The sequence below is a fragment of the Polynucleobacter paneuropaeus genome, from assembly GCF_003261235.1.
Classification (GTDB): domain Bacteria; phylum Pseudomonadota; class Gammaproteobacteria; order Burkholderiales; family Burkholderiaceae; genus Polynucleobacter; species Polynucleobacter paneuropaeus.
This window is the reverse complement of record NZ_CP030085.1, coordinates 1,452,912-1,510,060: the sequence shown is the minus strand read 5'-3', so window position 1 is coordinate 1,510,060 and position 57,149 is coordinate 1,452,912. Positions and strand designations below refer to the sequence as shown.

At 47.2% G+C, this 57,149-nt stretch carries 55 protein-coding genes (2 of these 55 cut by a window edge); 25 read left to right on the top strand and 30 right to left on the bottom strand.

The features are described from left to right. The 4 genes in view from pcnB to Pas1_RS07840 are tightly spaced (at most 9 nt apart) and all read right to left on the bottom strand, a layout consistent with a single transcriptional unit that may run on beyond the window. A protein-coding gene (pcnB, locus tag Pas1_RS07855) for a polynucleotide adenylyltransferase PcnB (protein ID WP_112294960.1) crosses the window boundary here: on the bottom strand, positions 1-1,414 show its 5' portion. 8 nt of this gene lie to the left of the window's left edge; only the first 1,414 of its 1,422 coding nucleotides appear in the window; the start codon lies at positions 1,412-1,414; the stop codon falls past the left edge of the window. Positions 1,415-1,418: 4 nt separating this feature from the next. Then, entirely contained in the window at positions 1,419-2,105 is a 687-nt protein-coding gene (locus Pas1_RS07850) for a histidinol-phosphatase (RefSeq protein ID WP_112294959.1), read from the bottom strand. Then, positions 2,102-2,869 carry a DnaA regulatory inactivator Hda gene (gene hda, locus Pas1_RS07845; protein WP_225971606.1) on the bottom strand — a complete coding sequence of 256 codons (768 nt, stop codon included), beginning with the start codon at positions 2,867-2,869 and terminating at the stop codon, positions 2,102-2,104. Before hda ends, Pas1_RS07850 begins: the two co-directional genes overlap by 4 nt. 9 nt (positions 2,870-2,878) lie before the next feature. Beyond that, positions 2,879-3,868 carry an AI-2E family transporter gene (locus Pas1_RS07840; protein ID WP_112294958.1) on the bottom strand — a complete coding sequence of 330 codons (990 nt, stop codon included), beginning with the start codon at positions 3,866-3,868 and terminating at the stop codon, positions 2,879-2,881. 72 nt (positions 3,869-3,940) lie between these two features. Between Pas1_RS07840 and purM the strand changes: the two genes are divergently transcribed. Further along, entirely contained in the window at positions 3,941-4,993 is a 1,053-nt protein-coding gene (gene purM / locus Pas1_RS07835; protein WP_112294957.1) for a phosphoribosylformylglycinamidine cyclo-ligase, read from the top strand. On the opposite strand, the gene miaA is transcribed toward purM, so the two are convergent. Next, a complete protein-coding gene (gene miaA / locus Pas1_RS07830; protein ID WP_112294956.1) occupies positions 4,990-5,982 on the bottom strand; it encodes a tRNA (adenosine(37)-N6)-dimethylallyltransferase MiaA in 993 nt (330 codons plus the stop codon). The genes purM and miaA overlap by 4 nt on opposite strands. A 77-nt stretch (positions 5,983-6,059) precedes the next feature. Here miaA and Pas1_RS07825 point away from each other — a divergent pair, with 77 nt between their 5' ends. Further along, positions 6,060-6,701, top strand: coding sequence for a DedA family protein (locus Pas1_RS07825; protein WP_112205872.1), 642 nt, complete (start codon positions 6,060-6,062; stop codon positions 6,699-6,701). A gap of 6 nt (positions 6,702-6,707) precedes the next feature. Here the strand turns inward: Pas1_RS07825 and Pas1_RS07820 are convergent, their stop codons facing one another. Both Pas1_RS07820 and murJ read right to left on the bottom strand, forming a co-directional pair. After that, a complete protein-coding gene (locus Pas1_RS07820) occupies positions 6,708-7,550 on the bottom strand; it encodes a SirB1 family protein (RefSeq protein ID WP_112208494.1) in 843 nt (280 codons plus the stop codon). 5 nt (positions 7,551-7,555) lie between these two features. Further along, a complete protein-coding gene (gene murJ / locus Pas1_RS07815; protein ID WP_112238696.1) occupies positions 7,556-9,109 on the bottom strand; it encodes a murein biosynthesis integral membrane protein MurJ in 1,554 nt (517 codons plus the stop codon). 165 nt (positions 9,110-9,274) lie between these two features. On the opposite strand from murJ, the gene rpsT reads away from it, so the two are divergent. After that, entirely contained in the window at positions 9,275-9,541 is a 267-nt protein-coding gene (gene rpsT / locus Pas1_RS07810) for a 30S ribosomal protein S20 (protein ID WP_112205133.1), read from the top strand. 80 nt (positions 9,542-9,621) lie between these two features. Here the strand turns inward: rpsT and Pas1_RS07805 are convergent, their stop codons facing one another. Then, positions 9,622-9,930: a DUF3579 domain-containing protein gene (locus tag Pas1_RS07805; RefSeq protein WP_112205871.1), complete on the bottom strand. Its 309-nt coding sequence runs from the start codon at positions 9,928-9,930 to the stop codon at positions 9,622-9,624. A 118-nt stretch (positions 9,931-10,048) separates the two neighbouring features. Here Pas1_RS07805 and argF point away from each other — a divergent pair, with 118 nt between their 5' ends. Genes argF through ppnP form a run of 3 tightly spaced genes read left to right on the top strand, consistent with a single transcriptional unit; the run spans position 10,049 to position 12,619 of the window. Continuing rightward, positions 10,049-11,029, top strand: coding sequence for an ornithine carbamoyltransferase (gene argF / locus Pas1_RS07800; RefSeq protein ID WP_112205131.1), 981 nt, complete (start codon positions 10,049-10,051; stop codon positions 11,027-11,029). Between the two features lie 24 nt (positions 11,030-11,053). Next, positions 11,054-12,286 carry an argininosuccinate synthase gene (locus tag Pas1_RS07795; RefSeq protein ID WP_112294955.1) on the top strand — a complete coding sequence of 411 codons (1,233 nt, stop codon included), beginning with the start codon at positions 11,054-11,056 and terminating at the stop codon, positions 12,284-12,286. A 27-nt stretch (positions 12,287-12,313) separates the two neighbouring features. Then, complete coding sequence (ppnP, locus tag Pas1_RS07790; protein WP_112205127.1) at positions 12,314-12,619, top strand: pyrimidine/purine nucleoside phosphorylase; 306 nt, start codon at positions 12,314-12,316, stop codon at positions 12,617-12,619. Between the two features lie 64 nt (positions 12,620-12,683). Here the strand turns inward: ppnP and Pas1_RS07785 are convergent, their stop codons facing one another. Both Pas1_RS07785 and Pas1_RS07780 read right to left on the bottom strand, forming a co-directional pair. Beyond that, on the bottom strand, positions 12,684-13,127 hold the full coding sequence (locus Pas1_RS07785; protein ID WP_112205125.1) for a DUF192 domain-containing protein: 444 nt from the start codon (positions 13,125-13,127) through the stop codon (positions 12,684-12,686). A gap of 105 nt (positions 13,128-13,232) precedes the next feature. After that, entirely contained in the window at positions 13,233-13,436 is a 204-nt protein-coding gene (locus Pas1_RS07780; RefSeq protein ID WP_112205123.1) for a cold-shock protein, read from the bottom strand. 277 nt (positions 13,437-13,713) lie between these two features. On the opposite strand from Pas1_RS07780, the gene clpS reads away from it, so the two are divergent. Genes clpS through Pas1_RS07765 form a run of 3 tightly spaced genes read left to right on the top strand, consistent with a single transcriptional unit; the run spans position 13,714 to position 16,635 of the window. After that, entirely contained in the window at positions 13,714-14,070 is a 357-nt protein-coding gene (gene clpS / locus Pas1_RS07775) for an ATP-dependent Clp protease adapter ClpS (RefSeq protein WP_112205121.1), read from the top strand. Beyond that, complete coding sequence (clpA, locus tag Pas1_RS07770; protein WP_112205119.1) at positions 14,067-16,373, top strand: ATP-dependent Clp protease ATP-binding subunit ClpA; 2,307 nt, start codon at positions 14,067-14,069, stop codon at positions 16,371-16,373. The genes clpS and clpA overlap by 4 nt, the downstream gene beginning before the upstream one ends. Before the next feature lie 28 nt (positions 16,374-16,401). Continuing rightward, a complete protein-coding gene (locus tag Pas1_RS07765; protein WP_112205117.1) occupies positions 16,402-16,635 on the top strand; it encodes a hypothetical protein in 234 nt (77 codons plus the stop codon). Positions 16,636-16,693: 58 nt separating this feature from the next. On the opposite strand, the gene dut is transcribed toward Pas1_RS07765, so the two are convergent. Genes dut through Pas1_RS07740 form a run of 5 tightly spaced genes read right to left on the bottom strand, consistent with a single transcriptional unit; the run spans position 16,694 to position 22,695 of the window. Beyond that, positions 16,694-17,143 carry a dUTP diphosphatase gene (gene dut / locus Pas1_RS07760; RefSeq protein ID WP_112208491.1) on the bottom strand — a complete coding sequence of 150 codons (450 nt, stop codon included), beginning with the start codon at positions 17,141-17,143 and terminating at the stop codon, positions 16,694-16,696. Positions 17,144-17,171: 28 nt separating this feature from the next. Then, entirely contained in the window at positions 17,172-18,383 is a 1,212-nt protein-coding gene (gene coaBC, locus Pas1_RS07755; RefSeq protein WP_112294954.1) for a bifunctional phosphopantothenoylcysteine decarboxylase/phosphopantothenate--cysteine ligase CoaBC, read from the bottom strand. Positions 18,384-18,392: 9 nt separating this feature from the next. After that, positions 18,393-18,875 (bottom strand): signal peptidase II, encoded by a 483-nt coding sequence (gene lspA / locus Pas1_RS07750; protein WP_112294953.1) that lies wholly within the window; start codon positions 18,873-18,875, stop codon positions 18,393-18,395. Between the two features lie 15 nt (positions 18,876-18,890). Continuing rightward, positions 18,891-21,770, bottom strand: coding sequence for an isoleucine--tRNA ligase (ileS, locus tag Pas1_RS07745; RefSeq protein WP_404824881.1), 2,880 nt, complete (start codon positions 21,768-21,770; stop codon positions 18,891-18,893). Then, entirely contained in the window at positions 21,745-22,695 is a 951-nt protein-coding gene (locus Pas1_RS07740; RefSeq protein WP_112238688.1) for a bifunctional riboflavin kinase/FAD synthetase, read from the bottom strand. The genes ileS and Pas1_RS07740 overlap by 26 nt, the downstream gene beginning before the upstream one ends. A 38-nt stretch (positions 22,696-22,733) precedes the next feature. Here Pas1_RS07740 and purN point away from each other — a divergent pair, with 38 nt between their 5' ends. The 3 genes from purN to Pas1_RS07725 are packed head-to-tail and all read left to right on the top strand — an operon-like array spanning position 22,734 to position 26,144. Beyond that, positions 22,734-23,366, top strand: a complete 633-nt coding sequence (purN, locus tag Pas1_RS07735; protein ID WP_112205105.1) for a phosphoribosylglycinamide formyltransferase — start codon at positions 22,734-22,736, stop codon at positions 23,364-23,366. Continuing rightward, a complete protein-coding gene (locus Pas1_RS07730) occupies positions 23,359-24,891 on the top strand; it encodes an RsmB/NOP family class I SAM-dependent RNA methyltransferase (RefSeq protein WP_112294951.1) in 1,533 nt (510 codons plus the stop codon). The genes purN and Pas1_RS07730 overlap by 8 nt, the downstream gene beginning before the upstream one ends. A 59-nt stretch (positions 24,892-24,950) precedes the next feature. Next, on the top strand, positions 24,951-26,144 hold the full coding sequence (locus Pas1_RS07725; protein WP_112294950.1) for a DesA family fatty acid desaturase: 1,194 nt from the start codon (positions 24,951-24,953) through the stop codon (positions 26,142-26,144). 69 nt (positions 26,145-26,213) lie between these two features. On the opposite strand, the gene rpmG is transcribed toward Pas1_RS07725, so the two are convergent. From rpmG to radC, 3 genes are all read right to left on the bottom strand, one after another. Continuing rightward, positions 26,214-26,381, bottom strand: coding sequence for a 50S ribosomal protein L33 (gene rpmG, locus Pas1_RS07720; RefSeq protein WP_112205099.1), 168 nt, complete (start codon positions 26,379-26,381; stop codon positions 26,214-26,216). A gap of 11 nt (positions 26,382-26,392) precedes the next feature. Then, on the bottom strand, positions 26,393-26,626 hold the full coding sequence (gene rpmB / locus Pas1_RS07715) for a 50S ribosomal protein L28 (RefSeq protein WP_076023792.1): 234 nt from the start codon (positions 26,624-26,626) through the stop codon (positions 26,393-26,395). 142 nt (positions 26,627-26,768) lie between these two features. Continuing rightward, positions 26,769-27,452 (bottom strand): RadC family protein, encoded by a 684-nt coding sequence (gene radC, locus Pas1_RS07710; RefSeq protein ID WP_225971669.1) that lies wholly within the window; start codon positions 27,450-27,452, stop codon positions 26,769-26,771. 42 nt (positions 27,453-27,494) lie between these two features. Between radC and Pas1_RS07705 the strand changes: the two genes are divergently transcribed. After that, positions 27,495-27,941 (top strand): FKBP-type peptidyl-prolyl cis-trans isomerase, encoded by a 447-nt coding sequence (locus tag Pas1_RS07705; RefSeq protein ID WP_206603320.1) that lies wholly within the window; start codon positions 27,495-27,497, stop codon positions 27,939-27,941. Positions 27,942-27,950: 9 nt separating this feature from the next. Continuing rightward, complete coding sequence (gene ispH / locus Pas1_RS07700; protein ID WP_112208485.1) at positions 27,951-28,892, top strand: 4-hydroxy-3-methylbut-2-enyl diphosphate reductase; 942 nt, start codon at positions 27,951-27,953, stop codon at positions 28,890-28,892. Here ispH and Pas1_RS07695 read toward each other — a convergent pair. Both Pas1_RS07695 and Pas1_RS07690 read right to left on the bottom strand, forming a co-directional pair. Then, on the bottom strand, positions 28,889-30,079 hold the full coding sequence (locus Pas1_RS07695) for an acetylornithine transaminase (RefSeq protein ID WP_112238683.1): 1,191 nt from the start codon (positions 30,077-30,079) through the stop codon (positions 28,889-28,891). The genes ispH and Pas1_RS07695 overlap by 4 nt on opposite strands. Positions 30,080-30,118: 39 nt before the next feature. Continuing rightward, on the bottom strand, positions 30,119-31,159 hold the full coding sequence (locus Pas1_RS07690; RefSeq protein WP_112205093.1) for a CDP-6-deoxy-delta-3,4-glucoseen reductase: 1,041 nt from the start codon (positions 31,157-31,159) through the stop codon (positions 30,119-30,121). A gap of 26 nt (positions 31,160-31,185) precedes the next feature. On the opposite strand from Pas1_RS07690, the gene Pas1_RS07685 reads away from it, so the two are divergent. Beyond that, positions 31,186-32,082, top strand: a complete 897-nt coding sequence (locus Pas1_RS07685) for an SDR family oxidoreductase (RefSeq protein ID WP_225971605.1) — start codon at positions 31,186-31,188, stop codon at positions 32,080-32,082. On the opposite strand, the gene Pas1_RS07680 is transcribed toward Pas1_RS07685, so the two are convergent. From Pas1_RS07680 to Pas1_RS07670, 3 genes are all read right to left on the bottom strand, one after another. Further along, a complete protein-coding gene (locus Pas1_RS07680) occupies positions 32,063-33,835 on the bottom strand; it encodes a glutamine--tRNA ligase/YqeY domain fusion protein (RefSeq protein ID WP_112294949.1) in 1,773 nt (590 codons plus the stop codon). The two genes, Pas1_RS07685 and Pas1_RS07680, sit on opposite strands and share 20 nt — an antisense overlap. A gap of 80 nt (positions 33,836-33,915) precedes the next feature. After that, on the bottom strand, positions 33,916-35,418 hold the full coding sequence (locus Pas1_RS07675) for a tripartite tricarboxylate transporter permease (protein WP_112208482.1): 1,503 nt from the start codon (positions 35,416-35,418) through the stop codon (positions 33,916-33,918). A gap of 18 nt (positions 35,419-35,436) precedes the next feature. Then, positions 35,437-35,895 (bottom strand): tripartite tricarboxylate transporter TctB family protein, encoded by a 459-nt coding sequence (locus Pas1_RS07670; protein WP_112238681.1) that lies wholly within the window; start codon positions 35,893-35,895, stop codon positions 35,437-35,439. Positions 35,896-36,021: 126 nt separating this feature from the next. Between Pas1_RS07670 and alaS the strand changes: the two genes are divergently transcribed. After that, positions 36,022-38,646: an alanine--tRNA ligase gene (alaS, locus tag Pas1_RS07665; RefSeq protein ID WP_112294948.1), complete on the top strand. Its 2,625-nt coding sequence runs from the start codon at positions 36,022-36,024 to the stop codon at positions 38,644-38,646. 14 nt (positions 38,647-38,660) lie between these two features. Further along, on the top strand, positions 38,661-38,888 hold the full coding sequence (locus Pas1_RS07660) for a sulfurtransferase TusA family protein (protein ID WP_112205867.1): 228 nt from the start codon (positions 38,661-38,663) through the stop codon (positions 38,886-38,888). 13 nt (positions 38,889-38,901) lie between these two features. Here the strand turns inward: Pas1_RS07660 and galU are convergent, their stop codons facing one another. After that, positions 38,902-39,786, bottom strand: a complete 885-nt coding sequence (galU, locus tag Pas1_RS07655) for a UTP--glucose-1-phosphate uridylyltransferase GalU (RefSeq protein ID WP_112294947.1) — start codon at positions 39,784-39,786, stop codon at positions 38,902-38,904. 25 nt (positions 39,787-39,811) lie between these two features. Then, positions 39,812-42,694 carry a valine--tRNA ligase gene (locus tag Pas1_RS07650; protein ID WP_112294946.1) on the bottom strand — a complete coding sequence of 961 codons (2,883 nt, stop codon included), beginning with the start codon at positions 42,692-42,694 and terminating at the stop codon, positions 39,812-39,814. 24 nt (positions 42,695-42,718) lie between these two features. On the opposite strand from Pas1_RS07650, the gene Pas1_RS07645 reads away from it, so the two are divergent. Beyond that, positions 42,719-45,067: a UvrD-helicase domain-containing protein gene (locus tag Pas1_RS07645; RefSeq protein ID WP_112208478.1), complete on the top strand. Its 2,349-nt coding sequence runs from the start codon at positions 42,719-42,721 to the stop codon at positions 45,065-45,067. Here Pas1_RS07645 and Pas1_RS07640 read toward each other — a convergent pair. Genes Pas1_RS07640 through Pas1_RS07630 form a run of 3 tightly spaced genes read right to left on the bottom strand, consistent with a single transcriptional unit; the run spans position 45,064 to position 47,234 of the window. Then, on the bottom strand, positions 45,064-45,846 hold the full coding sequence (locus Pas1_RS07640; protein ID WP_112294945.1) for a BPSS1780 family membrane protein: 783 nt from the start codon (positions 45,844-45,846) through the stop codon (positions 45,064-45,066). The two genes, Pas1_RS07645 and Pas1_RS07640, sit on opposite strands and share 4 nt — an antisense overlap. Continuing rightward, positions 45,843-46,820 (bottom strand): homoserine kinase, encoded by a 978-nt coding sequence (locus Pas1_RS07635; protein ID WP_112238675.1) that lies wholly within the window; start codon positions 46,818-46,820, stop codon positions 45,843-45,845. Before Pas1_RS07635 ends, Pas1_RS07640 begins: the two co-directional genes overlap by 4 nt. Positions 46,821-46,823: 3 nt before the next feature. Next, positions 46,824-47,234 carry a hypothetical protein gene (locus Pas1_RS07630; protein ID WP_112209358.1) on the bottom strand — a complete coding sequence of 137 codons (411 nt, stop codon included), beginning with the start codon at positions 47,232-47,234 and terminating at the stop codon, positions 46,824-46,826. Between the two features lie 84 nt (positions 47,235-47,318). Between Pas1_RS07630 and polA the strand changes: the two genes are divergently transcribed. From polA to Pas1_RS07615, 3 genes are read left to right on the top strand one after another with little or no spacing between them, the layout of a single operon-like run. Beyond that, positions 47,319-50,069 (top strand): DNA polymerase I, encoded by a 2,751-nt coding sequence (gene polA, locus Pas1_RS07625; protein ID WP_112294944.1) that lies wholly within the window; start codon positions 47,319-47,321, stop codon positions 50,067-50,069. Next, entirely contained in the window at positions 50,069-50,944 is an 876-nt protein-coding gene (locus Pas1_RS07620) for a dienelactone hydrolase family protein (RefSeq protein ID WP_112294943.1), read from the top strand. Before polA ends, Pas1_RS07620 begins: the two co-directional genes overlap by 1 nt. A 3-nt stretch (positions 50,945-50,947) precedes the next feature. After that, positions 50,948-51,721 carry a ZIP family metal transporter gene (locus Pas1_RS07615; protein ID WP_112205067.1) on the top strand — a complete coding sequence of 258 codons (774 nt, stop codon included), beginning with the start codon at positions 50,948-50,950 and terminating at the stop codon, positions 51,719-51,721. A gap of 6 nt (positions 51,722-51,727) precedes the next feature. Here Pas1_RS07615 and Pas1_RS07610 read toward each other — a convergent pair whose 3' ends face one another. Next, positions 51,728-52,558 (bottom strand): sulfurtransferase, encoded by an 831-nt coding sequence (locus Pas1_RS07610; protein ID WP_112205065.1) that lies wholly within the window; start codon positions 52,556-52,558, stop codon positions 51,728-51,730. A gap of 42 nt (positions 52,559-52,600) precedes the next feature. Then, a complete protein-coding gene (locus Pas1_RS07605) occupies positions 52,601-53,707 on the bottom strand; it encodes an aromatic ring-hydroxylating oxygenase subunit alpha (protein ID WP_112208471.1) in 1,107 nt (368 codons plus the stop codon). A gap of 161 nt (positions 53,708-53,868) precedes the next feature. Between Pas1_RS07605 and xseB the strand changes: the two genes are divergently transcribed. The 4 genes in view from xseB to folE2 are tightly spaced (at most 25 nt apart) and all read left to right on the top strand, a layout consistent with a single transcriptional unit that may run on beyond the window. After that, entirely contained in the window at positions 53,869-54,102 is a 234-nt protein-coding gene (gene xseB, locus Pas1_RS07600; protein ID WP_112205062.1) for an exodeoxyribonuclease VII small subunit, read from the top strand. A 22-nt stretch (positions 54,103-54,124) separates the two neighbouring features. Continuing rightward, a complete protein-coding gene (locus tag Pas1_RS07595) occupies positions 54,125-55,015 on the top strand; it encodes a polyprenyl synthetase family protein (protein ID WP_112205061.1) in 891 nt (296 codons plus the stop codon). A gap of 25 nt (positions 55,016-55,040) precedes the next feature. Continuing rightward, a complete protein-coding gene (dxs, locus tag Pas1_RS07590; RefSeq protein ID WP_112294942.1) occupies positions 55,041-56,945 on the top strand; it encodes a 1-deoxy-D-xylulose-5-phosphate synthase in 1,905 nt (634 codons plus the stop codon). Positions 56,946-56,970: 25 nt separating this feature from the next. Next, positions 56,971-57,149, top strand: partial view of a GTP cyclohydrolase FolE2 gene (folE2, locus tag Pas1_RS07585; RefSeq protein ID WP_112294941.1) — the 5' portion only. Its footprint extends 649 nt past the window's final position; only the first 179 of its 828 coding nucleotides appear in the window; the start codon lies at positions 56,971-56,973; the stop codon falls past the right edge of the window.

The following is a 57,149-nucleotide window of genomic DNA, read 5'->3' as shown; positions in this document are numbered from 1 at the left end:
CTGCTGAGCCTGCTCCACTATCTGTCGGTAGAGTGCTTTTGGGTTTTCTGCGACGGCGTCTTTTGGCTCCGGAAGTCCCTCCAGCCGGGTTGCCAACCTCGTTTTTTGCGGAGGCCATTAACCCGTCTTGTCCGGCGGGATCGGCACTGATAAAGCTGGTCCACCACTCTCCCAAGGAGGCTTTTTGCTCGCCGGTAGCGCAACGGAGCAACATAAAGTCATATCCTGCCCTAAAGCGGGGGGATTCGATTAAGCGATAGGGATAACGACCCACGCGCTTTTCAAAGCGGGGTTGCATGGACCAAATCTCGCGCATATCACTCTCAAAGCGACGCTGAATTGTCATGCCGCTGCTTTGCGTGGCAATTGTGTCATCCATAGCGGCATGTAGCGCGGGAATATTCGACATCCCACTAGCAATATTATTTTGCCAATTCTTCAAAAGCTCGGGCCATAGCAATGTGGCAAAGAGAAATCCTGCCGAAATACTTTTGCCCGACTGAATTCGTTGATCGGTATTAGCTAAAGCCAGCTTGACGAAATCATTGGCGGTCTTAGAGCTCTCTTTACTATCGAGAATATGATCAAGTAGCGGTAGCAAGCCATGATGTAGTCCTGCTTCGCGCAGACCTTGAATCGCAGCCCAGGAATAGCCTGACATTAAGAGTTTGAGAATTTCATCAAACAGACGTGCCGCAGGTACATCATGAATTAATGCGCTCAATTCAGAAATGGGCGCTGCGGTTGCAGAATCTAAAGTAAAACCCGTTTTTGCTGCAAACCGAATCGCTCGCAACATCCGAATAGGGTCTTCGCGATAGCGTTTGGCCGGATCCCCGATTATACGCAAAGTTTTCTTCTGCATATCGGACATGCCGCCGTGATAATCGAGTACGGTTTCGGTAGAAGGGTCGTAATACATGGCATTGATTGTGAAATCGCGGCGTGCTGCGTCTTCACCTTGAGAGCCCCAAACGTTGTCTCGCAAAATACGGCCGCTCTCAGCAACATGATCGCCAGCGTTATCTAGCAAGGCACGAAAGGTCGAGACCTCAATAATTTCTGGATGAGCCTTACCAAAGAAGGTCACGTGAACAATCTGAAAACGCCTACCAATTAAACGTGCCTTACGAAACAATCGCTGCACTTGATCCGGGGTGGCATTGGTTGCTACATCAAAATCTTTGGGGCCAATGCCTAAAACTAGATCACGGACTGCACCGCCAACAATAAATGCCTCATAGCCTGCTTGTTGCAAAGTATGAGTGACCTTGACAGCATTCTTTGAGAGCAAATGGGGATCGATGCGATGGGTTTTTTTCGGAATCCTTTTTGGTGCGTGAGCAGGACCTATGTGCGTACCGCGCTCCATTGGATCACGACGCATGATCCGTTTAATAAATTTAGTGATCATGAATTCATTGTTCAGCAAATAAATCGAGGATGGGCCAATTCCGTTTATTGGCTTCTTGACGCAAACGTTCATCGGGATTGGTTGCTACTGGATGGGTCACTTTTTCTAAGAGTGGCAAATCGTTTATTGAATCTGAATAAAAATAACTTTTCTTGATCTGATCTAAAGAAAGTTGCTGGCTCTCAAGCCACTCATTGACTTTCAGTATTTTGCCTTCCCGAAAACTAGGGATGCCAAAGACCTCGCCTGTAAATCCCGCATCGACTTGATTGCCAGCGGTTGCTGGCTCGGTAGCCACGAGATGTTTGATGCCAAAACGCTCGACGATTGGTCGCGTTACAAAGCTATTGGTAGCGGTCACAACACAACAGATATCACCTGCATCTTGATGGCGTTTAACTAGATCTACCGCTGCCCGGCGCAGCTTGCCAGTGATGACTTCATCCATGAAGGCATCATGCCACTCTTTAAGTTGAGCTCTAGAATGTTCTGCCAAAGGTTTGAGGGCAAAGCGCAAGAAGCGATCGATATCTAACTTACCCTCTTTGTAGTCCTGATAAAACTGTTCATTTTGTTCGGCATAGTATTGGCCATCAACCACTCCAATACGAGCTAAAAATTGTCCCCACTCATAATCGCTATCGCAGGGTAATAGTGTGTGATCAAGATCAAAAAGCGCTAATTGGGTCATGCAGTACTTTGTCCTGACTGTAAAAGCTCTCGCACTAGCGGCAGCGTTACAGCCCGTTTTGTTTCAAGAGAATAGGCATCTAAAGCATCCAAGAGGGCCATTAAGTTTGGCATATCTCGATAAAACCGATTTAATAACCAAGGCAAGACTTCAGCGGAAAGAACTAAGCCTCGATCACGCGCTGCAGTCTCAAGTGCTTGTATTTTCTCATCATCATTGAGTAATTGGGTTTGAAAGATCAAACCCCAGCCCAGCCGGGTTCGCAGGTCTTCACGTAAATGCAAGTGATTTGGAGCAGCATTACCAGCCATAAATATGTATATCCCTTGGCTTGCTTGGACCTTATTCAAAATTCTGAACAGGGCGGCAACTTGTCGATCATTGAGTTGATCTACATCATCTACGGTGATGACAGAGGATTGAATGCTTTGGCTCAGAGTCGGTATTCTTTCTTCCAGATTAACCCATGTGATCGGCTCATCGGGGGTGAGCGAAAAATGCTCAAGTCCCAAATCTGCTGCGGCTGTACCCATCGCTTTTAATAAATGCGTGCGCCCTGAGCCTTGTGGTCCCCACCAGTAGATCCACCGTTGATCAAGGGCATTAGTGTCTACGCTGTGCTCACGCTCCTGCCAGCGATAGATCGACTGGCGCAGCGCATCGACCAAGGCTAAGTCTTTGCCAGGTAAGAAGTTATCAAGGCTGACTGGAGGAGTGTGACTGAGATCGAGAGCAAATTGTCTCGGCAGAGAAGTGTTCATCATTACTGCAATCTATTGTTGGTACCAGGTGCTCTGTTGATAGCGTTGCCATGCAAACTTGACGAGGACCAAAGTAACGGCGCTAATTGGCAGTGCCAGCAATACACCAAAGAAACCAAATAATTGGCCAAAAAACAATAAGGCAAACAATACCGCTACTGGATGAAGTCCAATACGCTCGCCGACCAAACGGGGTGTAAGAAAAAATCCCTCGATCATTTGACCGCCACCATAAACTGCTAGTACGCCGATCATGTGGATGTCTATTCCGAATTGCAACAATGTGGTGAGCACTGCCAAGCTAAAACCCAAGGCAATACCAATGTACGGAATCACAATCATTAGCGCAGTAAATACGCCTAAAGGAATTGCGCCATTCAAGCCCACAAGAGAGAGCCCGCAGCCATAGTAGGTAGCCATGATCGCAATGACAATAAACATGCCTCTTAGGTATTGTGATAACAGAGCATCCGCCTGCATTGCTAATTGTTGAACGGTTGCCTGGGCTCTCACGGGAATCATCTTTTTGAGTAGCTGAAAGAAATGATGCCAGTCAAGTAATAAGTAAAACATCACAAAGAGAATGAGTACTGAATTGACAAAAGCAGTCACGATAGAACTGCCAGACATCAAAACCGTATCAAAAGTCGAGCTCACCAAGGCATCAGCATTGTCGTTGAGGTGTTGCGCCACTTTTTCAGTGGCTGAAGTTTTTAAGCCGACCCAATCGAGCTGGATATGAAACTGGACGAGCTTGGGCTCGAGCCATGCTTGGATATCCTGGATCCAATGCGGTGCTTGGGCACGGATCATGGGAATTTCTTGTTTTAAGAGGGTGCCAAAGAGGACCAAAATCAAAAACAGAATTGTTAAGCCCGTAACCATGGAGATTAAGGCCGCAATCGGATGGGGCACGCGGTGACGCCCAAGCCATGTACAAACCGGTCTTAGAATGTAAGCCAGAATAAATGCTGCTAAAAAAGGGGTCAAAATTTCAGCCATTACGCGCGATCCTCTAGAATGCAATGATTCTACCGACCAAGTGCTGCTTTTTACTAATCTTCCAGATCTGACATGACTTCATCTAGTTCCCAATCCTCTAAAGGCCTTTCTTATCGTGATGCAGGCGTTGATATTGACGCTGGAGATGATCTGGTTGATCGGATTAAGCCTCTAGCCAAGAAAACCATGCGAGAAGGTGTTTTGGCGGGAATTGGGGGTTTTGGAGCCCTATTTGAGCTACCAAAGCGCTATAAAGAGCCGGTACTTGTCTCTGGTACCGATGGGGTAGGGACTAAGCTTCGCTTGGCTTTTGAGTGGAATCGCCATGACACTATTGGACAAGACTTAGTGGCAATGAGTGTTAATGACATTTTGGTGCAGGGGGCAGAACCCCTCTTTTTCTTGGATTACTTTGCCTGTGGCAAATTGACTGTGGACACTGCCGCAACGGTAGTGGGCGGGATTGCTAAGGGATGTGAATTAGCTGGTTGCGCGTTAATCGGCGGTGAAACTGCTGAAATGCCTGGCATGTATCCCCCCGGTGAATATGACCTCGCAGGATTTGCGGTGGGCGCAGTTGAAAAATCCAAAATTATTAATGGCTCAACGATTGTCCCTGGCGATGTCGTTCTTGCGATCGCTTCCAGTGGCGCGCACTCTAATGGTTACTCATTGGTTCGCAAAATTATTGAGCGTGCTGGTGCTAAGCCAACTGATGATCTTGAGGGCTTACCACTGGGTGATGTGGTGATGGCCCCAACAGAAATTTACGTTAAACCCTTGCTGAAATTAATTGATGAGTTGAACGTTAAAGGTATGGCCCATATTACTGGTGGCGGTTTAGTGGATAACGTGCCCCGTGTACTTCCAGAAAATATACAGGCAGTTTTACATCGCGACAGCTGGCAAATGCCTGCGCTCTTCCGTTGGTTGCAAATGAAGGGCGGTGTAGCCGATGCCGAAATGGTTCGCGTCTTTAACTGCGGTATCGGTATGGTTGTAATCATCTCGCCTGAGCAAGCGGATGCTGCAATTCAGTCATTAGCAAAACAAGGCTTGAAAGCGTGGGTCGTCGGTGAAGTGCGCGAACTTCCTAAAGGCGATCCACAAACGATTGTGATCTAAATTTTTAGAGTTTCTTGGCAGTACGCTAAAGCAGCTTCGAGTTCTTTTGGATTAAACGAATCAAACACTTTGCGTCCTGCAATGGCTCTGAGCCAAGTCAGCTGACGTTTACCGAGTTGTCTAGTAGCTGCTAAAGATTTATAGCGCATCTCGTCCCAAGTAATTTTCCCGTCCAAATGCTCCCATGCCTGTCGGTAGCCTACCGAGCGAATCGCTGGTAAGTCGGCATGTAGTGCAGAATTCTTTCGCAAACCTTCAACCTCCTGCATAAATCCTTGCTCAAGCATGTGATCAAAACGCTTTTCAAGCAAGGCGTGAAGTTTTGCACGATCACCAGGCTCTAAAGAAACTAATGTGATCCACGACGGAATGCTAGAGCCCTCTCGACCATCTTCGCTTGGGGCATCAGCCAACCATGCCGACATGCTTTTGCCAGTCGCTTCGTAAACTTCCAATGCGCGTTGCACCCGTTGTGAATCGTTTGGCTCAAGACGTTGTGCCGTGATTGGATCAATCAAGGCAAGTTTTTGATGCATTGTGGGCCAACCGAATTGTTTTCCTTCTTCATCCAGTCGGGCTCGAATTTCTGGATTAGCAGGAGGGAGGCTTGAAAGGCCAAAGGCCCATGCTCGCCAATAGAGCATAGTGCCGCCGACAATAATCGGAATATTGCCTCGCTCTCGAATAGCAAAACTGAGTTTTTTTGCATCGTTTGCAAAGCGTGCAGCCGAATACGATTCAGTTGGATCCAAAATATCAATCAGATGATGAGTTACTGCAGTACGCTCTGTGAGTGTGGGCTTAGCGCTACCGATATCAAGACCTCGATAGACCAAGGCAGAATCCATGCTGATGATTTCAATACCTTTTCCCTGGGATTTGGCTTGCTCGGCAAGTCTCATCGCTAGATGGGTTTTGCCAGAGCCAGTCGGGCCAACAATACATAGGACCGGTGCATGCTCTGGCTGAATGTGTAGTTCAGTTTGCATACCAAATTATAGGGTCAATGCAGCGATGACAGAGCCTGTTAATATCACTTTCAAGTAAATAAGTGGAGCAAACATTGATTGATACCCTGATGCAATTGGGCGACCTGTTTTTACATATTGATCGCCATCTAGATGTAGTCATTGCGCAATACGGTTATTGGGCGTATGGATTTTTGTTTGCAATTGTCTTTGCCGAGACAGGCTTAGTGGTTGCCCCCTTTCTGCCGGGTGACTCTTTGCTTTTCATTGCAGGAGCCTATTGTGCGACTGGACACTTCAATATCGTTACGCTGTCGATTGGATTGGTGCTAGCTGCAGTATTAGGCAATACCGTGAACTATGTGATTGGTCGCTGGATAGGTCATCGGGTCTTTAGCAGTCAATCGCGTTGGATCGATCAAAAGGCTTTGCGTAAGACGCATGGCTTCTATGAAAAGCACGGTGGTAAGACAATTGTCCTGGCTCGATTTTTGCCGATTATTCGGACTTTTGCGCCATTTGTTGCCGGTGTTTCACAGATGAACTTTGCACGTTTTCAATTATTTAATATTACGGGCGCCTTATTGTGGGTCGTCATCTTAGTGGTGGCGGGATATTTTTTCGGAAATATCCCCGTCATTCGTCAGAATCTGAACATCATCGTTTTAATTGGCGTTGGTGCTGCTGCGCTGCCAATTATTCTGGCTGGCCTCTATAAAATGTTCAAGCCCAAATCCTAAGTCGCTTTAATGCAGCTTGGTTTGGCCTTCGAGGGTCGCAATATGATCCCGAATTTCAGTTGCATCTTCTGCCTCAGGCGACTCGCGTAAATAACGCTGCATATCCGCCAAAGCGGGACGCAAATATTCCAGTTGCGCAAAGATCAAACCGCGATCCCGAATTTCTTCTAGAGAATCGGGTAGCAAAATCACTAGACGCTCTTGAACGCCTAGCAGTCGCTCCCAACGCTCATGCTCAGAGTAAATCATTTTGAGATTTCTTAAAAAGCGCGACAGAATTTCTCTGGGACTCGATGCACGCAAGAAGATATTCAAAGGCAAACTCAGTTCACCGCGGTAACCCTTAGCATCCAAATAGGGGTCGAGCATCTCTTGTAATTCATTTTTTGAGAGGGATGCACCCGTGAGTGGGTCCATGATGATCTCGCCTTGCTGCAAAGAGATGCGCATCATGAAGTGATTTGGAAAAGATACCCCTCGAATCTTCAAGCCAATTTGATTGCCTAACTCCATCATCAGAATTGCAAGAGAAATGGGAATGCCACGACGGTTATCAATAATCTGATGCAGATACGAATTTTCAGGCGCGTAGAAATCGTTTGGATTCGGACCAAAGCCGAGTTCGGTATAAAAATAATGCTTCAGAATTTGTAGCCGTTGAATGGCAGAAGTCTCTGGCGTAATGCGCGTCTTTAGTTTCTCAGCCATTTGATCAATGTGATCTAGAACGCCTTGCACATCAAGATCGGGGTAGGCGTGCTGCGCAACTGCGATTGCCGCTTCAGTTAAGGGAAGGTGTTCGTCCTCAGCAACTAAGGAGGCAAAGTAGTCGAGTTGTTGAGTTGGCATAGCTCCTATTTTGCATGACGCAGAAATTTTTGCCAGCGAATTCCGACTAAAGCTAGGGCCGCAAAATAAACCACGCTTGCAGCCATTAACCAGGCAGCCAATAGGCCAATTCGGGTCCAGGGTGCTGAGCGTAGCTCAATCCAGTCATGGGCTCCAGCGGCGTAATACAGCAGCAAAGAAAAGGGAATGAGTGCAAAAAACAACTGGCTTAAGTATTTTCCCCAAGGATGCGATGGCAAAGCGCCGCGCTTGCTGAGCCCTATCCACAGGAGGGTTGCATTGAGGCAAGCGCCCACTCCCACGGAAAGTGCCAAGCCAGCATGACCCAGCCAGGGCACAAAGATTAAATTGGCTAGCTGAGTGCAGACCAAGACGATGAGTCCAATTTTGACGGGCGTACGGATGTCCTGGCGAGAATAAAAACCGGGTGCCAAAATTTTCACCAAGATCAGGCCGATGAGGCCAACACCATATGCTGACAGCGCATGCTGGGTCATCACCACATCAACGGCATTAAATTTGCCGTAGTTATAAAGTGCTGCTGCAAGCGGTTGCCCAAATAAAAAGAGGGCGATAGCACACGGCGCTGCTAACAGGAAAGTTAACTGCAATCCCCAGATCAGCAGTTCTCCAGCGTGCTCTACATCATTTTGTGCATTGGCTTTGCTCAAACTGGGAAGTAAAACTGTGCCAAGAGCAACACCCAGCAATGCTGTTGGAAATTCCATTAGACGATCCGCATACGAGAGCCAGGATACGCTCCCCGTCTGAAGTCGTGAAGCAATATTGGTATTGATGATGAGGGAAATTTGCGCTACCGATACTGCAAAGACAGCGGGGCCCATCAGGCGCAGGACTCGTCTGGCTTCTGGATTCCGAAATGCGCTCGCAATGGCGCCAGGCAGTAACGCAATGCGAGGCAAGAGTCCTAAGCGCGAAAGAGCGGGAATCTGAATCGCCAATTGCAGAACACCGCCCAACAGAACGCCAAAAGCAAGACCATAAATGGGTTGCGCTAAATGGGGCGATAGAAAAATTGCTCCTGCGATCAAAGATAGATTGAGTAGGACGGGGGTAAAGGCGGGAATAGCGAAACGCTGGAAGGTATTAAGGATGCCCGCTGAGAGCGAGACCATCGATATCAAGCCGATATAGGGAAACATGATGCGGGTCATGACTACGCTTGCCTCGTAAGCTGGACCGCCATCAAAGCCAGTGGCAATGACCATGATCAAAATGGGAGCGCCTAGAACACCCAGGATGACTGTCAGCAATAAAGCCCAAAACAAGAGGGTTGCCACCGCATTAATGAGAATTTGGGACTGTTTGACATCCCCCTGACTAGAGACCTCCCCCAAAATCGGTACAAATGCCTGGGAAAAAGCCCCTTCAGCGAATAGGCGCCGCAGAAGATTCGGGAGGCGAAAAGCCACATTAAAGGCGTCTGTCCACTCTGAGGCCCCAAAGCTACGGGCAATCAGGGTCTCTCTGAGGAGCCCCGTAATACGGGAAATCATGGTCAGAGAACTGACTTTGGCAGCAGCAGAAAGCAGGTTCATGGAGGGATTTTCCCCTATTTATCATGCAACTGGGCTTTTTTGAGCCTTTCGGGTAAAATCTTGGGTTTTGGTGGGCTTCTTCCTTCAAGGAAGTCAGACGGTAGCAGCCCAAAAGAATTTTTTAACGAATCGTAGTTTGTAATTTTTTAGGCAAGGTTTAAAGAGATGGCCAATACCGCACAAGCGCGTAAACGCGCACGGCAGGCAGTAAAACAGAATGAGCACAATTCCAGCTTGCGTTCTAAGCTGCGTACTTCTATTAAGACAGTACGTAAGGCAATTGAAGCTGGTGATAAGGCAACTGCTGCAAAAGTTTTTGCAGCAACCCAAGCTACTATCGACAAGATTGCCGACAAGAAGATTGCGCATAAAAATACTGCAGCACGTCAGAAGTCCCGTTTGTCTGCAGCTATCAAGGCAATGGCAGCGTAAGTTTTTTAGATTTACTGGCTGGCAAGGGAGTGTTCTTGCCCGAGCCCGCTCCTTATCCGAGCGGGTTTTTGTTTTTAAGACTAGGTGCGTGTTTGGGGTTCGAACTCACAAGCCTCTTCAATCGGTAGTCCATTGTCTTTGGCAAAGTTCATGACAAAGTCGAGTGCACGAGGATCGAGGTCTCCTAGTCGGGTATCGATCACAACGCATTTGACTTGCGCGATGAGAACAGGCGTTACATAGGGTGAGTAGGTAAAGCGAGGGTCTCCAGAATTACCCGGGGGTCTAAAAGATGCCATTACACCGCAAAGGCGTTCAGCCCAATCGCTGGGTCTAAACGGCTTGCCAGAGCTTGTAATACCTTGAATGAAAAGCTTTTTGTGGTTCAAGTTTGCGTCAGCGTTAGAGTAAAGAATCAAAGTAGTTAAGACCGCTAGCTTAACAGCGCCAAGCGGCCTTAAGATGACTTTAGTAATTATTTTATGTAGATGAATGTTGGTATAAAAAATGCAAGCTAAAAATGCAGTAGCTAGCTCCACCAAAACCTCTCTGGCAAAACCCCAGGTCCCAGGGCAGGTAAAACACTACTTACAGTTTGCCGATTTGACTCGCGAAGAGTACGACTACCTATTGTCGAGGGCTGCCTACCTTAAGGCCAAATTCAAAAGCTATGAGACTTGGCATCCATTGCACGATCGCACACTTGCCATGATCTTCGAGAAGCACTCTACTCGTACCCGTCTCTCTTTTGAGGCAGGCATTCATCAACTGGGTGGACATGCGGTTTACCTGAACACCCGTGATACTCAGCTAGGTCGTGGCGAGCCTGTAGAAGATGCGGCTCAAGTGATTTCTCGGATGACAGACATCATCATGATTCGGACTTTCGGCCAGGACATCATTGAGCGTTTTGCTGCTAACTCGCGCGTGCCTGTGATCAACGGTTTGACCAATGAATATCATCCTTGCCAAGTCTTGGCGGACATCTTTACCTTTGTAGAAACGCGTGGCTCGATTCAGGGCAAGACAGTTGCTTGGGTAGGTGATGCCAACAATATGGCCTATACCTGGTTACAAGCAGCCGAGAAATTGGATTTTCAATTGCGCTTCTCTGCCCCAGCTGGTTACCAGCTAGATATGTCTCGTATCAGCAGTAATACTCTTAAACATCTGACGGTCTGTGCTGATCCTAAAGAAGCCTGTAAGGGTGCTGATTTAGTCACCACGGATGTTTGGACCAGTATGGGTTACGAAGAGGAAAATACCTCTCGTATGACTGCATTCAAAGACTGGATTGTTTCTCAAGAGTTGATGTCCTTAGCAAAACCCAACGCAGTATTTATGCATTGTTTGCCTGCGCATCGTGGTGAAGAAGTTACCGCTGAAGTCATTGATGGCCCCCAAAGCGTTGTTTGGGAAGAAGCAGAAAATCGTTTGCATGTTCAAAAAGCCTTGATGGAGTATTTGCTCTGTGGTCGTTTGGATTAAATATTTTTTGGATTGAATGGAACTATGTCTGATATTAAAAAAGCCGTATTAGCCTACTCGGGTGGTTTAGATACCAGTGTAATTCTGAAGTGGCTACAAGATACCTATCAATGTGAAATCGTTACCTTTACGGCTGACTTAGGCCAGGGTGAAGAGCTTGAGCCAGCGCGTACCAAAGCTTTGCAGTTTGGTATCAAGCCTGAGAATATTTTTATCGATGATCTGCGCGAAGAGTTTGTGCGCGATTTTGTATTCCCCATGTTCCGCGCTAATACTGTTTATGAAGGCGAGTATTTACTCGGCACTTCAATAGCAAGACCACTAATTGCTAAGCGTCAAATTGAGATCGCTCGTAAGACCGGTGCTGATGCGGTATCACATGGTGCTACTGGTAAGGGTAATGATCAAGTCCGTTTCGAATTAGGCTATTACGCTCTTGAGCCTGGTATCAAAGTGATTGCACCTTGGCGTGAGTGGGATTTACTATCCCGTGAAAAATTGATGGCCTATGCCGAGAAGCATGGCATTCCGGTCGAGATGAAACATAAGCAGGGTGGCTCACCGTATTCAATGGATGCCAATCTCTTGCATATCAGTTATGAAGGTCGCCATCTCGAGAATCCCAATGCTGAGGCTGAAGAGTCAATGTGGCGTTGGACAGTTTCTCCTGAGAGGGCTCCTGATGCAGCCCAAATCATTGAGATTGAATTCCGCGCTGGTGATCCTATTGCCGTCGATGGCAAGGCCTATAAGCCCCATGAATTATTGGCTGAGCTCAATCGATTAGGTGGCATGCATGGCATTGGCCGCCTGGATCTGGTAGAAAACCGTTTTGTTGGCATGAAGAGTCGGGGTTGCTATGAAACCCCTGGCGGCACTATTTTGCTCAAGGCCCATCGCGGAATCGAAAGTATCACACTAGATCGTGAAGTGGCGCACTTGAAAGACGACTTGATGCCTCGCTATGCCAGTTTGATCTACAACGGTCTCTGGTGGTCTCCTGAGCGGCTGGCATTGCAGACCCTTATTGACCATACTCAGCAACAAGTAAATGGCGTAGTGCGTCTCAAGCTCTACAAAGGTTCTGTTTCGGTAATTTCGAGAGACTCTGCTAACACGCTGTTTGATCAGAACATTGCCACTTTCGATGATGATGGGGGCGCTTATAACCAAGCAGATGCTGGCGGTTTCATTAAGCTCAATGCTTTACGGATGCGAATAGCTGAAATTGCCAAGCGTAAACGCTCTGGCAAGTAATTAGTTAACTTATTAGAAAGAATTCAGATGCAATTTGATCAAGTTTCAGTTGGCAAAAAAGCCAATGTCTTTTTTGACGGTAAGTGTGTTTCTCATACTGTGACACTACCTAATGGCGTTCGAAAGTCAGTCGGCGTTGTTCTACCTAGTACTCTGCGATTCGACCTTAGCACCAAAGAGGTAATGGAGGTGGTTGATGGCCATGCGTTTGTGAGTATTAATGGTGCTCCAGAGCAAGAGTTCAAAGCAGGTCAGAGCTGGACCGTTGAGAAGGGTGGTTACTTCATTATTCGCGCAGAAGCACCCGTTCACTATGTTTGCCACTTTGAGTAAATAGATTGACCTACTAAAGAAAAGGCAGACTAAGGTCTGCTTTTTTATTGCCTGAAATTAATCACTATCTCTTTGGCAGGCCCTGGATCGTGTTACCAGGAACGATGACTCTTTCAGAGAACCATCCTTTGTTCATTTCTAGAGCGTAACGAATGGGCGCCTTAGGGCAATGGTTATTGGTTGTATCTGCTTGCATCTCTTCGATATTGACGATCTTGCCATCATCGGCAATGAAAGCAATAGATAAGGGTAGTTTTGTATTCTTCATCCAAAAGCAATTGCCTGCCTTTTGTTCGAAGATAAAGAGCATGCCAGAGTTGGTTGGTAGGCTGGTTCGATTCATAAGGCCGACTTCTCTCAGATCCGGGCTATCAGCAACTTCGGCTTGAATGGAATAAATGCCCACTTTCATTTGGATCGTACGTAAGCCAATGTTCAATTGCGCATTTGCGGATGAAGCGATCGCAGCAAATGCGACTATGCAAAAGAGTCGAGGGATTGTATTCATAGCGCAGCTAATGACCTAGAAAGAAAGTATTTTATGGCAAGAAAATTACGGACGAAAAAAAACCCAGGAACAAGTCCTGGGTTTTCCGTAGTGATCTATGGTCTATCAAGCACCTTGAATATTGGTAGCTTGTTTTCCTTTAGGACCTTGGGTAATGTCAAACGTTACCTTTTGGCCTTCTTTGAGGGTTTTGAAACCCGCCATAGTAATCGCGCTGAAGTGCGCGAACAACTCTTCTTCACCATCATCAGGTTTGATAAAGCCAAAACCTTTTGCATCATTGAACCACTTAACAATTCCGGTCGCCATGCGAACTCCATTACATAAACTTAAAACAACCGTGAAGAGGGTGAATACTTTTTAATCAGTCTCGCTCCACAACACGCCTAAATAGAACTTCTTTTTGAAGCCTACCCCCGATTGTTTGCCCTTTTCCTAAGTGTGTCAAGGAGTTATGTGCATATAAAGGCATGAAAACACCCCTTTTTTTATCAAAAAATGCCCCAATATAGGGTTATCGGCTAGATATTGAAGAATTTTCTTCCCAAAGCCCCAGTAAATTGAAGTTTGCTGATCTGTGTTTAGAATGGTTCTCATGAGTCCTGCACCCAAAAATCCCGTTTCCGGAAATCCTGTTAATCCTCATGTAGAGGACACCATTCTTCTTGAAAAACAAGCCGAGAAGGTGAAGGCCCCATCAATGTTTAAGGTCTTGTTGTTGAATGACGATTACACCCCAATGGAGTTTGTCGTTATGGTGATTCAGGAATACTTCAACAAAGATCATGAGACAGCGACCCGCATTATGTTGCAAGTTCATTTAGTCGGCAAAGGTGTGTGCGGTATTTTCACGCGCGATGTTGCCGCTACCAAGGTTCATCAAGTTGTCGAACTCTCCCGCGAAGCGGGTCACCCATTACAGTGCACCATGGAGGAAATATGATTGCCCAGGAATTAGAAGTCAGTTTGCACATGGCCTTTGTTGACGCGAGGGCAGCTCGACATGAATTCATTACAGTTGAGCACTTGCTTGCTGCGCTGCTGGATAACGCCACCGCAGTGGAAGTACTGAAAGCTTGCGCAGTCAACATTGCCGAGTTGCGTGCACAGCTCAAGAATTTCATTAACGACAACACGCCGATTGTGCCGGGCAATGATGAAGTCGATACGCAGCCTACCTTGGGATTCCAGCGTGTGATTCAGCGTGCAATCATGCACGTTCAATCTACCTCGAGTGGGAAAAAAGAAGTGACTGGCGCTAATGTGCTGGTCGCCATCTTCGGTGAAAAAGACTCGCATGCAGTGTATTTCTTGCAGCAGCAAGGTGTGACCCGTTTGGATGTGGTCAATTTCATTAGCCATGGTGTGCGCAAGGATCAAACTGAGCATGCTAAGCCTGCTGATCCTGCTCAAGAATCTGAGGAAGCTACTTCCGGTGGTAAAGAAAGCCCGCTCGATCAGTACACCCAGAACCTCAATACCTTAGCGCGCCAGGGCAAGATTGATCCCCTGATTGGGCGCGAGGGTGAAGTTGAGCGCGTGATTCAAGTACTATGCCGTCGTCGTAAAAATAACCCATTACTCGTTGGTGAGGCTGGGGTTGGTAAAACCGCCATTGCTGAAGGCTTAGCTTGGAGAATTGTGAAAGGTGATGTGCCTGAGATCTTGGCTGATGCAACGGTCTACTCGCTCGATATGGGTGCACTACTCGCTGGAACAAAATACCGCGGTGACTTTGAGCAACGCCTCAAGGGCGTCCTTAAATCCCTAAAAGACAGCGCACACGGCATCCTTTTTATTGATGAGATCCATACTTTGATTGGGGCAGGTGCCGCATCTGGTGGAACCTTAGACGCGAGCAATTTGCTTAAACCTGCTTTATCAAACGGTCAACTTAAATGTATTGGTGCAACCACCTTTACTGAGTATCGCGGTATTTTTGAAAAAGATGCAGCACTCTCGCGCCGCTTTCAAAAGGTGGATGTCGTTGAGCCCACCGTGGATCAAACTGTACAAATTTTGCGTGGCCTTAAATCCCGTTTTGAAGAGCATCACAGTGTGAAGTACGCTGCCGCTGCTCTGGTAGCTGCTGCAGAGCTATCGTCTCGCTATATCAACGATCGTCATTTACCCGATAAGGCGATTGATGTGATTGATGAGGCCGGTGCTGCTCAGCGCATTTTGCCAAAGTCTAAGCAGAAGAAAACGATCGGCCGTCCAGAGATTGAGGAGATTGTGGCAAAGATTGCCCGCATACCGCCCCAATCAGTCACAGTGGATGACCGTAGTAAGTTACAAACCTTAGATCGCGATATCAAAAGTGTGGTGTTTGGACAAGATCCTGCTATTGAGGCTTTGGCTAGCGCAATCAAGATGACTCGTGCCGGCTTGGGCAAGATCGATCGCCCAATTGGTTCATTCTTATTCTCTGGCCCAACTGGCGTGGGTAAGACTGAGGTAGCGAAACAACTGGCCTATATCTTGGGTATTGAATTACTACGCTTTGATATGTCTGAGTACATGGAGCGCCATGCAGTGAGCCGTTTGATTGGAGCGCCCCCTGGTTATGTTGGTTTCGATCAAGGCGGCTTGCTGACTGAGGCTGTCAATAAGAAGCCCCATTGTGTCTTGTTATTAGATGAGATTGAGAAGGCCCACCCAGACATCTTCAACATCCTATTGCAGGTGATGGATCACGGTACCCTAACTGACAATAATGGCCGCAAGACCGACTTCAGAAATGTCATCATTATCATGACAACCAATGCTGGTGCTGAAGCCATGCAGAAGTCGACCATTGGCTTTACCAATGCGCGTGAGTCTGGCGACGAGATGGCTGATATTAAGAAGTTCTTCACCCCAGAGTTCCGCAACCGCTTGGATGCAATTGTTTCCTTTAAGGCCTTGGATGAATCCATCATCATGCGCGTGGTTGATAAGTTCTTAATGCAGCTAGAAGAGCAGTTGCATGAGAAAAAAGTTGATGCGACTTTCAGCCCTGCACTACGTAGTCATTTGGCGAAGCATGGCTTCGATCCTCTCATGGGTGCGCGTCCAATGCAGCGGATTATTCAAGATACAGTTCGCAAGGCCCTTGCCGATGAATTGCTCTTTGGTAAATTGGCTCAGGGTGGTCATGTGGCTGTAGATATCGATGCGGATGGCAAAGTACTACTTGAGTTCGATGCTCCAAGCATTCCAAAAGCACCGACTAAGGCAGATGTCGCTCCTGCTGAAGAGATTTAAATTCACAATCTAAAAATAAAAGGAAAATATGTCTCATCACGATAAATTACTCAGCGCCTTAGAGACCTACAAGGCTGAAAACGAAAAGTTTATGGGTAATGGCATCAAAGCCTCCGCTGCTCGCGCACGTAAAGCTTTGCAAGAAATTGCTGGATCTTGCAAAGAGCGTCGCAAAGAAATTACTGCTGAAAAAGAATCTCGCGAAGGTAAGGGCGCTGGTATGTCGCAAGACGCTGCTCGCCATGCGCATATTCGCAAGTAATTTGATTTGATGATCATTAAAAAACCACCCTCGGGTGGTTTTTTATTTGGGGCTGAACTTATGCTCTGCCAGTGCTACCAAAACCACCTGCTCCACGACTGCTCTGCGCAAACTCTTCAACTACTTTGAGCTCAACTTGCTGGACAGGTACGATCACGAGCTGCGCCAGACGCTCCATTGGCTCGAGCTTGAATGGGGTTGATCCTCTATTCCAGGTGCTTACCATCAACTGCCCTTGGTAATCTGAATCAATCAATCCTACGAGGTTGCCTAGAACAATCCCGTGCTTGTGACCCAAGCCTGAACGGGGCAGTATCAATGCAGCATAGCCAGGATCTTCGACAAAGATTGCCAGACCCGTTGGAACGAGCACCGTCTGACCGGGAGCAATCTCAATGGTTTCATCAATACAGGCCCGTAGATCAAGACCAGCGCTACCGGGCGTGCCATAAGTGGGTAATTGAGAACGCATCCGTTCATCGAGAATTTTGACTTGTAAAGCTTGCATGGGATTTCCTAAAACGATGGGGTGTGATTTAAATCTTTTTGGCGACGAGTTGCACAAGCTGGCGGGCCAGCTGTAATTTATCAGCCTTATTCAGTGTTTTACTACCAGCAGCATCAATGACGAGTAATTGATTGAGATCGCTACCAAAGGTATCTGGCCCTATGTTGCCAACAATCATGGGAATTCCCTTGCGTTTGCGTTTCTCAGCTGCATGTTCGGCAAGTGCAGAAGATTCTGCTGCAAAGCCGACGCAGTAGGGGTGGGGTTTGCCTGCTTTGGTTTTTACTGTACTGGCGATATCCAACAAAATATCTGGGTTCGCAACAAAATCCAATGCAGGAATTTTTCCACCTTGGCGCTTAATCTTTTCTTTTGAGGGTTTAGCAATACCCCAGTCTGCAACTGCAGCAACCGCAAAGAAAATATCGCAGTCACTCGACTGTATTGCTGCAGCATGCATTACTTTTGCGCTGGTTACGTTAGTCCGGGTAATTTTTCCACTGCTGAGTAGGGGGGTCGGTAGTTCGCAGGGACCAGCTATGAGATGTACTTCTGCACCTGCTTCAACAGCTGCACGAGCAATCGCAAAACCCATCTTGCCAGAGCTTAAATTAGTAATGCCACGAACAGGGTCGATTGCTTCGAAAGTTGGTCCAGCAGTAATTAAGACGCGCTTACCTTTTAGCGGCTTAGGCTGAAAGAAAGCAATGAGTTGTTCGGTAATTTCAGCAGGCTCGAGCATTCTGCCCATACCAGTTTCACCACATGCTTGACTACCGCTGGCAGGGCCGAGAATATCAACCCCATCAGACTCTAAACGTTTCACGCTGCGTTGTGTTGCAGGGTGATCCCACATCTGACGATTCATAGCAGGCGCTAGGAGTAGAGGACATTCTCTCGCAAGGCAAAGGGTGCTTAATAAGTCGTCAGCCAAACCAAGCGAGAGTTTTGCCATGAGATCTGCACTGGTAGGCGCAATGAGAATCGCATCCGCACCACGAGAGAGCTCGATATGTGCCATGTTGTTAGCAATGCTGTGATCCCACTGGGAGGTGAAGACCGGATTGCCACTTAAAGCCTGCATCGTTACAGGCGTAATAAATTGCTGGGCAGCATTAGTCATCACTACTTGAACCTGGGCGCCTTCCTGAATCAGTTGACGTACTAATTCAGCGGACTTATAGGCAGCGATTCCTCCGGAGATGCCGAGGACAATTTTTTTGTTCAAGAGTGATTGCATGGTGCAAGCTTAAAGGGGTTGGGCAGATTTGCCAAATGCCCGATGTAATTCAGCCAAAATAATGAGGGCTGCACCAATGGAGATGGCACTATCAGCAATATTGAAGGCTGGCCAATGCCAGTTCCCGTAGTGGCAATCTATAAAGTCGACCACAAAGCCAAGCATCAGTCGATCTAAAACATTACCTAAGGCCCCTCCTAGAATGAGGCTTAATGCCCAAGCCATCGTTTTATTAAGTTGTGTGCGTGCCAGTAAGTAAACGATATAAGCGCAAGCAGCCAAACCCAAAAGAGTAAAGAACCAGCGCTGCCAGCCGCTTCCTTGCGCCAGAAAAGAAAATGCTGCACCTGGGTTGAAAAGCAACAGCCAGTTTAGAAAAGGCAAAACAGGCTGAGGAATGCCTAATTGCAAATGCGTTAAGGCTAGCCATTTAGTGACTTGATCTATCAGCAGCACTAAGGTGGCGATGGTAAGGGAAGAATAGAGCGGCATATTCTCAAATCAATCTTAAGCAAACAAGCGATGCTCACCGCTCGCAAAAAGATTGCTGATACAACGGCCACATAAATCTGGATGCTCAGCGTTACTGCCAACATCAGCAGTATGGTGCCAGCAACGACCACATTTTTTATATTGACTAGCCCGGACCGCAATCTCAAGAGGCTCTTGATGGAGCTCAACCGAAGCACTCGAGGTAATCGTGACAAAGCGTAAGTCATTGCCTAGGCTATTGAGGATGGCAAAATCAGGTTGAGGTAATTTAATCACCAATTCAGCTTGTAGTGATGAACCAACGTGACCTGCTTCACGTTCGATTTCAATCGCCTTAGTTACCTCAGAACGAATCTCACGAATGCGATTCCATTTAGCCAGTAAGTCTTTCGCATTGTTAATTTCAGGAAAGTTACCAAACTCTTCCATGAAGATTGAAGTCTTGGTTTTTTCATTTGCAGCATGTGGCAGAACCTGCCAGGCTTCTTCTGCCGTAAAGGAAAGGAAGGGTGCAATCCACTTGAGCAGATTCTTTGTAATATGAAAGAGCGCATTCTGGGCTGCACGGCGATCAGGAGAATCAGGAGCACTGGTATAGAGTCGATCTTTCAGGATATCGAGATAAAAGCCCCCGAGATCTTCTGAGCAGAAGGTGAGCATCCGGATAACCGCTGGCTGGAATTCATAAGCTTGATAGGAAGCTTTCACCTCATTTTGCAGTTGGGATGCTAAAGCCACTGTATAGCGATCAATCTCTAACCATTGGTCTGCCGGCATGGCATGCTTGCTAGGGTCAAAGTCAGCTAAGTTCGCCAATAAGAATCGCAGGGTGTTACGAATGCGACGATAACTCTCTACTACTCGTTTGAGAATCTCATCGGAGATAGTCATCTCTCCAGAGTAATCCGTGGAGGCTACCCACAGGCGAATGATTTCAGCGCCTAACTTATCGGCTACCTGTTGAGGGGCAATCACATTGCCAATCGACTTACTCATCTTGCGACCTTGACCGTCTACAGTAAAGCCATGTGTGAGCAGTGCCTTATAGGGCGGTTTGCCATCAAGCATGGAGCCGGTTAATAGTGAGGAGTGGAACCAGCCGCGATGTTGATCTGAGCCTTCGAGATACAGGTCAGCTAGGCGGCCTTTTGCTGTCTCAGCTTCTAGACGATAGAGCTGATCACGATGCGAGCCACGAATCACATGCCAATGTGTAGTGCCTGAGTCAAACCAAACATCTAATGTGTCTCGATTCTTCTCGTATTGACTTGCTTCATCGCCAATGAGTTCGCTCAATTCTAATTTTTGCCAAGCTTCAATACCACCTTGCTCTACTCGCTTTGCTACTTCTTCTAATAACTCTAGGGTTCTTGGATGTGGCTCGCCACTTTCTTTATGAACTAAGAAAGCCATCGGCACACCCCATTGGCGTTGGCGTGACAAAGTCCAGTCAGGACGATTGGCAATCATGCTATGTAAGCGTTGCTTACCCCATGCAGGGAAAAATTCGGTGTTCTCAATGCCGGCCAAGGCAGTTTCTCGTAAGCTGGCTTTGCCATCGCTAGGCTTCTTATCCATGCTCGCAAACCATTGTGAGGTCGCACGATAAATGATGGGTGACTTATGACGCCAGCAGTGCATGTAGGAGTGCGTATAAGTTTTATCTTTTAGCAAGCTTCCTGCTTCACGCAAGGCTTCCACAATCTTCGGATTGGCTTTCCAGATAAATTCATTAGCAAAGAGGGGTAACCATGAGGCATAGACGCCGTTACCCATCACTGGATTCAAAATCTCTTTGTCAGACAAGCCATGGGCTTTGCAAGACTTAAAGTCTTCCTCACCATATGCTGGCGATGAATGAACAATTCCGGTACCTGTATCGAGTGTGACGTACTCGGCAGGGTAAATTGGCGATAAGCGACGGTAGCCCTCGTCTAGTTTCGCCAAGGGATGCCAAAAAGAAATGTTTTCTAATTGACTGCCTAGACAGGTAGCGATGACTTTACCTTCGAGACCGTACTCATTTAAGCAAGTCTCGACACGATCTTTAGCCAGAATCAATAATTTATCGCCTGCATCCACTAATGCATAACTCACTTCTGGGTGAACGTTCAAGGCTTGATTAGCAGGCAAGGTCCAGGGCGTGGTAGTCCAAATCACGGTGAAGCCGGGCTTATCTGGCAATGCATTTAAGCCAAAGGCTTTTGCAAGTGCAGGTAGCTGTGCATCATCAAATGCAAATGCGACGTCAACAGTTGTGTCGGTCTTGTCTTGGTATTCAACCTCGGCTTCAGCCAATGCAGAGCCACAGTCAAAGCACCAGTTCACAGGCTTGAGGCCGCGAAAGACATAGCCTTTTTCCCAGATCTTGCCCAAGGCCCGAATTTCATCAGCCTCATTTCGATAGTTCATGGTGAGGTAGGGATTGTTCCAGTCACCCAGCACTCCTAGGCGCTCGAAATCTTTCTTCTGTTTATCAATTTGCGCCTGCGCATAGGCACGTGCTTTGGATTGCACTTCGGCAGTCGGTAGATTTTTGCCAAACTGTTTTTCAATCTGGATCTCAATCGGCATGCCATGACAATCCCAGCCTGGCACATAAACAGAATCAAAGCCCATCAGCCAACGGGATTTAACAATCATGTCTTTCAGAATCTTATTTACTGCATGTCCAATATGAATCTCACCATTGGCATAGGGGGGGCCATCGTGCAGAATAAATTTAGGCTGATGAGCGTGCGCCTCACGAATCTTTTCGTAGAGCTTATTTTTCTGCCACTGCTCAACCCATTGTGGTTCACGCTTGGCTAGATCTCCCCGCATTGGGAATGCAGTATCTAGAAGGTTGACTGGATAAGCGTTTTCTTTTTCAGACATAAGTTTTTTTCTGGAAATAATTTCTGGCGTGCTGTGCATCTGCCGCAATGGCATGGGTAAGGGTATTGAGGTTGGAGTATTTTTCCTCGTCCCGAATTTTTTCTAGGAGCTCTACTGTAACAACTTTGCCATAAGCATCTTGATCGTAATCAAACACGTGTGTTTCTAAAAGAACGCGTCCTTCATCTTCTACGGTAGGCCTGACACCCAGACTGGACACAGCTGGTAAAGGCTTGTCAGACAGGCCGTGAACCTGCGCCACAAAGATTCCGCTGGTTGCAGGTTTGCGATGATGGAGATGATTGGCTACAGCAAGATTGAGTGTCGGAAAGCCAAGCTCTCGGCCTAACTTTTGACCATGAATGACGTGCCCAGAAATTCCATAAGGACGGCCCAGTAACTTGGCGACAAGTTGCATATCACCACTCGCTAATGCATCACGCAGTGCTGAACTCGAGATACGTTCACCATCCTCAAGGACGGTAGCAATGCTAGATACTTCAAAACCCAGTCGATCGCCTGCAGCTTTCAGGCTTGCAAAATTTCCGGCACGCTTAGCTCCGTAGCAAAAGTCATCACCAATCAAAATCCATTTGGCGTTCAAGCGCTTCACTAGAATCTCCGAAACAAATTCTTCTGGTGTGAGTTTGGCAAAGGCGTTATCAAAATGCTCTACCACTACGCGGTCAACTCCAACCTCTGAAAATGCACAGAGCTTGTCGCGTAAATTCAGAATGCGGGGTGGTGCCTGCTCAGGGGAAAAGAATTCTTTGGGGTGAGGCTCAAAAGTCATCACACAGCTGACCAAATCTTTTTCCTTGGCGCCATCCTTGAGTTGTTTTAGTAGGGCGCGATGACCCCTGTGCACGCCATCGAAATTACCGATGGTTAAGGCACAAGCCGGTCCTGCAGAAAACTGGGTGGGGCCACGGAATACGTTCACAAATCGCTTTCAGGGTAGCCATCAATTATATTGTGGGCATGCTTTCAATCGTTACCTTAATCTCTGGCCGCGGATCGAACTTCGAGGCCATTGTCAAAACTGCTCAAAAAGAGGCCTGGCCAGTCATTTTTTCAGGGGTGATTGCCAATCATTCTGCTGCCAAAGGCCTTGATTTTGCTCGCTCAGAGGGTATTCCAGCTTTTACAGTTGAACATCGTGCCCATGCCACTCGGGAGTCTTTTGATGAAGTGCTGATCCACAAAATCGACCAATTAGGAGCTGATTTAGTGGTTTTGGCAGGCTTTATGAGAATTCTGACTCCCCAATTTATTCGGCATTTTGAGGGGCGCCTGATCAATATTCATCCAGCCCTATTGCCTCAGTTCCCTGGTTTGCATACCCATGAGCGGGCCTTGGAGGCTGGTGTGAAAACGCATGGAGCAACAGTGCATTTTGTGACTGAGGGAGTTGATGAAGGCCCCATCATTTGCCAGGCCTCGGTTCCAGTCTTGGCTGACGATAGTGCAGACACTCTAGCTGCCCGTGTTTTATCGGCTGAGCATCAGATTTACCCGCGGGCCGTAAAATGGTTTCTTGATGGACGATTGCGCATTGAAGGTAATCAAGTGAAGTTATCCCCTCCGGAGCCGCAATTTTTTAAATATGAGTAAAGAACGTTCATCGCGTGGGTCTGGCCCACGTAGTAGTAATACCAAAAGCTACGCAGCTAAAAACCGAGACACTTCAAAACGTCCAGAGCGACGCAATGCCAGTGGTAACTTAATTGCGCCTGTAGGTCAAAAGAATTTTTCGAATGCAAAAGCCCTACCTCAACACGCAATTCACTTAGAACGTTTATTGCCAGAGCTCTTAAGCTTTGAGCAGCCAGCTGATCGTGTAGTGAGTCGTTATTTTCGTGCAGAGCCACAGCTAGGCAATCGAGATCGTGCTTTGATTGCAGAGAGTGCCTTTGCTATTCTGCGAAGAAAAAATGAGTTTGCTCAATTTGCTGAAAGTGGCGCTGGTTCACAAGCTAGACGTCTAGCCCTCTTGGGCTTGGTATCCGCTCTTTCTGAAGGCGGCTTAGGCTCTGCTAATCGTGCTGAAAGTGCCATTGCAGATCTTGCGCATGTGCTGCAGCCTGGTGAGTATGAGTGGTTGCAACGTTTCTCGACAGTCGACCCGCAAGCCTTAAATCCATTGGTCCGCAACAACTTACCTGAATGGTTGTGGGACGCTTTTGGAGCATATCCCGGAGAAGATACGCGCGAAGATTTAGCAAAGGCTTTGATGCATCCAGCGTTACTAGATTTAAGAGCAAACACCATGAAAATCAATCGCGAGCAATTGCTTGCGGATATGAATGCACTGGGTGGTCGCTATCAAGCGATTCCCACTCCCTATGCTCCGGATGGGGTGCGCATCATGGGTAAGCCTGCTCTACAAAATACAGCAGCTTTTAAGGCGGGCGCATTTGAAGTGCAAGACGAAGGCAGTCAATTGTTGGCTTATTTGCTTGCTCCGAAACGCGGTGAGATGGTAGTCGACTTTTGCGCTGGCGCAGGTGGTAAAACTTTAGCCATTGGAGCGCTCATGCGCTCGACAGGACGCTTGTATGCTTTTGACACCTCAGAGCGTCGACTTGCAAATTTAAAGCCTCGACAAGCCCGCAGCGGCCTTTCTAATGTGCATCCGGTGTGGATTGATAGTGAGAACGATGCCAAGATCAAACGCTTGGCTGGAAAGATTGATCGTGTGCTCGTAGATGCCCCTTGCAGTGGCATGGGAACTTTACGCCGCAACCCAGATCTGAAATGGCGCCAAACTCCACAGGGAGTTTTAGAGCTCAATCAAAAGCAGGCCAACATTCTGCATTCCGCTAGCCGCTTGCTTAAACCGGGCGGTCGCTTGGTATATGCCACCTGCAGCCTTTTGCCCCAAGAAAACCAACAGATTGCCGAAGATTTTCTGGCGAATCATCCTGATTTTGAAATTATTCCTGCTGCAGAAGCTCTTAAGCCATTGTTCCCTAAAGATATTTTACCTATTGGTTGCAGCAAAGATAACCCTTGGTGGCAGCTATGGCCTCACATTCACGGGACTGATGGCTTCTTTGGAGCTATTTTCCAAAGAAAAGCCAGCACTACGCCTCTAAAAGAGGTCTCCAAGAAGCCAAAAGAAGAGCCTGATCAATAACCCTCGTGGTTAGAAGGTTCTAAAATAGAGTTTTAGTAGATCTATGAGGACATTTCCTTTTGAATACCGCTTTCAGGTTTGATCAGGTTTTACATTGGCTAGCAAATGGTTACCTCAATTGGGCTTGGTGGCAAATTCTGATTTTTACTTTGATCGTGACGCACATCACGATCGCTGGAGTGACGATTTTTTTGCATCGTTGCCAAGCTCACCGCGCACTAGATTTACACCCAATTGCTTCCCACTTTTTCCGTTTTTGGCTTTGGCTCACAACCGGCATGGTGACTAAAGAGTGGGCCTCGGTCCATCGTAAGCACCACGCTAAATGTGAAACCATTGATGACCCTCATAGTCCGCAAGTTCTCGGCATTCAAACCTTGTTGACACGTGGTGCTGAACTTTACAAAAAAGAAGCAGCAAATTCAGAGACATTAGAAAAATTTGGCCACGGCACTCCCGATGACTGGATTGAGCACAACATCTACTCCAAGTTTTCTTGGCAGGGCGTTGCTTTGATGCTCATCATCGATATATTTTTGTTTGGCGCAATCGGGTTAACCGTTTGGGCCGTTCAGATGTTATGGATTCCAGTGACTGCGGCTGGAGTCATTAATGGCATTGGACACTTTTGGGGCTACCGTAACTACGATTGTGAAGATGCATCGCGCAACATCATGCCTTGGGGCATTTTGATAGGTGGTGAAGAGTTGCACAATAATCATCACACCTTTGCAACCAGCGCAAAGCTCTCCAGCAAGTGGTATGAATTTGATATTGGTTGGTTGTATATCCAGATGATGAGCGCGGTAGGTTTAGCAACCGTCAAGAAAACCTCGCCTAAGCCCGTCATGAGTGATTTGCGTCCAGCCGATCAAGGAACTCTAGAGGCTATTATTGCCAATCGTTACGAGATCATGGCTCGTTACAGTAAAACCTTGCGCCGCTTCTTTAGTAATGAAGTTCAGCATATGCAAGTCTTGGCGGGGCACTTAAGTGATGCGCGTTCATGGTTATGTAAGGATGAGACTCGCCTCAGCGAGGAAGAAAAGCTTAAGCTGGAAGAGTTGATTTCGGCAAATACGCAGTTACGCAAGATGATTGAGATGCGTCGTGAGTTACAGATGCTGTGGGGTCGCTCTAATGCGACTCGTGAGCAATTGGTGTCGCAGCTGCATGCCTGGTGTCAACGTGCTGAAGACAGTGGTCTTACGAGCTTACGCGATTTCTCATTGAGATTGCGTCGCTACGCTTGATCTGTTTCAGAATTGTCGGCAATAAAAAACCCGCACGCAGCGGGTTTTTTATTGACTGAAGAATATCAATTACTTCAGCTTGGATTCTTTATAAGCAACGTGCTTGCGAATAGTAGGATCAAACTTCATGATCTCCATTTTCTCAGGCTTAGTACGCTTGTTTTTTGTGGTTGTGTAGAAGTGACCAGTACCAGCTGATGACTCTAATTTAATTTTTTCTCTGCCGCCCTTAGCCATTTGTGCGCTCCTTAAATTTCGCCACGTGCACGAAGATCAGACAACACGGCATCAATACCGTTTTTGTCGATTACGCGCAAACCAGCGTTGGTTAAGCGCAAGCTAACCCAACGGTTTTCAGATTCAACCCAGAAGCGACGATTTTGCAAATTGGGCAAAAAGCGACGCTTTGTTTTATTGTTTGCATGGGAAACATTGTTGCCAACCATCGGCTTTTTCCCAGTGACTTGGCAAACTTTTGCCATGACAGACTCCATAATTGCGAAAAAAAGAGATTGTATCAGGCTAGGGCCTATTTGAGCTAGTCCTAAATTGCTTTTGACTAAGCACTCGAAGGCTGATTTTGGGTGCTAAGCCTAAAAAATCCTAATAAGTTAGTGTTTACTATCATTTTTGGGTATTTTGGATAAGCCCTGCATCTGAAAAGGAGAAAAAACCGCTGCTACTGACAATGCAATGGTCAAGCAAGGGAATATCTACCAACTGGAGTGCTTTTTCAAGGGTTTTGGTCAGATCCTGATCAGCCTGGCTTGGCAATGGGTTGCCGCTGGGATGGTTATGCGCAACGATGAGGGCGCTGGCATTTCTTTCAAGGGCTTCTTTCAGGATCTCGCGAGGGTAAACCGCCGTATGGGTAATCGAGCCTCTAAAGAGCTCGTGGCACTCAATCAGACGGCAGCGGGCGTCGAGGTATAGGCAGAGGAAAACTTCGTGAGGAAGGCGCCCAATCTTGGCTTGCAAGAACTCCCTGACATGGTTTGGCGATGCAAAGATCGAATCTTGAGCTAGTTTCTCCTCAAGACTGCGTTTCACTAGTTCATAAGCCGCCTGAATTTGTGACCATTTAGACCAGCCCATCCCATGAATAGCAGTGAGCTCCTCAGGACTGTTGTTGAGGAGCTTTGGCAGACTGCCGAATTGAGATAAAAGATCTTCTGCTAACTCAACGGCAGTTTTTCCTTTTACCCCAACCCGAAGAAAAATTGCCAAAAGTTCCGCATTGCTTAAGGTGCTTGCCCCCAGTGAACGTAATTTTTCGCGGGGTTGCTCCGGTTTGGGCCATTTAGAGATGGGGGAATCAACGCATTGTGAGGGTCTCGCTACAATTGGAGAATGTCCAAGCTTACTGTTTTGCCCAATTCCTATTTGACCTTGAACTACCGGCTCACCTTGCCCAATGGGGCTGATTACATCAATACTTTTGTGGATCGGCCTGCTACGGTTTTGATGGGGTCTGGACAATTTGCACCTTGCTTTGAAAAAGTATTGCTGGGTTTGAAAGTGGGGGAAAAAAGAAGTGCCTTGTTATCTCCCGAAGAGAGTTTTGGTGATCGAAAAGAGGAGCTAGTGCAGTGGGTTTCCCTGCAAGCTCTTAAAGAGGGACGCGATGAGGATGTGGAATTTAATCCAGGTGATGTAATTGAGTTCAATGCACCAAGTGGCGCACAGTATGCTGGTGTATTGCAGTCGATTAATGAAGAGGGTGCTTGGTTTGATTTCAACCACCCTCTGGCTGGAGTGGCAGTCAATTTCGAAGCGCAAATTGTGGCAATTATGTGAGAGTGATGCATGAGTGAGTCGAACCCTCCCGAAATTCTGATGGCTCAACCCCGTGGCTTTTGTGCGGGCGTGGACCGGGCAATCAATATCGTCAATGAAGCTCTCAATCGTTTTGGTGCTCCGATTTATGTGCGCCATGAAATCGTGCATAACGCTTATGTCGTGAATGAGCTGCGTGACAAGGGCGCAGTATTTGTAGAAGAGCTGCATGAAGTACCTAAGGGTGGAATTGTGGTGTTTAGTGCTCATGGTGTTTCTCAAGAAGTGAGAAAAGATGCGCAGGAGCGTGGCTTACAGGTGTACGACGCAACTTGCCCCTTAGTGACTAAGGTCCATCTTGAAGTGATTAAGCTATGCAAAGAGGGCTTCACAGTATTGATGATTGGACATGCAGGACACCCGGAGGTAGAAGGCACTATGGGCCAGGTTAAGGAGGGCGTATTCCTCATTGAAAATTTGGCCGATGTAGCGAAAATGTCTTTCCCAGTAGGCACCAAAATCGCTTTCGTTACCCAGACTACTTTGTCGATTGATGAGACCAAAGAAATTGTTATAGCACTGACAGAAAAATTTCCCAATATCGTTCAACCCCGCAAGCAAGATATTTGTTATGCAACCCAAAATCGACAAGATGCGGTGAAGTTCATGGCGCCACAAGTCGAAGTGGTGATTGTGGTGGGCAGTCAGGCAAGCTCAAACTCGAATCGATTGCGTGAACTTTCTGAAAAGTTGGGCGTACCTTCTTACATGGTCGATGCACCAGATCAACTCAAGCCAGAGTGGTTCGAAGGCAAGCTGCGAGTGGGCTTAACTGCTGGTGCTTCAGCCCCAGAGAGTCTGGCTCAGTCGATTGTTGCGCGTATTCAGGAGTTTGGACCGCGCACTGTCAGACCGCTGTCTGGCGTAGTCGAGGATGTGACTTTTTCACTACCTAAAAATCTAGTAGACTAGACCTGCTTTAAGAGCTCGCGCAGCATATTACACATCTGCACGATTTCTTCATCAGCGATATTGAGTGCTGGCATAAAACGCAGCAAGTTTGGTCTTGGAGAGTTAATTAATAATCCCTCTGGAGCGCGATCACGGGCAAGTTCAACCAATTTAGGGCCGACATCTTTGCCAAGCATCAATGCTCTGAGCAGGCCTTCACCGCGTTCACCTTCGAGTCCAAACTCATTGGCCAATTTGAGTAGCTCGGCACGTAAGAGGGCGCCTTTGGCTTTGACTGCATCCAAAAATCCAGGAGCAAGTAGCTGCTCGATAACGCTCATACCCACAGCGGTCATGAGTGGGTTGCCGTTATAAGTGCCGCCCTGATCACCGGGCACAAAACACGCAACAGCATCGGTCGCAAGGACGGCAGCAAGGGGGACGCCACCACCAATCCCTTTGCCTAAACTCATGATGTCGGGTTCAATGTCGTACAGCTGGTGTGCAAAGAGTTTGCCTGTTCGTCCACATCCTGCTTGCACTTCATCCACAATCAAAAGAATGTTGTGCTCTTTGGTGAACTTGCGCAAGCTCTTCATAAACTCATGATCTGCGGGTATGACGCCACCTTCACCTTGGACAGGTTCGAGCATCACCGCAACCGTATTGTTAGTAACTAATTTTTTAACTGATTCCAGATCATTCAAATCTGCTTTGGGAAAACCAGGAACTTGAGGCGCAAATAAAGTATCCCAACCAGGTTTACCAGAGGCGCTCATGGTGGCTAGGGTGCGACCATGAAAGCTGTGATCAAACGTAATGATCTCGAAAGCGCCACCTTTATGGAGTTGGCCCCATTTGCGCGCTAATTTAATTGCACCTTCATTGGCTTCGGCTCCGCTGTTGGCAAAAAATACTTTATCAAAACAACTATTACTCGTTAGCAGGTTTGACAAACCAATCATCGGTTCGTTATAGAAAGCTGGGCTAGGATTAATTAACTTTTTAGCCTGCGCATTGAGCGCCGAGATCATACCTGGGTTACCGTGACCCAAGCAGTTGACTGCCCAACCCTGCAGAAAATCTAAGTAGCGTTTGCCGTTATTGTCTGTTAACCAAGACCCCTCACCTTCAACCATGATCACGTCAGGCCGCTGGGTGATAAACATCACTGAGTGGGTATCAATAGAGGTTGGTACTTTGCTCATGTCTTTGGATAGTTAAGGGATTTGGTTGAGACCCCATTATTACGCAGAAGCCAAATCCGCGGCGCTAGTGAAAGAGTCTGCAAAAAATTCTTCTTCAGGTAAATGACATTTTGATGAAAAGTCTTGCCGAGCTGCGTTCACCATCACTGGAGCTCCACAGGCATATACCTGGAAGGCTGACATATTTGGGTGATCTTGCATCACAGATGCATGCACAAAGCCAGTGCGACCGGTCCAAGCATCTTCAGGTAGACCATCGGAAATGACTGGGGTATAAATAAATTGAGGAATATCTTTTGCCCAGACCTGACATAGTTCATGAAGATATAGATCGCTAGGACGACGACCGCCCCAATAAAGGTGAATTGGGCGCGTGATCTTTTTGGCCTGCATCTGCTCGATGATCGATTTAATCGGTGCGAAGCCAGTGCCGGCTGCAACAAAAATGATGGGCTTTTGAGAATCTTCTCTCAAGAAAAAGCTCCCCAGAGGGCCTTCAAAACGCAGAATATCTTTTTCTTTTAAAGCAGGCGTAGCTGCGCCAAAGACAAAGTCGGTAAAGAGGCCGCCAGGCAGATGACGGATATGCAACTCAAGTGGACCCTCATTTACAGGGGCAGTAGCGATCGAGTAAGCACGTCTTTGCCCATCCTTTAAGAGAAACTCAATATATTGACCAGCTAAATACTGGAACCGATCTGTAGCGGGCAGCTGGAGTTTAAGAATGGCAACATCAGTACTTGGCATAGATAGAGAGGCTACTCGGCAAGGTACCTTGCGCACCGGAATATCTCCACCGCCCTGAATCTCTCGAGCTTCAATTAAAAGATCTGACTGAGGATGGCAGCAGCAAAATAAAGCAGAGCCAGCAGCTTCTTCAGCGGGCGGGAGGGCGCTAGCACTATGTTGCCCGTGGCTTACTTTACCTTCGAGAACCTTCCCTTTACAGGAGGCACAGGCACCATTTTTACAACCATAAGGTAGCTGAATATTTTGGCGTAGGGCTGCCTCAAGTAGGGTTTCATCCGCGCTAACCTCAAATTGTTTACCGCTCGCTTTGAGGGTAACTTGGTAAGACATACTCATTCCTTTAATAAATCGTTACGATGTCAGTTATGCAACCGTTTGGTAAACCTCGAATTTTGATTATTGGCTGCGGCGACATTGGTCTGCGCGTAGCCAAACAACTCGTTCGCCACTACAAAGTCTTTGCTTTAACTTCTCAAGCAAGCCGGTTTGCTGAGCTTAGAGCAGTTGGAGCCACGCCACTTTTAGGTAATCTGGATGAACCCAATAGCTTATGGCGTTTAAGTGCGATCGCTGAAACGGTAATTCATTTAGCACCCCCACAAAATATGGGCCGTTTGGACCAGCGCACTCGCAATCTCATTCGAATTTTATCCCAAAGACCCAATCAAGTCCGACGCCTGATTTATGTAAGTACTACAGGTGTCTACGGCAATCATTCTGGAGCCCAAGTCTGTGAAACAACCCCAGTCCACCCTGAAAGTGAAAGGGCGTGGCGGCGGGTCAATGCTGAGCGAGCCTTGAGACTGTGGGCGCCAGCGCATGGGGCCTCATTGACCATCTTGAGGGTTCCAGGAATTTATGCTCAGGATCGTTTGCCGCTCGAGCGTATAGAGGCTAAGACGCCGGCACTCATACCCGAGGAAGATGCCTATTCCAATCATATTCATAGCGAAGATCTGGCTAGGTTAGTGTGCGCTGCTGTTTATTACGGTAAACCGCAAAGAGTGATTAATGCCTGTGATGGTGGCGAGACTAAGATGGGCGATTACTTTGATCAAGTTGCTGATGCATTTGCTTTAGCAAGACCGCCGCGTTTGCCCGCACAAGAATTGCAGGCTTTAGTAAGTCCTATGCTTTGGTCTTTTATGAGAGAGTCTCGACGCGTCATGAATACGCGCCTCGGTGAATTAAAAACCGCTTTACGCTATCCGAGCGTAGCAGCATTCTTGAAAACTATTTCCAAGAATCCTTAAGTCCAACCGCACGATTGAAAACAGGTTTGCCAGGTTTGGAGTCGAGTTGATCGGCAACAAAATAACCATGGCGCTCAAACTGAAAGCGCTCTTCTGGCTTTGCTTCTTTCATGCAGGGCTCCAAGTAAGCAGTGATTGTTTGTTTGGAGTGAGAATTGATTGCATCTAGGAAGTTCTTATCCCCACTATCTGGGTGAGGATCATTAAAGAGGTGGTCATAAAGACGTACTTCGGCAGGTACCGCCTCTTTAGCGCTGATCCAATGAATATTCCCTTTAACTTTGTAGTTATTCGATCCTGCCGTACCGCTTTTACTATCGGGGAAGTAATTCGCATTGACCTGAATCACATCACCCGCTGCGTCTTGCTCAAAGCCAGTACATTCAATCACAAAGCCATGGCGTAAGCGAACTTTGCTACCAGCTTGCTCACCTATGGGTGGGTAAAGTCTGAAGAAGCCTTTGATCGGCTCTTTCATAAAGTCGTCTGCTTCAATCCACAACTCGCGTGTGAAATGAAAATCGCGATTACCCCATTCTGGATGTTGAGGGTGACGGGGCGCTGAGCAGGACTCGCTAGCTTGTGCATCAAAGTTTTGTATTACGAGCTTGAGAGGCTTTAAGACTGCGGTTGCACGTGGTGCTCTAATTTCAAGATCATCTCGCAACGCTTGCTCAAGTGTACTCATATCAATCCAGCTATCCGCCTTAGAGACACCAATTCGCTCGCAAAATAAACGAATACTTTCTGGGGTATAGCCACGCCGACGAATACCGACAATGGTAGGCATGCGAGGGTCATCCCAAGCGTCAACATGTTTTTCTTCTACCAATTGAAGCAATTTTCTTTTACTGGTAATCGTGTAAGTCAGATTCAGACGAGCGAATTCGTATTGATGGGGTAGCGGCCCTTTGAAAACGCCCGCTTCTTTTAAGGCATTCAGAATCCAGTCATAGAGTGGGCGATTATTTTCAAACTCCAGAGTGCAGATCGAGTGAGAAACATTTTCAAGCGCATCAGAAATGCAATGCGTGAAGTCATACAGCGGATAGATACACCACTTATTACCAGTGCGATGGTGGTCGGTATGGCGAATGCGATATACCACAGGGTCTCGCATCACAATATTAGGATGCGCCATATCAATCTTTAAGCGTAATACGTGTTCACCATCTTTGAACTTGCCGTCACGCATGTCCCGAAAGAGTTGTAAATTTTCTTCAGAAGTGCGTTCGCGATAGGGGCTATTTTTTCCCGCTTGACCAAAGTTGCCGCGATTGGTGTGAATATCATCCGCACTTTGACTATCAACATAGGCTTTGCCATGCTGAATCAGAATTTCAGCAAATTCATAGAGGCGATCAAAATAATCGCTTGCATGATAAAGACGTGTCCCCCAATCAAAACCAAGCCATTTCACTGCATCCAAAATACTGTCCGCATATTCCACATCTTCTTTGACGGGGTTGGTGTCATCTAAACGCATATTGCAACGAGCACCCCCCGGCAGCTGGTTGTAATCCTCGGCTAAGCCGAAATTGAGGCAGATACTTTTGGCATGACCAATGTGCAGATAGCCATTGGGTTCAGGCGGGAAGCGCGTAATGATGGCAGGTAATCTTTGTCCCTCGCGATCGCTACGATCAGCATATGCACCGTTTGCTAAGTCATGATCAATGATTTGGCGTAGAAAATTAGATGGCTCTATTAAAGGGTTAGAGCTGGGTTTAGGGGATTTACTATCTTGAGACATTCCAGCATTGTAAGGAAATCCTCGCGCCTAAAGAAAAAGCCCGCAAACTGCAGCGGGCTTATTTCTGAGAAGTTTCCGGTCTACTCTTCGACGAAGGCTTCTTCCCGGGTTTTCTTAACCGCTGGCAAGGCCACGATCACAACTAAAAGAGCTGCTGCGATTAGCAAGCCCAAAGAGAGGGGGCGGGTAAAGAAGGTCGAGAAATCACCGCGGGACAGTAGGAGTGCGCGGCGGAAGTTTTCTTCCATCATGGGCCCCAAGATGAAGCCCAGCAGCAGTGGAGGCGGCTCGCAACCTAGCTTATTGAATAAATAACCAACTAGACCAAAAATTGCTGTGATGTAAACATCAAACACAGTGTTATTAACGGTGTAGACGCCAATACAGCAGAAGACCAGGATTGCTGGATACATAAAGCGATACGGAATCTTGAGCAGTTGTACCCACATGCCAATCAATGGCAGGTTCAAAATGATCAGCATCATATTGCCGATCCACATCGAAGCAATCAGACCCCAGAAGAGGGCTGGATTGCTGGTCATGACTTGTGGCCCTGGTTGAATGTTATGAATCGTCATTGCACCAACCATCAAAGCCATAACGGCGTTGGGCGGAATACCTAAGGTCAGCAGTGGTATGAAGGAGGTTTGTGCGGCTGCGTTATTAGCAGACTCAGGACCAGCAACACCCTCAATCGCACCTTTGCCAAACTCATGGCTGTACTTAGATGATTTCTTTTCAACTGAGTAGGCACCAAAAGAAGCTAATGCAGCGCCGCCGCCGGGCAAGATTCCCAAAATAGAACCAATGGTTGTACCGCGCAAGATTGCAGGAATCATGCGCTTAATATCTTGCTTGGTTGGGATCATGGTGGTGACCTTGTTCAGGAAACCTTCATCTTCACCTTTTTTCTCGAGGTTAGTCATGATCTCTGCGAAACCAAACACACCCATCGCTACCGCGACAAAGCCAATACCGTCACTTAATTGGGGAATATCAAAAGCGTAGCGAGAAACACCGGAGTTCACATCAGTGCCTACTAGACCCATAAGAAGCCCAAGCACAATCATGCCAATCGCTTTGATCAAAGATCCGGAAGCCAGCACAACAGCGCCAATAAGTCCAAGAACCATCAAAGAGAAATACTCTGCTGGACCAAACTTGAAGGCCAATTGAGATAGGGGCGCAGCAAAGGCCGCTAACACTAAAGTAGCAACGCAACCAGCGAAGAATGAGCCCATGCCGGCTGTAAAGAGGGCTACACCCGCTCGCCCGTTGCGGGCCATCTGGTAACCATCAATTGCCGTGACTACCGAGGACGTTTCTCCCGGAATATTGAGCAAAATAGCTGTAGTTGAACCACCGTACTGTGAACCGTAATAGATACCGGCCAACATGATCAGAGCTGCTGTGGGTGGCAGCGCATAGGTTGCAGGCAAAAGCATTGCAATGGTGGCAATCGGACCCAGGCCTGGCAATACGCCAATCAGTGTTCCCAAAATACAACCGATAAAGCAATAAAGAAGGTTTTGAAGCGTGAAGGCGGTATCGAAACCGAGCGCTAAGTTACTGAATAAATCCATTTTTAGTGTCCCGGTAAATTATTGTAAGAAGAAGGGGAGAAGCGGAAATTGCAATTTCAATCCCTGCACAAATACTAAATAGGTCGCGCTAGCTAGCACTACCGCATTAACCAGTGTGCCCTTCCAATGGAATTCATGACTAGCATAGGCCGAGGTGAAGACCAGGACCAGAATGGAGAAGGCAAAACCCATAATCGGGAGCAAGATTCCATATAGAAATACAGACCCAGTGATTAAGAAGATGATTTTCCAATTAAAGGACGGAAGCTTTTCAATGCTTGCCTTGGCGCTAAGTGATTTGATTAAAACGAGCAAGCCAATTGCAGCCAAGAGTACGCCAATCCAGAAGGGAAAGTAGCCAGGGCCCATTTTGGCAGGCGTGCCCATTTGATATTGGCTAGCCAAATAGGCAAAAAAGATGCCGACAACCATGTACATCAGGCCAGCACCGAAATCTTTTTGATTACGAATTTCCACAAAATCTCCTTGTGTATCGGCGTTTGAGCCGATTTATTTATATCAAAGCTGATGAATTGTAAGGCAGACCTAGACACCCCTCCCTAGGGTTTGCCCTAGATTTGGGCCAATGCGATAATTATTGACATGAAAGTCTCCCAAATTCGCCAAGCCTACCTGGATTTCTTTGCCAGCAAAGGTCATCAAATTGTCCCATCTAGCCCCGTAGTACCTGGAGATGATCCTACCTTGCTGTTTACTAACGCAGGCATGAATCAATTCAAAGATGTTTTTCTGGGATTTGATAAACGTCCTTATAGCCGCGCAACGACTGCTCAGAAATGTATTCGGGCAGGTGGTAAGCACAATGATTTAGATAATGTGGGTTACACCGCACGTCATCACACTTTCTTTGAAATGCTGGGCAACTTCTCTTTCGGGGATTACTTTAAGAAAGAGGCGATTCAGTTTGCATGGGATCTATTGACGCAAGTCTTCAAGCTGCCTAAAGAGAAACTCCTTGTTACTGTGTACGCCGAGGATGATGAAGCGTATGCGATTTGGAAAGATCAGATTGGCGTCCCTGCTGATCGGATCATTCGGATTGGTGATAACAAAGGCTCACGCTATGCCTCCGATAATTTTTGGATGATGGGCGACACGGGACCATGTGGTCCTTGTACTGAAATTTTCTATGATCACGGAGAACATATTCCAGGTGGGCCTCCCGGTAGTTCTGATGAGGACGGCGATCGTTTCATTGAGATCTGGAATAACGTCTTCATGCAATTTAATCGTGATGAGGCTGGCAATATGCACCCGTTACCCAAGCCCAGTGTTGATACAGGCATGGGCCTTGAGCGCATTGCAGCAGTTCTGCAGCACGTGCATTCCAATTATGAAATTGACTTATTCGTTAACCTATTAAAAACTGCAAAAGAAGCTGTCGATGCTGCAGGTGGTGGCAATTGCGATGCTAATAGCCCATCACTCAAGGTGATTGCAGATCATATTCGTGCCTGTAGCTTTGTGGTGGTTGATGGTGTGATCCCCGGTAATGCTGGGCGCGGTTATGTTCTGCGCCGCATTGCACGTCGAGCTATCCGACATGGTTACAAGCTTGGCGCGCGTAAACCTTTCTTCTATCAATTGGTTCCTGCACTAGTCAAAGAGATGGGTGATGCTTACCCAGAGTTACGTGCAGCACAAGACAAGGTCAGTGAAGTTCTAAAGCAAGAAGAAGAGCGTTTCTTTCAGACTATTTCCAACGGGATGGAGATTCTGGAGAATGCTTTGGCCGGTGGTGCAAAAGTCATTGATGGCGAGACCGCCTTCCGCTTGCACGACACTTTTGGTTTCCCGCTAGATTTGACTGCTGACGTTTGTCGTGAGCGCAGCGTTACAGTCGATGCAGAGGGCTTTGAGCAGGCAATGCAAAAGCAACGCGATCAGGCTAGGGCTGCAGGTAAATTCAAAGTAGCCCAAGGTTTAGAGTACTCAGGCAAGCCCACTCGGTTTCATGGATATGAAAATTTCAAACATGAGGGCGCCAAAATTGTTGCCTTATATCTGGACGGCGCTTCTGTGCAAAACATTAAGGCGGGCGATGCAGCCGTCGTTGTTTTGGATAACACTCCTTTCTACGCTGAGTCTGGCGGTCAGGTTGGCGACCAAGGCGAATTACGTAATGAGTCTGCCCGCTTTGGTGTACAAGATACTTTCAAAATTCAAACTGATGTCTTTGGCCATCAAGGTGAATTGCTCGAAGGTGAGTTGAAGTTAGGTGATACGCTCAATGCCATTGTCGACACTAAACTTCGTTTAGAGACCATGCGTAACCATAGCGCTACCCATATTTTGCATAAGGCTTTGCGTGAAGTGCTCGGTGATCATGTTCAGCAAAAAGGTTCTTTAGTGGATGCCACTAAAACCCGTTTTGACTTTACGCATAATGCGCCAATTTCTGCAGCAGAGATCCGTCGGATTGAAGATATCGTGAATGCGGAAATCCTAGCCAACGCTGCCACCTCTGCCAAAGTCATGTCACTGGACGATGCCCAGAAAACGGGTGCAATGATGCTCTTCGGCGAGAAGTATGGCGAAGAAGTACGCGTATTGGAAATTGGTAGCTCAAAAGAATTGTGTGGTGGCACTCATGTCCAGCGGACTGGTGATATCGGTAGCTTAAAGATTGTTTCTGAAAGTGGTGTTGCGGCTGGTATTCGCCGGGTAGAAGCAGTGACAGGAAGCAATGCTCTACATTTCTTGCAAGGCCTAGAGGATCGTGTCAATGAGGCCGCAGCAATTCTGAAAACGCACCCTGGTGATTTAGTGAATCGTGTGACGCAACTACAAGACAGCTTACGTCAAGCTGAACGTGAGCTTGAGAAAGTGAACTCTAAATTCGCTGCAAGCCAAGGCGATGAATTGGCCAGTCAAGCCATCGATGTCAATGGAATAAAGGTGTTAGCAGCTCGTTTGGATGGGGCAGACGCCCAAGTCTTGCGCGAGACGATGGATGCCCTTAAAGCGAAGCTCAAAACTGCTGCGATTGTTTTAGCCTCTGTCCAAGGCGATAAAGTCAGTCTGATTGCAGGCGTAACAGCCGATACGATTGCTAAAGTAAAGGCGGGAGACCTAGTTAACTTTGTTGCCCTGCAAGTCGGCGGTAAGGGCGGAGGTAAGCCTGAGATGGCAATGGCAGGTGGCACGAATCCAGCCGCTCTACCAGCCGCATTAGCTGGAGTTAAAGATTGGGTGGCGAGCAAGTGAGCGGCGATCTTAATATGCCCTTCAACGCAGAAGTCGATGCGATCGGTATGAATTGTCCGCTCCCAATTTTGCGCACCAAAAAAGCTTTGGCTAATATGCAATCAGGCGAAGTGTTGAAGATCAAAGCAACCGATGCAGGCGCAGTCCATGACTTTCCTGCCTTTGCCAAACAAACTGGTAACGAACTCTTGGGATCCGGTAAAGAAGGCGAAGTCTTAATCTTCTTTATGAAAAGAAGATAAGCGCCTCAGTAACTCAGCTCAGTGAGCGACTCTTAAGGTAGGCAGCAAAATCATCGCCGACTTCTGGATGGCGCAAAGCAAATTCAATCGAAGCTTTTAGGTAGCCTAATTTACTGCCACAGTCATACCGAACTCCGCTGTACTCATAACCGAATACCGGCTCCTCCTTAAGCAGCGAAGCAATCGCATCGGTAAGTTGAATTTCACCACCGGCGCCGGGTTTGAGGTTGCGGATGTGTTGAAAAATGTTTGATGACAGTACATAGCGACCTACTACAGCTAGGTTAGATGGTGCATCTTTAGGTTGGGGTTTTTCAACAATGCCATCGAGACGATATATCCCCTTGCTCACTTCTGGCCCCGAAATAATTCCATAAGAACTACTCTTAGCGGGATCAATTTTTTCTACTGCTAGTACTGAACCTTTTTGAGCATCATGCACTGCGAGCATTTGCTTGAGCACAGCAGGCTGACCGTCTAATAAGTCATCCGCTAGGATGATGGCAAAGGGTTCATCGCGCACGAGCTTCTCGGCGCACAAGACAGCATGACCCAATCCGAGGGCCTCGGGCTGACGAACATAAACACAATCGACATGACTGGGTTTTACGTTACGTACGATTTTTAACAGCGCTTGTTTATTCTTGGCTTCTAACTCAGCCTCTAATTCGTAGGCTTTATCAAAGTGATCTTCAATGGCGCGCTTGCTGCGACCGGTTACGAAGATCATCTCGGTGATGCCAGCTGCAATAGCTTCCTCAACCGCATATTGAATTAAGGGCTTATCAACCACATTGAGCATTTCCTTAGGACTAGCCTTAGTAGCCGGCAAGAAGCGGGTACCTAAACCCGCAACCGGGAAAACAGCTTTAGTAACGGATTTATTCGTAGTGGTCATAGCGCAGTAGTCATTAATGAGTGAGTTATTTCAGACGCTCTAATTGTGCAACAAGCTTCTCATGGTTTTGCTCAAATCCTGTAAGACGTTGTTTTTCCTGGGCTACCACCTCCTCAGGGGCCCGTGCCACAAAGCTTTCATTGGAAAGTTTGCTGCGCGCTTTCTGGATTTCATTGGCCAGACGATCGATTTCCTTGCCCAGACGAATGCGCTCGGCGCCGACATCAACCTCAATTTTCAAGAGGAGTTTGAGCTCGCCTACTAAGGCCATGGGTGCTCCAGCAGCATCTTTTTCCATAGATGCCTCGTCTTGGTAGATCTTCACTTCAGATAATTTAGCTAAGGCAAGCAGGTAAGGGGTGGCTTGTTTAAGGAAGGCCTCAGGCCCACAAATCCAAAGAGGTACTTTCTGAGCGGGTGAGACTTGCATTTCTCCACACAGATTACGACAGGCATCCACAATCGCCTTAATTTGATTAAGCCATGCCTCACTTAGAGCATCGATTTTTTCAGGCTGAGCAATTGGGTAGGCTTGTAAAGCGATCGTTTGTTTGGCTTGCTGTTCTAAGGCTTTGCCCGTCATAGGTGCAACGGTTTGCCATAAGGTCTCTGTAATAAAAGGAATGAGAGGATGGGCTAAACGCAAAATCGTTTCCAGAACGCGCAGTAAAGTTCTTCGGGTAGCGCGTTGTTGTGCTGGCGTGCCATTTTGGAGTTGAACTTTGGCTAACTCTAGGTACCAGTCGCAATACTCATCCCAAACAAATTGGTAGATGCTGTTAGCAATATTGTCAAAGCGATAGTTCTGGAATCCTTTTTCAACTTCAGCTTCGGTTCTCTGTAATAAAGAAACAATCCATTTATCTGCTGGTGAAAAATCGAGATAGCCATCTGGGCCGCACTGATCATCACAAGGAGCAAAGCCATTCTCCTCTAGATTACCAGGACAGTTCATTAAGACAAAGCGAGTAGCGTTCCAAAGCTTGTTGCAGAAGTTGCGATAACCTTCGCAGCGCTTTTGATCAAAGTTGATATTTCGACCTAGGGATGCCAATGAAGCAAAGGTAAAACGTAAAGCGTCAGTACCAAATGCAGAAATGCCCTCAGGAAACTCTTTGCGAGTGCGCTTGCTAATACTCTCGGCTTGTTTGGGATTCATCAAACCAGTCGTTCTTTTACTCACTAATGCATCAAGTTCAATGCCGTCGATGAGATCGATTGGATCCAAGGTATTGCCCTTCGACTTGCTCATCTTCTGGCCTTCAGCATCACGCACTAAGCCATGAACATACACTGTATGAAAAGGTACTTTGCCCGTGAAATGACAGGTCATCATGACCATGCGGGCTACCCAAAAGAAGATGATGTCAAAGCCAGTGACTAAAACAGAGGAGGGCAAAAAGTGTTCAAGCGCTGGCGTTTTTTCTGGCCAACCAAGTGAACTAAAAGGAACGAGGGCAGAGCTGAACCAGGTATCCAATACGTCAGCATCACGACTTAATGCTCCGGAATAGCCTGCAGCAACTGCCTGCACTTTAGCTTCTGATTCAGAGCGGGCTACAAAGATTTGACCATTGTCGCCATACCAGGCAGGGATTTGATGGCCCCACCAGAGCTGACGGGAGATGCACCAGTCTTGAATATTCTCTAACCACTGGGTGTAGGTGCTAATCCAGTTTTCAGGTACAAGTTTGATATCACCATTAGTGACGGCTGCTAACGCAGCTCCAGCAATTGAGGATCCAGGTTGATATTGATTGTCTGGACTGGGTTTAGAGACTGCAACGAACCATTGGTCAGTCAACATGGGCTCAATGATGGTTTGGGTTCGGTCACCGCGTGGCACCATCAATTTATGAGGCTGCACTTTTTCTAATAGTCCAGCTTGATCGAGATCAGCAACAATTTGTTTGCGCGCAGCAAAGCGATCTAAGCCTTGGTATTCCGCTGGCGCATTCTCATTGATCTTCGCATCCAGCGTGAGAATATTAATGAGAGGTAATTGATGGCGTTGACCAACGGCATAGTCATTAAAGTCATGTGCAGGCGTGACTTTGACAACACCAGTACCAAAGTTCAAATCTACATAGTCATCGGCAATGATTGGAATATCGCGAGCACATAGTGGTAGCGAAACCCATTTACCGATGAGGTGTTGATAGCGTTCATCACTGGGATTCACCATCACTGCGACGTCGCCTAGCAGAGTCTCTGGGCGGGTAGTAGCAACGATCAGCTGACCAGAGCCGTCAGACAGTGGATAGCGGATATGCCACATCGAACCGTCTTCTTCTTCACTGACTACTTCAAGGTCAGAGACGGCAGTACCTAAAACGGGATCCCAATTGACTAAGCGTTTGCCACGATAAATCAGACCCTGTTCATAAAGACGCACAAAGACTTCAACCACTGCTTTGGACATTTTACTGTCCATCGTGAAATATTCTTTAGCCCAATCGATTGATGCGCCTAGGCGACGAATTTGGCGAGTGATGGTTGAGCCCGAGCTTTCTTTCCACTCCCAAACTTTTTCCAAGAACTTCTCACGACCTAAATCATGGCGAGAAACTTTCTGGGCATCGAGTTGGCGCTCGACCACAATCTGCGTAGCGATACCAGCATGATCAGTCCCAGGAACCCAAAGGGTATTTTTGCCAGACATTCGAGCATGCCGGACCAAACCATCCATGATGGTTTGATTAAAGGCGTGTCCCATGTGAAGGGTACCAGTCACATTGGGCGGTGGTAACTGAATACTGAAGTCACCTTTATCTTCATCTAGGGTGGCATCAGCAATACCCCGCTTTTCCCACTCGGGACCCCAATAGGCTTCAATGGGTGCTGGCTCATAGGATTTGGCTAGCTCATCCACAGGAGATTTATTAGGGGTATTCGAAGCATTTGGCATAAGAGGCAAATTATAATTGGGCTGATGTACTCCGACTTACTCGCCAACCTCAATCCAGAACAGGGCGAGGCAGTTACCCTCCCTCCTGTTGATCAAAATGGCCATGCCCAATCCGCTCTCATTCTCGCGGGAGCAGGCAGTGGCAAGACCCGTGTGCTTACGACCCGGATTGCTTGGTTAATCCAAACTGGGCAGGTTTCCCCAATTGGGGTCTTGGCAGTCACATTCACCAATAAAGCTGCCAAAGAGATGCTCATTCGTTTAGGCGCCATGTTGCCGATTAATACCCGCGGCATGTGGATCGGCACTTTTCATGGTCTGTGCAATCGTCTGCTACGAGCCCACCATAAAGATGCCGGTTTACCTTCAACCTTTCAAATTCTCGATACCCAAGATCAGCTATCTGCGATTAAGCGTCTATTGAAAGGCTTAAAAGTAGATGATGAAAAGTATCCACCTAAGCAATTGCAATACTTTATTGCTCATGCAAAAGAGCGAGGTTTGCGTGCAAAAGATATAGAAAGTGGCGATGATTTCCAGGCCAAGATGGCGCAACTCTATCAAGCCTATGATGAGCAATGTCAGCGTGAAGGGGTAGTAGATTTTGCAGAGCTTCTGCTGCGTAGTTATGAATTACTCAAGCACTCTGAACCGATTCGAACGCACTATCAAGAACGCTTTCGTCATATTTTGATTGATGAGTTTCAGGATACAAATGCTTTGCAATATGCCTGGCTCAAATTACTTTCTGGTCATGATGGTAGTCGTCCATCCACTCAGCGAAGTGCCGTATTTGCGGTCGGTGATGATGATCAAAGTATTTATGCTTTCCGTGGTGCCGATGTTGAGAACATGCGTCTATATGAGAAGCAGTTCCATCCCATGATGGTTAAGCTGGAGCAAAATTATCGATCGCATGGCCACATCTTAGATACAGCAAACCACCTGATTTCGAATAACACTGAACGATTAGGTAAAAATCTGCGCACCGATGCTGGGCATGGCGAGCCAGTTCGTATCTATGAAGCAGCAAGCGATAGCTTAGAGGCCTCCTGGCTCGTAGATGAAATTAAAGCTTTGATCAATAGCGGCATTCAGCGCACGGAGATTGCGCTGCTCTATCGGAGTAATGCCCAGTCACGAATTATTGAGCATGCTTTGTTTTCTGCCGGCTTACCTTATCGTGTGTATGGTGGCTTGCGCTTCTTCGAGCGGGCTGAGATTAAGCATGCTCTCGCATATCTGCGTTTGCTTGAAAATCCCAACGATGACACCTCCTTCTCGCGGGTAGTGAACTTTCCAACGCGTGGTATTGGGGCTCGATCGATTGAAGCCTTACAAGACGCTGCGCGTGCTCAACAATGTTCGCTCTATTTGGCTGCTTCTAGCTTGGAAGGTAAAGCAGGTGCAGCATTAGGTGGCTTTGTGCGTTTAATTGATCACATGCGTGAAGCAACTCGTCACAATACCTTGCCTGAAACGGTGGAGTTTGTGATTCAGCATAGCGGCTTGATTCAACATTATCTGGGTGAGCGCGAAGGGCAGGATCGCGTAGAGAACTTACAAGAATTGATTAACGCTGCCACTGCATTTATTGCAGAAGAGGGTTATGGTCAAGATGCTAAAGCAGCGACCTTACCCGGCGAGAATGCACCAGGTGATGTTGAAGTTTCTCCCTTGGCTTCCTTCTTGTCACATGCTTCACTAGAGGCTGGCGATAACCAAGCGCAAGCTGGGCAAGACGCTGTCCAATTGATGACGGTGCACTCCGCCAAAGGGCTTGAGTTCACCTCAGTATTTATCACAGGCCTTGAGGAAGGTCTATTTCCTCACGAAAATAGCGTAAATGAGCTCAACGGCTTGGAAGAAGAGCGGCGCTTAATGTACGTTGCGATTACGCGGGCTAAAGAACGTTTGTATCTCTCTCATACCCAATCTCGTATGTTGCATGGCCAAGTCCGCTACAACATGCCTTCGCGCTTTCTTGAAGAGTTACCATCCGACTCACTCAAATGGCTAACACCCAAAGCAAAGGATGCGCGTTGGGGTGGTAGAAGTTCAGGCTCTACCTGGAATGATGGCTACACACGACAAAGAGAGTACGAGTCGAATGATTTCTTTGACTCAGGTAGCGATCGTCCAGTAACGAGAGCGCATAGCACTCTATCAAATAATGTCAAAAGAATGGCTGCTCCCCCACGGGATACTTATCCATTTAAGATTGGACAAAATGTGTTCCACACTAAGTTTGGTGAAGGGCGCGTTACTGCTTTAGAGGGTTTAGATAAGGATGCACGAGCGCAAATTCATTTCAAGCGTCACGGCATTAAGTGGCTACAGCTTAGTATCGCCAAGTTGGCTGCGATTGATTAATCGCCCAATACCATTGCTTCATCGGCAATGAAGCAACCCTTCCAGCTTGCATAAAAAGAGCAATGCATGATGGTTAGGCCGCCCATCGAAATGGGTGCGATGATAAAAGAAGCAGCTTGACCTAAGTTGACAGTATCTAAAGATGCGCCTACCAATAGGGGAATGGCTGCCAAAATGGCGGCCCAGATCAGGATGTAATACAAAAATGCACCACGGTTTTTCCAACAGCCTATCCAGCTTGAGAACAGGGCCTGTGGGATTGACATATTTTCCCAAGCAATGAGTACAGGAGAGAACCACATCAATACTGCAATGGGGAAGTACAGCAAACCGCCAATCAGTAAAGCCCAGTAGAGCTGATGGATTGCTTCAGGCGTAATGGCTTGATCATTACTAATCAACGGGATGATGGCTTGAACGTTGATAAATAAACCCAGAATCAAACTGAGTCCAAAAATCATGATGGCGTAGAGCAAGCCCAATTGCAGAATGCGCTTACGAATGAGTGGTGTTGATCGTAGCGCACAAAAATAAACCTGCGGAACAATACGTTCTTTCTGGATTGCTTGGCGACAGGCAGTCATAAAGCCGACCGATAGGGTAGGGGTCAAGACCAGTACAGTTATGACACCAATAATTGGGATCAGAATCGCCAGTTGCGCAACTAAAACATAGATGAAGACTAGCATCAGAAAAGCAATAGGATTTTGCTTGAACAACCAAAAGCCTTGGCGAATCCAGTGATAGCCTTCTTGAATTCCAACTGAGTTGAGTTTCATACAGTACGCCGGCTAATTAGAATCTTCTCGAAATGCTTCGGATCATGCGGTGTGAGCATTTGGGCATTGCGGGGTAAATAAAAATCCCAGAGACGGGATATCCAAAAACGCAGTGCAGCTGCACGTAACATCATGGGCCAATATTTTTTCTCAACAGTGCTTAATGGACGAATCGCCTCATAGGCGGCTAACATGGCTTTGAGTAGTTCCGGATCTAAATCTTTTTTATTGTCGGCAAGACACCAATCATTTGCGGTCACTGCTAGATCAAATAACCACTTATCAGTTCCAGCGAAGTAGAAATCAAAGAAACCGCCCAAGCGATCTGCGGCTTGATTCCCATTACCTTGTGGATCGAATAGCACGTTGTCTCTAAATAAATCGCAATGACTCGCTCCGAATGGGAGCTCAGCATATTCGCTGGAGCCAAAGAATTCTTCTTGGGCCTTAAGCTCGGTTTGAAGTAATTGTCGTTGGTCGACATCCAAGTGTGGGAGTAAATCGGGCACAGTTTTTTTCCACCACACTAAGCTGCGTAGATTATCTTGAGTGAGATTGAAGTCTTTGCCTGCTAAATGCATCTTGGCGAGCATTTCACCTACTAGAGCGCAGTGATGACTATCGGGACTGAGTCTAGAGAGACCAGGAAGCTTACTCACAATAGCAGCGGGCTTACCTTTGAGTTCAAACAGAATTTGCCCATTTCGATTTTCGATCGGCTTGGGTACTGAAATACCTCGATTGGCTAAGTGCCGCATCAACTCCAAATAGTAGGGGAGCTGCTCGGCTGTCAGTCTTTCGAAGATGGTGAGAACATATTCTTGCGGCTTACCATCTGCCGAAGTATCTAAGAAGAAATTAGAGTTCTCGATCCCGCCATGAATACCGCGAATGGCAGTTGCAGTACCAATCTGAAAGTTCTGTGCGATCCACTCTGAGATATCGCTCAGTTCAAGCGGGGTGAAAACAGCCATGAATTAGCGTAGTGGAATACTAATACTGGGTACGCTGAGTAAACCACTATCTCCTGAGGGAGGGCCGGGCATGACGGAGTCTGGTGGTGACATGTCATAGGTAGTTAAACGGGTTTTTACCTGAACCTGAGTAGGGCTATTCGCATCTTTATATTCTGTGATTTGGGTGCCATTCTTATCGGTATATTGATAGCTTGGTTTGCGTTGGACAGAGGTATTTGTGCTCTCTGAAGCGCTCGATGACTTAGCAATCGGCTGATTATTAATCATTTCGAGTTCCGAAGGGCTGAGCGCTTGACTTGTCGATTGCGCCAAGCTGGAGCTGATCCCAAAAGTAGCAAAGACTACAAAAAAGCTCAATAAAGTAAGGGCATAGCTCAAAGTATGGCTAAATAAGTAACTAATAGCGTGCATGATTTTCACCTTTTTAAGCCTACCGCCTAGTATTCGATTCACCAGACTTGTAGGTAGTTCACCACTAGATTGTACGATTGCGGTATGACTAAACATAGACTCTTATTGATAGACGGCTCAAGCTACCTCTATCGTGCCTTCCATGCCATGCCAGACCTCAGAAATGGTGCTGGCGACCCTACTGGGGCGATATACGGCATGGTCAATATGATGCGCCGGGCTCGCTCAGAGATCCAGGCGGACCATATTGCCTGTATTTTTGATGCCAAAGGCAAGACCTTCCGAGACGAGATGTACTCCGAGTACAAGGCGCATCGTTCTCCTATGCCCGAAGATTTAGTGAAACAAATCGAGCCTATTCATGCGCTGGTCAAGGCTTTGGGTTGGCCAGTTTTGGTGGTTTCAGGGGTAGAGGCTGATGACGTGATTGGCACCTTGGCTTGCCAGGCCAGTCAGGCGGGTTGGAAAACCATCATCTCGACTGGAGATAAAGATTTGGCTCAGCTCGTCAATTCCTCTGTCAGCTTAATCAACACTATGACTGATGAGCGTTTGGACATTGATGGAGTAATTGCCAAGTTTGGCGTGCCACCTGAACGCATCGTAGATTATTTAAGCATCATCGGCGATACAGTGGATAACGTCCCTGGTGTTCCTAAAGCAGGGCCAAAGACGGCGAATAAATGGTTAGCCGAATTTGGCGACCTCGACAACTTGATGGCCAATGCAGATCAAGTTAAAGGTGTCGTGGGTGAAAATTTACGTGCTGCCCTCAATTGGTTGCCTCAAGCACGCCAACTGATTACAGTAAAGACCGATTGCGATTTATCGTCTCATGTGCCGAGCTTGGATGAGCTTCATGCCAAACCAGAAGATAGTCAGCTACTGCGTGAATTATTTGAGCGCTATGCATTTAAAACTTGGTTACGCGAAGTCGAACAAGGCAGTAGTCAAGCTCAAGCAGCTTCAACAAATTTTGCAGTCTTACAGGCGACCACTTCGCCATCGGCAGAAGCGGGTGCAATGCAGAGCGCTGTCGAAAAAAACTATGAGTGCATTTTGGATGAAGCTAGCCTGGATAAATGGATTCAGAAAATTCAGGAGGCTAGCCTCACCGCTGTAGATACAGAGACCACCAGTTTAGATGCGCTTGCTGCCCAGTTGGTGGGGATTTCCTTGTCAGTCACTTCAGGTGAGGCCTGCTACATTCCGGTTGGACACCTTAATGCACCCGAGCAATTAAAACGCGATGATGTCTTGGATCGACTCAAGCCATGGTTGGAAAGTAAAACGCACTATAAGGTGGGTCAGAACTTAAAGTATGACGCCCATATTTTTGCAAACTATGGCATCACTCTGCAGGGTGTAGAGTTCGATACCTTGCTCGAATCTTATGTGCTCGAGTCTCATATGCCACACAATATGGACAGCTTAGCTGATCGTCATCTAGGCATGAAAACGATTAAGTACGAAGAAGTGTGCGGCAAAGGTGTTCATCAAATTGGCTTTGATCAGGTTGATTTACAAACCGCCACTGAGTACGCCGCTGAAGATGCGGATATCACCCTGCGATTGCATTTGGCTTTATGGCCCCAAATTCAGGCTAACCCCGGCTTGTTGTATATCTATGAAAAGATTGAGATGCCAGCAATGCGCGTCCTCGGCATCATGGAGCGTAATGGTATTCGGATAGATTCAGCCTTGCTTGCGAAGCAGGGCCAAGAGATTGGTAAACGCTTACTAGCTTTAGAAGGTGAGATTCATCAGTTGGCTGGTCAGCCTTTTAATATTCAGTCACCAAAACAAATTGCAGAAATCTTATTTGGGCAACTAGAGTTGCCAGTCATCAAAAAGACTCCATCCGGGAGCCCCTCAACCGATGAGGAAGTTCTACAAAAACTAGCAGAAGACTATCCATTACCTGCTCGTATTTTGGATTACCGCAGTCTCGCCAAATTGATGTCGACTTATATCGAGAAGTTACCCAGGATGGCTGATCCTCAAACAGGACGAGTACATACCAATTTTTCTCAAGCAGTCGCAGTCACTGGCCGCTTGGCATCGAGCGAGCCCAATTTACAAAATATTCCGGTGCGAACTGAAGAGGGACGACGGATTCGGGAGGCTTTTATTCCTGCACCCGGATGCAAATTGCTTTCAGCGGACTATTCACAAATTGAGTTACGCATCATGGCGCATATTGCTGAAGATGCCAATCTACTTGAAGCATTTGCTGCGGGTAAGGATGTCCACCAAGCAACTGCTGCTGAGATCTTTGGGATTCCCTTGGCAGAGGTGAGTTCTGAGCAGCGTCGTTATGCCAAAGTCATTAATTTTGGCTTGATCTACGGCATGAGCGCATTTGGTCTGGCAGGTAATCTAGGAATTGAAAGAGGGGCAGCCCAGAATTACATCGCTAAGTATTTTGAGCGCTACCCTGGTGTGGCTCAATACATGGAGAGAACTCGTCTAGAGGCTCGCGATAGGGGTTATGTCGAAACCGTTTTTGGTAGACGCCTTTGGTTACCAGAGATTAAATCTACTGGCCCTCGTCGGCAGGGTGCGGAGCGAGCTGCGATTAATGCTCCGATGCAAGGAACCGCAGCAGATTTAATTAAGTTGGCAATGATTGCAGTCGAGAATTGGATAGAAAAAGAACAGTTGAAAACGAAGATGCTCTTACAAGTCCATGATGAATTGGTATTTGATGTTCCCCTAGATGAGATTGAGCTCTTGCAAGCGAAGTTGCCCGGTCTGATGTGTCAGGTTGCACAGCTTAAAGTCCCATTAGTGGTTAGTATTGGGGTTGGTGATAACTGGGAGGAGGCGCATTAATGAAATCAAATACACCCTTAAATCGAAGAACTTTCTTGAAAACTTCAGCACTGACTGCGGGTGCTATGGGCGTCGGCTTTGCCCCAGCATCTATGCCAGTGATGGCTGCCGCAATCAAAACCGATTTTGTTGGGCTTGAGGCTGGTGAGCAAAATATTCAGATGGGTGACTATCAGCTGCCAATCTATGTTGCGCGTCCACAAAATACTAAAATATCCCTACCAGTCATTATTGTAGTAAGTGAAATCTTTGGCGTTCACGAGCACATTGCTGATGTTGCTAGACGTTTCGCAAAGCTCGGTTATCTTGCCATCGCGCCAGATTTCTTTACGCGTGCCGGAGATCCCAATAACTATGGCAGCATTGCCGAGATTTTTACCAACATCATTTCTAAAACGCCTGATGATCAGGTGATTGCTGATCTCAAGGCCACAATTGCTTGGGCTGGCAAAAATGGTGGCGACCTGAAACGGGTTGGGGTGACTGGATTCTGCTGGGGTGGTCGTATTACCTGGTTGGCTGCGACCTTGCCACAAGTCAGAGCCGGCGTAGCTTGGTACGGACGCTTGATTGGTGACAAAACCCCAGGCAATCCATTGCACCCTGTAGATATTGCTGCGCAATTACATGCCCCTGTGCTCGGCTTGTACGGCGGAGCTGATACCGGAATTTCATTGGAGAGTGTCGAGCAAATGCGAGCGGCATTAGCAAAAGCAGCGCCTACCAATCTGGCGGCTAAAGAATCTGTGATCGTGGTTTATCCTGATACACCCCATGCATTTCACGCAGACTACCGCGAATCGTATCGTGAAGGCCCTGCTAAAGATGGTTGGGCTAAATGTCTAGCTTGGTTCAAGAAAAACGGAGTCATTTAGGTAGTGTCAATACTTCAAAACATTCTGCTAGTCACCATTCTTGCTGGAGTGGTGAGTGTCTTGATTGCCGCGAGTTTTTCTTTGGGACTGCTCTCGAAGATGGTCGACAACATGGTCAGCGTCTCGGTTGGTATTTTGTTAGCAACCGCCTTACTCCACTCTCTTCCAGAGGCCTTTAGCTTTCCGGATACCAAACCACAAATTTTATTTGGTACTTTGTTAGCCGGGTTGTTGGGATTTTTCTTATTAGAAAAAATTGCTCTGCTACGCCACAGTCACCATCATGAAGGTGATGGACATGAACATCATCATGGTCACGATGCAGAAGTAGCTGGTCGAAGCGGTTGGATGATTTTAGTTGGCGATGGCTTACATAATTTTGTAGATGGCGTGTTAATAGCTGCCGCCTTTATGGCTAACTATGAGGTAGGCATCTTTACTGCAATTGCCATCATTGCTCACGAAATCCCTCAAGAGATTGGCGATTTTATGGTGCTACTCAATGCAGGATTTTCTAAAGGGCGCGCCTTACTCTATAACTTGCTCTGCGGATTATCAGCTGTACTTGGCGGTGTGTTGGCGTATTTCTTTTTAGAAAAAGCGCATGCAATGATGCCTTACTTATTGGTGATTGCATCAAGTAGCTTTATTTATATTGCGGTAAGTGACCTCATTCCGCAAATGCACCGTCGCCCACATTGGGCTGAGTCATTACGCCAAACTGTATTGATTGCTTGCGGGGTTGGTTTTGTCCTGCTCTTGTCGCAAGCGTCTTAGTTACGATTAACGCTCTACAGGGCGGCTTGGATCGGCACACCATTCGCTCCAGCTGCCTGCATATAAGCGAGCACCCTTTAAACCAGCAACCTCCATCGCTAGTAGATTGTGGCAGGCAGTTACACCAGATCCACATTGATGAATCACTTCTGCGGTTTTGGTAGTACCAAGTAAATTCACAAACTCTTGATAGAGCTGTTCACGAGTTTTAAAAAGTTTTCCGGAAAGATTTTCTTTATAGCAATGATTGAGGGCCCCAGGAATATGGCCGCCGATGGGATCAAGCGTTTCATTCTCACCATGAAAGCGATCGTTTGCTCTTGCATCCACTATTTTGTTTTGATGGGTTTGAAGATTTTCAAGCACTTCTTCAAGCAATACGAGTCCAACATATGGCATCGGATCGAGTAGACGAGAGCAGGCAATTGGTTGACGTGGGGTTTTACCAATCGGACCGCTCCAGGCATCGAGTCCGCCATCAAGCACCCTGACATTGGCATGGCCTGTTGCTTTTAGCATCCACCACAGGCGACTCGCAAAGATGGAGCCCTGATTGTCATAGGCAACAACCAAGGTATTGTTATCCATCCCTAAGCGTGTTTTAGTTTTAGCCCAATCTTCTGGCAAGGGCAGAGGGTGTCGACCATTTTTGCCGCTTTTCTGGCCAGATAAATCATGGTCGAGATCGACATAGATGGCCCCAGGAATGTGGTTTTCTAAATAAGCTGCTTTGCCTGCTTCTGGCTTAGCTAAATCAAAGCGGCAGTCACAGATCAAAACATCTTCGCCACTATTGATAATTTCTTCTAGCTGATTAGCGGTGATGAGTGGATTCATTGGTAAGCCTGTCTTTAAGAGAGATTTCCAATTAAAGCATTGTTAGATGTCAGAAAACTGCATGACCCGTCGATACCACTCATGGAAGTGCTGCATACCATCTTCCATTGGGCTCTGGTAAGGGCCGACCTGATTGATACCCCGAGCTAACAGGGCTGCGCGACCTGCATCCATGCGCTCAGCAATTTCATCATCTTCTATGCAGGTTTCCATATAAGCAGCGCGCTCAGCTTCAACAAACTCACGTTCGAACAAAGCAATTTCTTCGGGGTAATAAAACTCCACAATATTGCGCGTTTTATGAGGACCCATAGGATGGAGAGTGGAAACGCAGAGCACGCCTGGATACCACTCAACCATGACATTGGGGTAGTAGGTTAGCCAAATGGCGCCATGTCGAGGGGTTTTGCCATTAAATTGACGTAAGACCGCATCATGCCAATGTTGGTAAGTGCTTGAACCGGGTTTTTCTAGGTTCTTATGAATGCCCACAGTTTGTACGCTATGCCAGTCACCAAATTCCCAATGCAAGTCTTCGCAAGAAACAAACTTGCCTAAACCTGGGTGGAATGGCTCGACATGGTAGTCCTCTAGATAGACTTCGATAAATGTCTTCCAGTTGTAATTGCAGTCATGCACTTCAACATGATCTAAAACGTAACCATCAAATTTAAGATCATCAGCAACACCAAGAGTGGCGAGATCTTTACAAACATCACGAGGACCTTCAAACAGAAGTCCCTGCCAGTTTTGTAATGGAGACTTACCTAGATTAAGGCAGGGCTTATCTTCAAAGTGAGGAGCGCCCAAGAGCTGACCATTTAAGTCATAGGTCCAACGATGTAATGGGCAAACAATGTTCTCGACTTGTCCGCTGCCATTGAGCATAAGTGCTTGACGATGACGGCATACGTTAGAAAGTAATTCGACACCAGATTCATTGCGCACCAAAAGACGACCTTCGTTCTCAGCGGCAAGTGTGCGATAGGATCCTTTTTCAGGAACCATGAGTTCGTGACCGACATAACTCGGCCCCTGCTTAAACAGCAGTTCAATTTCGCGTTGGTATAAATCAACGTCAAAATATGCCGAAACCGGCAGTTGTAGATTGGACGGTGCAAGCTTCTGCACGGTAGCCAGATTAGTCATTCTCCCCACCCCCGAAAACGTCAGCCGAAGCTAAGCGGAATAACCAATCCAACCATCGACGTATCGATATTGGAAAGGAAGGGAATGATTATACCCATCTAGACCCCATATCGCTTTAATATATAGGGCTATTCGTATGAAAATCCAGAGAAAGTCAGCATATGGCATCTAAAAAACCCGAGAGCTCAGGCACTGGCCTAGAGGTTCAAATTGACCCAAATTTGCGATATGAGCAAGCCGTTAAAGAGCTTGAGAAGCTGATTTCTGACATGGAATCGGGTAAGTTTTCATTGGAAGAGACCTTGTTGGCTTATCAACGGGGTGCTGCTTTGCTCAAACATTGCCAAGCGGTATTGGCCCAGGTTGAACAACAAGTGAGAGTCTTCGAGGCTTAGCTTGCACTCTAAGTAGTTCACCATGAGCGAATTTATTTCATTTCCAGAATGGCTAGCCAGTCATACACAGCGCAGTGAGCAAGCATTAGATGCTTTGCTTGATGCAGAGGCGACTATTCCTACACGTTTACATCAAGCAATGCGTTATGCCGCCCAAGGTGGAGGTAAACGTATTCGTCCACTTTTGGTTTATGCCGCTGGTGAATTGGGTGATGCGAGTCCTGCAACATTAGATGCAGCTGCCACCGCAATTGAATGTATTCATGCATATTCATTGGTGCATGATGATTTGCCTTGCATGGATGATGATGATTTGCGACGTGGTCGACCCACTGTGCATAAAGCATTTGATGAAGCAACTGCACTCTTAGTTGGCGACGCTCTTCAAACCCGTGCTTTTGAAATCCTAGCGCTTGCTGATTGTTCTGCTGAAGTGCGTCTCTCAATGATTAGCGTACTTGCTGCAGCATCTGGTTCAAGAGGAATGGCTGGTGGTCAGGCGATTGATTTAGAGAATGTTGGTAAGAAATTAGACTTGTCGGGTTTGCAGCAAATGCACGCCATGAAAACCGGTGCATTGTTATCGTGTGCAGTCCAAATGGGCGGAATTGCATCCCATCTCAGTCAGGCACAAATGATGCATTTACAAAATTACTCTCAAAAGCTGGGCTTAGCCTTTCAGATCATCGATGATGTCTTGGATGTGACTAGTGATAGCCAGACCCTCGGGAAAACGGCTGGCAAAGACGCTGCCCAAGACAAACCAACCTATGTGAGCTTGATGGGTTTAGACTACGCACGTAAACAGGCTCAAGAGCTTCAGGTCGAGGCAATCGCGAGCCTAGCTAGTTTTGGCAGTAAAGCGTTGGCATTAAAAGAGTTAGCGCTTTTGATGGTCAATCGAGGCAAGTAAAGAACCATCATCTATTTATGACCCAATGACTTTAGATTCCATTCACAGCCCCGCAGACTTAAAAAAACTTTCCCGCGACGAGTTACCGGCATTGGCAGATGAGTTGCGTCAGTTTGTATTGGATTCCGTCTCTCAAACCGGCGGGCATCTTTCATCCAACTTGGGAACGGTGGAATTGTCCATCGCTTTGCATTACGTATTTGACACACCGGCAGATCGGATTGTGTGGGATGTGGGGCATCAAAGTTATCCCCATAAGATTTTGACAGGTCGTCGCGAGCAGATGAAAACCTTGCGTCAATTCGATGGCTTGGCAGGTTTTCCACGTCGCTCTGAAAGTGAATACGATGCTTTTGGTACTGGCCATTCATCAACGAGCATCTCTGCAGCGATGGGTATGGCCCGTGCTTTTCAAACGCTTGGCGAGCATCAAGTAGCAGTAGCAGTGATTGGTGATAGTGCAATGACCGGTGGTATGGCTTTCGAAGCAATGAATAACGCAGGCGTCTATGACGATTTGCCGTTAGTGGTGATTCTGAATGACAACGACATGTCGATCTCACCAGCAGTAGGTGCTCTCAATCGTCACTTGGCAAGACTGCTTAGTGGCAATATTTACTCTGCTACTAAAAAAGGAATTGATAGCGTACTTTCGATTGCACCACCACTGCGAGAGTTTGCCAAGCGTTTAGAGGATCATGCCAAGGGTATGGTTTCACCCTCAACCATTTTTCAAGAATTTGGTTTCAACTATTTTGGCCCTATCGATGGACATGATCTCGACGCCTTGGTGCCTATGCTACAGAACGTGCGACGCTTGGCTATCGAAGGGCGTGGCCCACAGTTCTTACATGTGGTTACTCGCAAAGGGCAGGGCTATGAATTAGCAGAAGCGGACCCGGTCTTGTATCACGGCCCGAGCAAATTTAATCCGGATGAGGGTGTTAAAAAGCCAACTGCCCCAGCTAACAAAACGTTTACTCAGGTCTTTGGTGAGTGGCTATGTGATATGGCAAATGCCGATCCCTTGCTGATTGGTATTACGCCGGCAATGCGAGAGGGCTCTGGCTTAGTTGAGTTTGAAAAACAATTTCCAAATCGTTATTACGACGTTGGAATTGCTGAACAACATGCAGTCACGTTTGCAGCAGGCATGGCTTGCGAAGGTATGAAGCCGGTTGTTGCGATTTACTCGACTTTCTTACAGCGTGCCTACGATCAATTGATCCACGATGTGGCTATTCAGGATCTGCCAATTCTATTTGCTTTGGATCGCGCCGGTTTAGTTGGGGCAGATGGCGCAACCCATGCCGGCTCATACGATATTGCCTTCTTACGCTGTATTCCCAATATGTTGATCATGACGCCAAGTGATGAGGCTGAGTGTCGTGATCTATTAACTACGGCTTATCACCAGAATCATCCTAGCGCAGTGCGTTATCCGCGAGGTGCAGGTGTTGGTGCAACTCCCTCAAAAGAATTGCGCACAGTCCCTTTCGGTAAAGCAGAGCTTCGTCGTAAATCTTCTGCAGCATCAGGTCAACGGATAGCCATCTTGGCTTTTGGCACCTTGCTTTATCCTGCGCTTGAGGTAGGTGAACAGCTTAATGCCACTGTTGCAAATATGCGTTTTGTGAAACCGCTCGATGTCGAGTTGTTAAAAACCTTGGCTCAAGATCACGATTACTTTGTCACCATTGAAGATGGCGTAATTCAGGGCGGGGCCGGAAGTTCTTGCTTAGAAGCCCTTGCAGCAATGGGGCTAAATAGACCTCTATTGCAGTTGGGATTGCCAGATAGCTTTATTGAACATGGCGATTACAAGCTCTTAATGGCTAATTGTGGTCTGAATGCTGAGGGTATTCTGAAGTCAATTCATGAGCGCTTTTCTGCGGTCCTGCCTGTGAATTGGGCAGCAATCGGCAAATAATTCGGTTTTATCCGAAAATATCCTTATGAATGATTTAAACGCCGCCTTTTTGAAACCCCAAAGCATGCCCGATGTGCAGTCGACTCGGGATGAGCGGGCTCTGGCTATCGAACAAGTTGGCATCCGCGGAGTGCGCCATCCTTTAACTGTACGCAGTAAGGCCGGTAGCTTTCCATCAGTAGGTACATTTGAGATGAATGTAGC

Coding starts and splice junctions, on each gene's coding strand:
- purM (WP_112294957.1), top strand. CDS start 3,941: ATGACTTCATCTAGTTCCCAATCCTCTAAAGGCCTTTCTTATCGTGAT.
- clpA (WP_112205119.1), top strand. CDS start 14,067: ATGATTGCCCAGGAATTAGAAGTCAGTTTGCACATGGCCTTTGTTGAC.
- clpS (WP_112205121.1), top strand. CDS start 13,714: ATGGTTCTCATGAGTCCTGCACCCAAAAATCCCGTTTCCGGAAATCCT.
- rpmB (WP_076023792.1), bottom strand. CDS start 26,626: ATGGCAAAAGTTTGCCAAGTCACTGGGAAAAAGCCGATGGTTGGCAAC.
- Pas1_RS07640 (WP_112294945.1), bottom strand. CDS start 45,846: ATGAAACTCAACTCAGTTGGAATTCAAGAAGGCTATCACTGGATTCGC.
- Pas1_RS07635 (WP_112238675.1), bottom strand. CDS start 46,820: ATGGCTGTTTTCACCCCGCTTGAACTGAGCGATATCTCAGAGTGGATC.
- Pas1_RS07820 (WP_112208494.1), bottom strand. CDS start 7,550: ATGCCAACTCAACAACTCGACTACTTTGCCTCCTTAGTTGCTGAGGAC.
- lspA (WP_112294953.1), bottom strand. CDS start 18,875: ATGCCGCTCTATTCTTCCCTTACCATCGCCACCTTAGTGCTGCTGATA.
- galU (WP_112294947.1), bottom strand. CDS start 39,786: ATGACCACTACGAATAAATCCGTTACTAAAGCTGTTTTCCCGGTTGCG.
- hda (WP_225971606.1), bottom strand. CDS start 2,869: ATGATGAACACTTCTCTGCCGAGACAATTTGCTCTCGATCTCAGTCAC.
- argF (WP_112205131.1), top strand. CDS start 10,049: ATGCAAGCTAAAAATGCAGTAGCTAGCTCCACCAAAACCTCTCTGGCA.
- purN (WP_112205105.1), top strand. CDS start 22,734: ATGCTTTCAATCGTTACCTTAATCTCTGGCCGCGGATCGAACTTCGAG.
- Pas1_RS07680 (WP_112294949.1), bottom strand. CDS start 33,835: ATGTCTCAAGATAGTAAATCCCCTAAACCCAGCTCTAACCCTTTAATA.
- Pas1_RS07630 (WP_112209358.1), bottom strand. CDS start 47,234: ATGCACGCTATTAGTTACTTATTTAGCCATACTTTGAGCTATGCCCTT.
- Pas1_RS07610 (WP_112205065.1), bottom strand. CDS start 52,558: ATGAATCCACTCATCACCGCTAATCAGCTAGAAGAAATTATCAATAGT.
- Pas1_RS07785 (WP_112205125.1), bottom strand. CDS start 13,127: ATGAATACAATCCCTCGACTCTTTTGCATAGTCGCATTTGCTGCGATC.
- Pas1_RS07850 (WP_112294959.1), bottom strand. CDS start 2,105: ATGACCCAATTAGCGCTTTTTGATCTTGATCACACACTATTACCCTGC.
- Pas1_RS07595 (WP_112205061.1), top strand. CDS start 54,125: ATGAGCGAATTTATTTCATTTCCAGAATGGCTAGCCAGTCATACACAG.
- alaS (WP_112294948.1), top strand. CDS start 36,022: ATGAAAGTCTCCCAAATTCGCCAAGCCTACCTGGATTTCTTTGCCAGC.
- polA (WP_112294944.1), top strand. CDS start 47,319: ATGACTAAACATAGACTCTTATTGATAGACGGCTCAAGCTACCTCTAT.
- Pas1_RS07795 (WP_112294955.1), top strand. CDS start 11,054: ATGTCTGATATTAAAAAAGCCGTATTAGCCTACTCGGGTGGTTTAGAT.
- Pas1_RS07620 (WP_112294943.1), top strand. CDS start 50,069: ATGAAATCAAATACACCCTTAAATCGAAGAACTTTCTTGAAAACTTCA.
- dxs (WP_112294942.1), top strand. CDS start 55,041: ATGACTTTAGATTCCATTCACAGCCCCGCAGACTTAAAAAAACTTTCC.
- Pas1_RS07690 (WP_112205093.1), bottom strand. CDS start 31,159: ATGTCTTACCAAGTTACCCTCAAAGCGAGCGGTAAACAATTTGAGGTT.
- Pas1_RS07780 (WP_112205123.1), bottom strand. CDS start 13,436: ATGGCGACCGGAATTGTTAAGTGGTTCAATGATGCAAAAGGTTTTGGC.
- Pas1_RS07705 (WP_206603320.1), top strand. CDS start 27,495: ATGTCCAAGCTTACTGTTTTGCCCAATTCCTATTTGACCTTGAACTAC.
- xseB (WP_112205062.1), top strand. CDS start 53,869: ATGGCATCTAAAAAACCCGAGAGCTCAGGCACTGGCCTAGAGGTTCAA.
- Pas1_RS07695 (WP_112238683.1), bottom strand. CDS start 30,079: ATGAGCAAAGTACCAACCTCTATTGATACCCACTCAGTGATGTTTATC.
- dut (WP_112208491.1), bottom strand. CDS start 17,143: ATGCAAGCTTTACAAGTCAAAATTCTCGATGAACGGATGCGTTCTCAA.
- Pas1_RS07605 (WP_112208471.1), bottom strand. CDS start 53,707: ATGACTAATCTGGCTACCGTGCAGAAGCTTGCACCGTCCAATCTACAA.
- Pas1_RS07840 (WP_112294958.1), bottom strand. CDS start 3,868: ATGGCTGAAATTTTGACCCCTTTTTTAGCAGCATTTATTCTGGCTTAC.
- rpsT (WP_112205133.1), top strand. CDS start 9,275: ATGGCCAATACCGCACAAGCGCGTAAACGCGCACGGCAGGCAGTAAAA.
- Pas1_RS07685 (WP_225971605.1), top strand. CDS start 31,186: ATGTCAGTTATGCAACCGTTTGGTAAACCTCGAATTTTGATTATTGGC.
- Pas1_RS07675 (WP_112208482.1), bottom strand. CDS start 35,418: ATGGATTTATTCAGTAACTTAGCGCTCGGTTTCGATACCGCCTTCACG.
- ispH (WP_112208485.1), top strand. CDS start 27,951: ATGAGTGAGTCGAACCCTCCCGAAATTCTGATGGCTCAACCCCGTGGC.
- Pas1_RS07660 (WP_112205867.1), top strand. CDS start 38,661: ATGCCCTTCAACGCAGAAGTCGATGCGATCGGTATGAATTGTCCGCTC.
- Pas1_RS07645 (WP_112208478.1), top strand. CDS start 42,719: ATGTACTCCGACTTACTCGCCAACCTCAATCCAGAACAGGGCGAGGCA.
- Pas1_RS07730 (WP_112294951.1), top strand. CDS start 23,359: ATGAGTAAAGAACGTTCATCGCGTGGGTCTGGCCCACGTAGTAGTAAT.
- murJ (WP_112238696.1), bottom strand. CDS start 9,109: ATGAACCTGCTTTCTGCTGCTGCCAAAGTCAGTTCTCTGACCATGATT.
- Pas1_RS07650 (WP_112294946.1), bottom strand. CDS start 42,694: ATGCCAAATGCTTCGAATACCCCTAATAAATCTCCTGTGGATGAGCTA.
- miaA (WP_112294956.1), bottom strand. CDS start 5,982: ATGCAAACTGAACTACACATTCAGCCAGAGCATGCACCGGTCCTATGT.
- coaBC (WP_112294954.1), bottom strand. CDS start 18,383: ATGCAATCACTCTTGAACAAAAAAATTGTCCTCGGCATCTCCGGAGGA.
- Pas1_RS07765 (WP_112205117.1), top strand. CDS start 16,402: ATGTCTCATCACGATAAATTACTCAGCGCCTTAGAGACCTACAAGGCT.
- ppnP (WP_112205127.1), top strand. CDS start 12,314: ATGCAATTTGATCAAGTTTCAGTTGGCAAAAAAGCCAATGTCTTTTTT.
- rpmG (WP_112205099.1), bottom strand. CDS start 26,381: ATGGCTAAGGGCGGCAGAGAAAAAATTAAATTAGAGTCATCAGCTGGT.